This is a genomic window from Amycolatopsis speibonae, from assembly GCF_042647925.1.
Taxonomy (GTDB): domain Bacteria; phylum Actinomycetota; class Actinomycetes; order Mycobacteriales; family Pseudonocardiaceae; genus Amycolatopsis; species Amycolatopsis speibonae.
In genome coordinates this window covers 56,755-114,425 of the sequence record NZ_JBHRWK010000079.1, presented here as the reverse complement: position 1 = coordinate 114,425, position 57,671 = coordinate 56,755, and the positions used below count along the sequence as shown (strand labels likewise).

The following is a 57,671-nucleotide window of genomic DNA, read 5'->3' as shown; positions in this document are numbered from 1 at the left end:
GGTTCCAGTTCAGGAATCACCTCGGCGGCCCGCCCGAGCGAGAGGAGGGCTTCGGCGCGGAGTTCCCCGGCCAGCAGCCGGAGTTCGGTCAGGCGGGAAACCTCACCGCGCGCCCAGCCCTCCTCGGCGAACTCGGCGTAGGCGGGCCCACGCCACAACGCGAGCGCGGTATCCACTTGCGACAGTGCGGCGTCCGCCCGGCGGGAGTCGAGCAGCTCGCGGGTCGCGGTGACGGCCGCCTCGAAGTCCCAGGCGTCGACGGAGTCCGTGCGCAGGGCGTAACCGCGGGCGACCGTGACGAGCAGCCGCGCGGGCTCACGGGGCGCGCGGTCCGGCTCCAGCGCGCGGCGCAGGGCACCGACGAAGGTCTGAACGGCGCCGACAGCGCCTTCGGGCGGCCGCTCCCACAGGTCGTCGACCAGGCGTTCCACCGGGACGACCCGGCCGCGGGCGATCAGCAGCCTGGCCAGCACCGCCCGGTGCCGCGGGCCCTTGAGCCCGACGTCGCCCCGCGCGTCCTCGGCCACGAGCGGACCGAGCACCCCGAACCGCATCGCCACCTCCTTCACCGACGGTGATCATCGTGCCCCGGCCGCTCGTTCGTCGCTGACCGGGTGCTGATTCGCGGCGGAGACGCTGGTGATCCCCAGGAACGACCAGGAAGGCGATCATGCGTATCACCGGATTCGACTACCAGCGTGTGCCCGTGGCGGACGGGGTGGCGCTCGACGTCGCCGTCGCCGGGACCGGCAGCCCGATCGTGCTGCTGCACGGCTTCCCCGAGACCCACCTCATGTGGCGGCACGTGGCGGCGGATCTGGCGGCCGACCACACTGTCCTCTGCCCTGACCTGCGGGGATACGGCGAAAGCGACAAGCCTGCCGACACCGGCGAGACCTACTCGAAGCGCACGATGGCGGCCGACGTCGTCGCCGTCGCGAAGGCGTTCGGCCACGACCGGTTCGCCCTCGCCGGGCACGACCGGGGCGCGCTGGTGGCGCTGCGGGCCGGGCTCGACCACGCGGACAAGGTGAGCCACCTCGCGATCCTCGACGTGCTGCCGACGCTGGACATGTGGGACGTCATGCGGGGCACCAGCGCCGCCGTCGGCTTCCACCTCTACTTGATGGCCCAGCCGCCGGGGTTGCCCGAAGAGCTGATCGCCGCCGCGCCCGACGCGTTCTTCGGTCACTTCCTCGACGCGTGGACCCAGCGGGACGACGCGATCCCCGCCGACGTCCGGGCCGCGTACCTGAAGGCGTCACGGAACGCGGTGACCTCGATCGTCGCGGACTACCGCGCCTCGGCGGGCATCGACGTCGAGCACGACAAGGCCGACCGGGAAGCGGGTCACCGGCTCGCCATGCCGCTCACCGTGCTGCAGCAGGACTGGGGCGCCGCGCTCGGCTACGACGCCGTCGCGCTCTGGCAGGCGTGGGCGGAGGACCTGGACCACCGGACCGTCACGTCGGGCCACTTCATGGCCGAGGAATCGCCGACGGAGGTGGTGAAGGCCTTGCGGGACCTGCTTACGCGCTAGAACTTGGGTTTCGGCATGGATCTGCTCGGTGCGACGGTCGCGATGCGTCCTTGCGTCTCGACCGGCGCCCGGGCGTTCGGGTAACCGGCGTAGTAGCCGGGCACGACCCGTCCGACCACCAGCTCTTCGAAGGGGACGAACTCGACGTCGGCCGACTTGAGCCGTTCCAGGTTCTGCTCAGCCGCGGCGAAGGTGACGGCGGCGAAGATCGCGGCCTTGCCGGCCCACGTGCCCAGATCGAGGACGTCTTTGTAGACGCCGGAGGCCTGCGCGGCGGGTGGCAGGCCGGGCCGGAAAGCCAGCCAGAGTCCGAGCAGCCAGACGTACCCCGAGGCGATCGGTGCCCGGAGTTCCCGCAATCCCGGGAGAAGACTCGACAGCATGGCCCTCCGCCCGCCGACGACCGGTCGCACCAGGCGTCGTCCCCCGGTCGCTCGCCGTTACAGAACGACTCCCTCCCTCCGAACTGAGCCGAACGGCGCAACCCTCGCCCCCACCCGCGCCAATCCGACAGACCTTCATGTTTAGCCCGAGTCCTGCGGGGTATCGGTCCTCAGCACGACCGACGAGGGGCACGACATGCAACCCACTGCCAGACGCGCGCACACCATCGCCCGCGATCTTCTTTCACTCACCAGATCGGGCGAGGCCGACCGGCTCGCCACCGCGCTGGTGTCCATCGCTTCGTCCCGCAGGCAGGGACCGGCGCTCGGCGACGTCGTCGGCCGCCTGGTCGACACCTTCTCCTTGGCTGCCAAGGATCGCCGTCGTTCGCTGCGGATCGTTGAACCGTTCACCCTGCGCCTGCGGGACCACTCGGGTCTCTCCGTCCGGCCCGACAAACTCGACCCGGGGGTGGCCGCGATCGTCCGCGCCATCGCCGCCAGCGTCCGCGACGACCGGGCCACCTGCGCCGACCAGATCGGCGAGGCCTGCGAGAACGCCGATCTCGACCAGCGGATCCGGGTTCTGGCGCATTGCCTGGTCTGGACTTCGGATTTCCTCAGCACCGACACCACCGCCTATCCCCCGGTGCTGTCCTGTCTCAAGGGGTCGCTGCCCTATCGTCCACAGTAGACATTGCGCGGTTCGGATGACTTACCGCCCCATGTGTGGACATCCCTTGCACGGCGGGGCAAGGTGGAAAACCGCGCACGAAGTCCGAGTCCCCGATTGCGGGCGCACCTTGGCGGCCAGTTCCCCCGACCCAGGAGCGCAGACTTGGACGAGGTAGCGCCTTCGACGGTACCCGCGGACTCCCGTGCCGACGCCACGGCGAGAGGGCTGCCCAACCCGGACAGCAGACTCGTCCGGGCGGCCGTCGCGGGTGATCCGGACGCCATCCGGGACTTGGCTCGTTTCCTTTCCCCCCACGTTTTCCGCTACTGCGGCAGCAGACTCGGGAGCGCCGGGACGGGCGCTTGCGACGCCCAGGACTGCGCGCAGGAGGTGCTGCAGGCGGTCTTGATCGCGTTGCCCCGCTACCGGTACCGCCCGGACCGGTTCCTCGCGTTCGTCCTCGGCATCGCGGGACACAAGGTGGCCGACTTCCACCGGCGCCGCTCGCGCGAGCCTGTCGCTTGCGTCGCGGAGGTCGGCGACGGCCTGACCCTCTGGGCCCGCCGCGACCCGGACGAGATCGAACGGCTGGAGCACCGGATGCAGGCCGGGGTGCTGCTGGCTCGCTTGCCGATGCCGCACCGGCAGGTACTCGCCCTCCGGTTCGTGTTCGGCCTCTCGGCCGAGGAGACGGCCGAACGGCTCGGCCTGCCGAGCGCCGGAGCGGTCCGCGCGGCCCAGTTCCGGGCGCTGGCACGGTTGCGCGCCCTGCTCACCGAACGGAACGTCCGTTACGCGACCGATGTCCCGGTCATCGAACAGCCCGCCGCGCCGGAGCTCGTCCCGGTATAGAACCGTCCACTTCGGACTGTCGAGTTCTTGTACGGCGCTTGTACGAGGGTCCTCCATCCTGTCCTCCTATTCGGGGAAACCACTGGAGGACAGAGATGAAGATCCGATCCAGGATCGTCAGAGGTGCCGTGGGCACGGTCGCGCTGGCCGGGGCGATCATGCTCGGCGGGGCGGGCGAGGCACTGGCGGCGTCGGGCACGGTGAACACCGACTCCGGGGTCGCGGTGACCGTGCGGTCGAGCCCGAGCACCGGCGCGAGTTCGGTCGGCACGGTCGCGAGCGGCACCGCCGTCACGATCGACTGCCAGGCGAACGGCTCGACGGTGACCGGCAAGTACGGCACCACCGACATCTGGGACTACGTGCCGTCGAAGGGCGGCTACATCAGCGACGCCTACGTCTACACCGGCTCGGACGGCCGGGTCGCCCCGGACTGCGCCGGCAGCACCCTTTCCTGCTCCACCGCGGGCACCGGCAACCCGAGGACCTGCGCCGAAGCCGTCGCGTGGGCCAAGGCACACGTGCACACCAACAACGACCCGGACTACTACCGCTGGTGTGACCGGATCAACTCGTGGGCCTACGGCTGGACCGCCAGCGGCTCGGAGACGGCCTACGTCCACTGGACCCAGCTCCCCGGTTCGTACAAGCACCCCGGTGACACCCAGGTCCCCGCGGGCGGGCTCGCCTTCTTCAGCAACGGCGGCACCGGGCACACGATGATCTCCATCGGCGGCGGCAAGTTCCTGTCGAACGACATCCACGGCAAGGGCAGCTTCACCGAGACCACGATCTCGGAGATCAAGAGCGCGTGGAACTACACCTATCTCGGCTGGTCGCAGCCGTGGTTCAAGATCAACCACTGATCTCGGGCCACCCCGGGCGCTGCCGGACGACGGGGGTCCTCGTCCGGCAGCGCCCCTCCCGTTTGTCAGCCGCGCTCAGCACTTGAAAGTGCCCTTTCGTCGCATCGTGATAAAAAGCGGCCACACGATCGGGTTAGAGTTGACGGATGGGCACCGAAGCTCTCGCTACTCCCGTACCCCGGGAGCAGCGTGCGCTCATGCAGGCGATGCTCACCCGGCTGCCCGAGTTCAGCGACCGCCTCGCCCAGCTGCTCAGCGCCGAGGACGAGTTCTATCACCAGGTGGACAGCACCGCGCCGGACGAGTTGCGCAAGGTCTGCCGCGCGAATCTCGAGCGGGCGCTGACAGCGCTCGTCGAGGGCCGAGGGCTCCCGCTCGACGCGGCCCGCAAGACCGGGCTGGCGCAGGCCCGGCAGGGGATCCCGCTGCCGTCCGTGCTCCGCGCTTTCCGGATCGGCGGGATCTTCGTCTACGAACGCCTGCTGGAACTGGCAGGCCCCGGGTTCATCAACCCGGCACGCACGGTGGAGATCAACTCCAACGTGTGGAAGACCATCGACCTCTACTCCGACGCGCTGACCACCGCGTACAGCGAAGTCGCCGCCGAACTCTCCCACGAGAAGCTCGCCCTGCTGGACGGCCTGCTGCAGGGCCGGTTCGCCACCCAGGCGGAGCTCGAAAACGCCGCGAAGGAACTCGACCTCCCGGCGGCGGGCACGTTCGTCGCCGTCGTGACCGAAGCCGTCCAGCCGGACGAACGCCCCGGCGTCGAGGCGCTGCTGCGGGCGCGACGCTGGAAGTCGGCCTGGCGGCCGGGCGCCGAGATCGGGCTGGTCGTGATCGACCGCGTCGAGGATCTCCGGCGACTGCGCGACGTCCTGGGCACCGTGGCACTGGCGGTGGGGATGAGCAGGCCGTTCAACGGATTCCTCGAGGCGCCGGACGCGGTGCACCGGGCGAGGATCGCCCGCCGTTCGCTGGCCACCGGCGCCGCCGGGGTCGCCGTCTTCGGCGACTCCCCGGTCACCACGCTGGTCGCGAGCGCGCCGGCGATGTCGCGGGACGTCGTGCGCTCGGTGCTCACCGGGCTCCTGGTGCTCCCCAAGGCCGAGCGGCAGGTCCTGCTCGACACGCTGATCGCGTGGTTCGCCGGGCACGGCTCGGCGAAGGAGGCCGCGGACCGGCTGATCGTCCACCCGAACACCGTCCGGTACCGGCTGCGCCGGGTGCAGGAACTGACCAGGCGCGACCTGTCCGACCCGGTCGACGTCGGCGAGCTCTACGTCGCACTGGAGGCGGTCCGCCTGGCGGACGACGCGCGCTAGGGCGCCATGTCGGCGTCGATGATCCTCGCGAGGTCCAGCAAGGTGTGCCCGAGACCGGGCCGCGCGGTGAGCCGCACCGCGAGCGTGCGGCCACGAGCGGTCGTGGCGACCGGCAGGGTCACCTCGGGGTTCGCGGACCTCGTCCACTGTGGACGGCGTCCGGCCGCGGACAGGACGATGTCGGGGTGCGGAGACCGTCGTCCGGGACGCCACCGTGATCTCCTGGCGTCGAGGTCGCGGATTACGTTGCCGTGCAACGAAAGCAACGCGGCGACGTCCGCGACGGCGTCCCGCAGTTCGACGTCGGTGATGGAATCCGAGTAGGCGCCGATGTCCAGCGCGCGGGGATCGATCGGGTCCTGCGGCACAAAGTTCCTTTCCACGCACCGGAAGTCGTCCGATGGTGGTCCCGCTCACGTTGTTCCCGGGAACAAACATGTTTGGCTGCTTGCGCCGAATGGCGGCGCCCGTACCGCCTTCCGGTCGCACAGCGTGCCTGTGACCGCCGGTCACACCTTTGACGCTGACTGGTCCGCAGGCCAGTATCTGGCGACTGATTACCGATGGGTAATGTGGATTTTCCGTGGTCTCACCAGGAGGACCGTTGCGACGTGCGTTGAGCCTGATCTTCTTGGCCCTAGGGGTGTTCGCCGTCGCCGGCGCGGTGTTGCTGCCGACCTACGTGAAACCCGGACTCGCCAAGGTGCCACTGAACCAGGAATCGACGTCGGTCCTCGAAGGCACCGCGTCCAAGGTCCTCGCGGTGAAGACCGAGGGCGGCAAGACCGTCACCGAGATCCGTGACGACGCCAAACTGAAGGCCACCGCCCACGTGGTGGCGAACTTCGCGCCGCCGGAGATGCAGGAGGGCACGGACGTCGCCGTGTGGCTGATGGCCGTCTCGGTCGTCGACACCAGAGACGACACCGTGGTCAGCGCGAGCAAACGCCAGGTCTGCTTCGACCGCCGCACCGCGGAGGGCTACGTGCCGCCGGGCGGCGACCAGGAGTCGAAGTGCTCCGAAAACAGCAGCTTCGTCACCAAGCTCAAGGAAAAGGCCGAGAAGGAGAACGAAAAGCCCGAGGAGATCCAGGAGTACAAGCCGCAGCCCGGCCTGAACTTCAAGTTCCCCTTCGGCACCGAGCAGAAGGACTACCAGGTCTACGACGACAACACCGGCCGCGCGGTCCAGGCCCGGTTCAAGGGCGTCGACGAGATCAAGGGCGTCGAGGTCTACAAGTTCGTCCAGGAGATCCCCGACACGAAGATCTCGACGAAGAAGGTGCCGGGCTCGCTCATCGGCGCCACCGGCGACTCGGTCGAGGCGGGCCAGTTCTACCGGGGCACCATCACCAGCTGGATCGAGCCGGTGACCGGGATCCAGGTCAAGCAGGAACAGCAGTCGCACCAGGAACTCCGGTCGGCCGCGAATCCCACGCCCACGGTGGTCTTCGACGGCAAGCTGGCCTTCACCGACGCGACCGTCGACACGATGGTCAAACAGGTCGACGAGAACAAGGGCAAGCTGGACTTCATCGGGAGCACCGGGCCGATCGTGCTCGGGATCGGCGGCGCGGCCTTCCTCGCGCTCGGCGTCTTCCTCCTGGTGAAGCGGCGCCCCACCCCCTCGCGGCACTAACGCTTGCGCAGCACCATCACCAGGTTCCACGACGCCATTTCCCGGACGCCGGGGACACGCACGATCCACTGGGCCCAGGAGGGGTGGTAGCGCGGGTAGACCTCCTGGAGGTCGGCGAGCGGCGTGGCCTTCCCCCACCGGATGGCCGCGCCGGCCGAAAAGGCGAAAAGGCTCTCGCCGAATTTGTTCTTCGGCTCCTTCCCGTTCTTTTCGAGATAGCGCCGCCGGGCGTAGTGACCGCCGAGGAAATGCCACGGCGCCGTCTCGTGCCCGCCCCACGGTGAATACCACGGGGTGAACGAGGCGAAAATCGTCCCGCCGGACTTGGTCACCCGGCACATCTCGGCCAGCATCACCTCGGGTTCGGAAACGTGTTCGAGGACGTTCGACGAATAGCAGACGTCCACGGATCCGGTGCGCACCGGCAGTTTCGTCCCGCTGCCGCGGACCATGTTCTCCCCGGCCTCGCCCCGCGCCGTCAGCTCTCCGACGTCGGGATCTATGCCCAGGTAGGCGGCGCCCGCGGCGCGGAAGGCGTCGGAGAAATAGCCGGGCCCGCCGCCGACGTCGACGATGGTCCGGCCGTTCAACGGAGTGTGCTGCGCCAATTGCCGGACGGAGTCCTCGGCCAGCACCGAATAGAAACCGTCCGGATCCGTCTGCTCGGTGAGAAAAGCCCGGAACAACGTCACCGATCGGCGCAAGCCGGCGTGATGAGGGATCGTTTCAGGGGTCACCGACCGATTACCGACCATCGAACCATCGCTTTCCGAGAATGATTCATCTACCGTGTACGCACCGGTAACCTAGCATTGTCGCTAACAGGTTGGGAGAACCACGATGGAACGGCCACGTGTGCTGCTCGTCAACTGGCGCGACACCGGACATCCGGAAGGCGGCGGATCCGAGCGGTACGTCGAGCGGATGGCCGAGGGACTCGCCAAGGCCGGGTACCGGGTCGAGATCCAGTGCGCGGCCTATCCGGGCGCGAACGCCGGGGAATGGCGCGACGGTGTCCGCTATCGCCGTCGCGGCAACAAGTTCGGCGTCTACGTCCACGCGCTCCGGGCGATCCGGAAGGCGCACGCCGATCTCGTGGTCGACGTGCAGAACGGGATGCCGTTCTTCGCCAGGCTGGCGGCGGGCTGCCCGGTACTGGTGCTGGTGCACCACGTTCACCGTGAACAGTGGATCAGCGCGCTCGGCGAGACACTGGGCCGGATCGGCTGGTGGATCGAGTCGCGGCTGGCGCCGTGGCTGTTCCGGCACTGCCGCTACGTCACGGTCTCCGAGATCACCAAGGGCGAGCTCACCGGCCTCGGTATCGAGGGATCACGGATCACCGTGGTACCCAACGGTTTGGACGCACCCCCGCGCGGCAAGGCCGTCCGGGAGAACGAGCCGACGCTGGTCGCGGTCAGCAGGCTGGTGCCGCACAAGCGGATCGAACACGCCATCGACGTCGTCGCGGAACTGGCGCGGCGCTGGCCGACACTGCGGCTCGAAGTGGTCGGCCAGGGTCCTTGGGAAGAGGTCCTGCGCAAGCACGCCCGTGACCGCGGCGTCGAGGACAGGGTGCGGCTGCACGGCTGGGTGGACGAGGCCGGGAAACACGAGATCCTGGAACGGTCCTGGCTGCACCTGTGCCCGTCGGTCAAGGAGGGCTGGGGGATCGTCATCATGGAGGCCGCCGCGCACGGCGTGCCGTCGGTGGCCTACCGGGCGGCCGGTGGCGTGGCGGAATCCATTGTGGAGGGCAAGACCGGGCTGCTGGCCGACGACTTCGCCGATTTCACCGCACAGGTGGACGGTCTGCTCTCCGATCGGGCGCGCCGGAACGAGATGGGCCGGGCCGGCGTCACCTGGTCGAGCTTGTTCGACTGGGAGCACAGCGTGAACCGCTTCGAATCACTCGTGCGCGACGTGGCCGGGGTGGCCATCCCCCATCCCCGGGTCCTGACGCCGCAAGGCTTCGACGATGCCGTCGGCCAGCCCGGCCGTGGCGGCGTCGTCGAAGTCCTTGCGGCGTGCGCGCACGGTGACGGTGCTCGTCTCCCCGACAGTCGCCGCGCCGAACGCCACGCCTGAGCGGCCGCTGGCGGCGGGATAGAACGCGATCGAGGTGACCGCGTCCGCCGCCGAAACGACGCCGAGATTGGAAACCAGGTAGGTCGAACCGAGCCTGCCCGCCAGCAGCCGCGTGCCCCACCGGGCGATCCTGCTGCTGCGGGCGGGGAAATCGGGTTCCGGCGGCTGCGTGGCCAGCAGCGCGCCGACTTCGGCGACGGCGGGATTCCTGCCGAGCCGCAGGCGGAAGAACGCGCTGTCGTGTTCGGGTTCCGGTGCGGCGCCGCCCCGCCAGGAAGCTCCCACCGCGGCCACGACCCTGGCGGTTTTCCTGCCGTGCCGGGCGTTCCACGTCTCGGTCAAGCGGGCGGCCGCTGCCGCGAAAGCCGAGGAACCGAGCCGTGAGCGAGGGAGGATCCTGGCGCTGAACACGTCTCCTGGGCGACTTTCGGCGCGTTCCGGGACGATCCTCGCCGGAGGCGCGAAAAGCGCTTCAGCGAGCCTGTGGAACGCAGACGTGAGAAACGAACGGTCCGCCGTCCGCGCGCCGATCCCTTTGGCGGCGGACGAGATCGGGACGTCGAGCGCGAGCCCGAGAATGGCGAGCAGGCCGAGACCGTCGAGCGCGCCGTGGTGCGCGGCGATCAGCACCACAGGTTCGTCGGTACCGACGGCGACGCGGAGCAACGGCGCGCCGCGTTCGTACGCCGCCTCGGCGAAGCGATCGCGGATCGCCGGAAGTTCCTCGCCGGGAACGGCTTCGACGTCGGGAGCGGCCCCGAGCCAAGGCCGTTCCCCGGCCGCGACCGCCAGCCGCATCCGCGCCTTCTCCGGTGTCAGGACCGAAGACAGCCGCGTTTCCAGCAGGATGCTCCAGGAAACGGTGGGGTCGCCGTAGAGCCCGACGACACGGCTCGCGTGGTCGGAGGCGAGCTGGGACACGGCTCAGCGGTTGCCGTAAATGACGTTCTCGGGGCTGGAGTTCGGGTTGAACTGTTCCTTGATCTTCGCCTGCACCTGGGGTGCGGCGTCCGGATCGGCGGAGTTCGTCAGCGCGTAACTCCCCCCTGCGGCCGTTGCGAGCCCGATGATGACGGCTGCGGCCGCGCCGATGAGGGTGCCCAAGACCTACTCCTTCCGCGACAGGGAATTCCTGCGTCGGCTCAATGTACGCACCGGTAACTTAAGGCACAACAGTGCGGCCGCGATCGACACCAGCGCTACTCCGTTTGCCAGCAGCACGGGGATCGGTGATCGCTTCCCCGTCACGACAGGTGCACCGGGAGTGCGGTAAAGCGTGAGCCAGTCACCGGACCACACCGGTATCGCGCCGGTCAGCAACCGCTGATCGAACCGCCCCGGCGTCCCGTGTTCGACCAGGATCCAGCCGATTCCCGCCGCCGAAAGGTCATCGGGCGACTTGGCGGCGCGGACACGGTCCATTCTGGAATCCTCGCCGCCGATCACCTCACCGCCGACCCGCAACGTGTCGTCGGCGAGGACGGTCTCGGGCAGCGCCCGCGGCGCCGGGTCCAGCTGGGTCCGGTGGTCGTTCCAGGCGAACTTACGGAACGTGGACAGCGGCAGCGCGACGACGTCGCCGGGCCTGTCGTCCTCCGCGAGCACGCGGTGGACGGCGTTCCAGTCCTCCGGGTAACGCACCGCCTCGATCTTCCCCCAGCCGCCCCAGGCGAGATCGGGCATGGTGAGCAAGGGAAAGAGCGCGGCGGCCACGACGAGCGCCCCGCGTGCCGCCCCGGTCCGCAGCCGGGCGACGGCGGCCTCGACCGCCAGCGCGAACCCGAGCGCGACCGGAAGCGCCCACCAGGCCACCCATTTCTGCGCGTCGCGCAGCAGTCCCGCGCCGGGAACGTGCTCCATCGCCCAGGACAGCGCGGGTTCGCCGAACGGCATCGTCGCCAGAGCGGCGAGCACGACACCGAGAACTCCCAGCACCAGCAACGCTCTCGCCGGAGGCGTCCCCCACCTTCGTGCCAGTGGACGAAGCCCGGCCAGCGCGACGGCGACCGTGATCAGGATCAGCACCGGTGCCATCGGCGCACCCCGGCTGCCGGTGACGACGTCACCGTTCCAGATTCCGCCCAGCCCCAGCACACTCAGGATCGCCGGGCCCCAGCTTTCCGCGCGGGCGCTGAACGCGGCCACCCCGGCGGGATCGGACAGCGTGCCGCCGTCGTGCAGGAGCGTCGGCACGAGCCACGGCAGGTTGAGGACGACGGCGATACCGACGGTATGCCCGAGTTTTCGGGGACCGGCCAGGACGATCGCGGTGAGCGCGGCCAGCACTCCGCCCGGCGGGGTGAGCACCGCGGGAGCGCAGGAGAGCACCAGCCGCGCGAGCGATCTCGGCTCGCTCCCGCGCAGGGAAAGCGCGGCGCGCACGATCCACGGGAGGCAGGCGTAGGTGAGCAAGAGCGGCCAATGCCCGATGAACAACCGCTCCGCGAAGTAGGCCGTCCACGCGTAGCCGGTGGCCGCGACGATCCGCGTACCGAGTTGCTCCGTCGGGACCAGCCGCGCTGCGCCGTATGCCGCCGCGAAAAGCGAGAGGAACAAGACGATTTTCTGGACGACATCGCCGGGAACGATCGCCGTCGCGAGCGCGATCACGGCGTCGGCGGGGACCGAACGCGGCAGGGCCGAGCCGAGGCCGAGCGCGTCCGGGACGAGCGACTGACGCTGGGCGAACACCATGTCGTAGCTCAGGACGAAACCCCGTCCCAGCACCGGCAGGAACACCAGCAACGCCAGTCCCGCCGACACCGCGGCCAGGACGAGACGTTCGCGCCGTGCGTCCAAATGCTTCTTCCCTTTCCGCCTCGATCGCGGTTATGGTCGCGGAGATTACTCGCCGGTAATGGGAGCACCGTTGAGCGTAGACGTCGATCAGGCTCGAACCGACAAGCGTGTCGCGGCGATCCTCGTTTCGCTCGCGCTGGCGGCCAACAACGCAGGCGCCTACGCGCTGAGCATCGTCGCCGCCCGGCTGCTCGCGCCCGCCGCGTTCGGTGAGCTGAGTTCGCTGCTGGCGGTGCTGGTGATCGGCGTCGTGCCCGCGATGGGCCTGCAGACCGTGGTCGCGCTCCGCGTCGCGCGGCAGCGTTCATCAAAAGAGCCACAAGACAGCGGGACGCTCTTGGCGCTCGGACTCACGACGAGCGCCATCGTCGCGGCCATCGGCCTGATCCTGGCACCGGTCCTGGTTTTCGTGCTGCATCTCGGCTCCGTGGTGCCCGCACTGCTGCTCGCCGTCACCCTCGGCCCGCTGACGCTGCTCGGCCTCTTCCACGGTCTGCTGCAGGGCAGCGGCCGGTTCGCGCTGCTGGCCGGGCTCATGGCACTGGAAGGCGCGGGCAAGGTCGGCGGCTCGCTGCTCGGACTCGTCATCGGCGGCGACGCCACCGGCGCGCTGGCCGGGACCGCGATCGGCTCGTACCTGGTGATCTTCTGCGGATGGATCCTCTGTGGACGGCCGCGACCGCGGAAAGCGGGCCGACAAGCGGGCGACGTCCTGCACGCGGCGCAGGCGATGCTGGCACTCGTCCTGCTGGTGAACCTCGACCTGGTCCTGGCGCGCCACACCCTCCCCGCGAACGAGGCGGGCGAATACGCCCTCGGCGCGATCGTCACGAAGATCGCCTACTGGCTCCCCCAAGCCGTCGGTGTCCTCGTGCTCCCCCGGTTCGCGAACGGCGACGACCGGCGCCGCATCCTGCCCGCCGCCCTCGCCGTCTGCGCCGCCCTCGACGCCGTCGTCCTCCTCGTCTCCGTTGTCGTCGGCCCGCGTCTGCTCTCCTTCATCGGCGGCTCCGGCTACGCCGCCAGCACCATGCCGGTCTGGCCGTTCGCGCTCGCCGGGTCGATGCTCGCGCTGGTGCAGATCCTGCTGTTCTCCCGCCTCGCCGCCGGCGACCGGCGGGTGACCGTGCTGATGTGGGCGACCGTGGTGACGGAGACGGTGCTGGTGACTGCTTGGCTGCACTCGTCGGCGGCTCAGGTGGTGACCGTCGCTGCTTGCTGCGCTGGGGCGCTGGCACTGTCCGGTGCCGTGCTGGAGTTCCGGTCGCGCCGGTGACTGTGTGGATTTTGTTGCGTCCAACGCTACAAAATCCACACGGTCACGCACGAAAGGTCCGCTCACGACACTGGACCGCCGGGTTCTGTCGGTGATCGACTCCATGCTGTTCCGGTGCGTAGAGGAGACTGGGCGCGCCACCCACTGATCACCACCGGTTCGCCGGTGATCGCGGCGAAGCAACTCGAAGCCATCGGCATGGCACGCAGCACGATCTCGCGACGCTGCGAGCCCGGCGGGACGTGGCGGATGCTGCTGCCCGGTGTCGTGCTGCTCCAGAACGGCGAGCCGACCGACGAACACAAGGTCCAAGCCGCCTTCCTGCATTCCGGCGCAGACTCGATCCTGACCGGTGTACGCGCCCTGGAGCGATACGGGCTGCGCAACCTCCCGGACACCGAGGAGGTCCACGTTCTCGTCCCGGCGAACCGCTCGGTCTCCGACAGCGGCTTCGTCCACATCGAACGATCACGTCGACTCCCGAAACCACGGGTCAGGTCCGGCGTCCCGACGGCTCCGGTCCCCCGGGCGGTGGTCGACGCGGCGCGCAGGGCATCGGACAAGGACATGGTCACGGCGATGATGGCCGAGTCCGTCCAGCGGGGCTTCTGCCTGCCTCGATCACTCGCCGACGAACTCGACGAAACGCGCCAGGGAAGCAACTTGCGAAGCACGCTCCTGCCGATCCTGGGCGGCGCCCGTTCGGTCGCCGAAGCCGACGCCTGGCACCTGTGGCAGCGGTCCGGTCTCCCCGGGTGCCGATGGAACGTCAAGATCTTCGACGCGAACGGCACCTACATCGCGCAGCCGGACGGTTGGTGCGACAAGCTCGCCTTCGCCTGGGAAATCGATTCCCTCGGCTATCACGCGGGCGACGACGGCTTTCGCGCCACCCTCGCCCGCAACGCCCGCTATGCCGCGGCCGGGATCGTCGTCGTCCAGACACTGCCGTCGCGGCTGCGCTCGGAGCCCGCCAAGGTCGTGGCCGAACTCCGAGCGGCGCTGGACAGCGCGCGGCTACGTCCCCGGCCCGACATCCGCCTCGGCTGACCGTCCCGCGAACCAGGGCACACACATCGCCACCATCGCCGCCGCCGCCAGCAGCAGCGAAGCCTGCGTCACCGGCCCGTAAGCCCACTCCTGACCGTGCCCCAGCAGCCGCCCCACCACCGCGACGAGCGTGCCCACGACCATCCCGCCGAAAGCGAGGTATCGCGGCGCGCGTTCAGTGAACTGGCGGGCCAGCAGGACGGCGATCAGGAGCACGATCGGCAGCATCCCGCCCAGCACGGCCAGCAGTCCGATGAGCACCACCGGGACCACCCGCCCGGAGCCCGCCCCCACGGACACGTGACGACGGCGGACCGGCCACAGCACACCGATCAAGACCGCCAGGATCGCCACAGCGCCGATCAGCAGGCCGGACCGGTACTTCCAGTCCGGAGTGAACTCCAGCTGGACGGAACCGCCGGAGCCCGCGGGCAGGATCCAGGCCTGCTGCCAGCCGTCGACGCGTGTCTTCACCAGCGGGGTCCCGTTCAGCGAAGCGGTCCAGCCCGCGTTGGCGTTCTCCGGGACGGCCAAAACGGACTCGTCGCCGCCCCCGACGGTGACCGATCGGGACGTCGCGTCCCAGGAGTCCACGGAGACAGTGCGATGTCCGGCAGGCGAAACAGGCTGCCCGGCAGGCTTGAGCCACAGATCCTGGACCACAAAGGACTCGGACCGGTCGGTCCGCAGTTCGTGCCCGCCCGCCGCCAGGTCGACACCGCCCTGGGAATCGGGGCACGCGGACAGCGTCAGCGGCCGGTGCGCGGTGAAGTCGGCGAGGGTGCCGCGCACGGAGGTGTCGTAGTCGAGACCGTTCAGGTGGACGTTCGGGCCCGATCCGCAGGGCACCGTGAACTCCGCGGCCGGAGCGGGAAGGTCGGCGCCGGTCAGGGACAGGCTCCCGATTCCCAGTGAGTTCCTGGTCCGCTGGTCGTCGTCGAGTCCGGCGAACGCGATCTTCAGCTGCGACGTGTCCAGGGGCGGGAACGTCGCCGCGCCGGACGCGTCGAGTTCGACGGAGCGGCTCGACGTCGGTGTCGTCAGTTCCAGCCGCGCCGGCGCCCGAGCCGTCCCGCCCGGGTCGGCGGCGACGCGGATCCCGGAGATCGTCCGCGGTTTTTCCCAGTCCAGGGTCACCGTCGGCCGCAGATCGGTGACGTCGGGCAGCCAGGCGGTCGCGGGATTCCCGTCCACCGCGGCGAACGCGCTCGCCGCCGGATCACCGCCCAGTTGCGAGGTCGCCGACACCGCCACCCCCGGCAGCGCCACCGGGACACGGCCGCCCCCGGCGGGCAGCACGGTGCCGCCGAACTCGTAAGCGCTCTGCGACGTCGTCGAGAACAGCCGCCGGATCCCGTCCGGTTCCTCACCGTCGCGTCCGGCGGCAGCGTCGCAGCGGACGTGACCGCCGTCCGGCACGCACGCGTACCTCGGCTGCTGGCCCCGCGTGAACGCGAATCCCGGCGCCGCGCCGTTGGACAGATCGGCCGGGACTTCCAGCGCGCGTTGCGGTTCCGCGCCCGGGATCTTCAGGTCCGAGATGCCGACGTTCCCGTCCTGCCTGCCGACCACGAGCGACAGCAACGTGATCCGCACCTTGCGCGTCACCCCCGCCGGCGCCGGGTAGGTGTGCGCCCCCTCGCCCCGGACGACCTGGTGATCGACGGAACCGTTGTCCGTGGTGATCCGGATCCTGGTCGGCGGCCAGCCGACGCGGATGTCGTCGACCATCGCGAGATCGACCGTGTTCACCAGCCTCGGGGTGTCCAGTTCGACTTCGAGCCATTCCCCGATCGGACCGGTGAAACTCGAGGAATGCCAAGCGGTGCGTGGATCCCCGTCCAGCGCGGCGAACGGCTGGTGGCTCGGATCCGAACCGCCGAAAGCGTCCGCGAACGACGCCGCCGTCGACGCGGTCACCGAACGGATCCCCCGGTACGCGGCCATGGTCTGGTGCTGTTCGCCGGGGAACGGCAGGACGTCCAGCGCGGCTCGTTGCTGTCTCGGCGACTCCCCCGCGGTCAGCGTCTGGCTCAGGTTGTCGCGCACCCCGCCGACGTTGCGCTCGGCGCGACGCAGCCCGTCGGTGACCAGCCTCGGCCCGGTCGGCGAACCGCCGTCCCCGGTCAGCACCGTCGGCGTACCGGGGTCGAGTTGCCCGGAATTCATCAGCGGCAGCAGGTTTTCCGGGCCGCCGCTCACCGTCGGGACGTCCTTCGCGGACGTCGCGGTGACCAGCGGAACCGGCCGTTTCACCTCGAAGATCTCCAGCGGCCCGAACTGGGCAGACTTCTCGATCCCCGGCGATCCCGCCAGCCCGGCGCGCAACGTCGTGAAGTCGGGGGCGCCGACCTTGGCGCGGTCGATGTCGCCGCGCAACATGAGGAACCGGTAGCCCGAGCGCGCGAGCAGCGCGGCGAGCCCGGGATCCCCTCTGCCGTCGGCCAGGGCCGCGTCGACGGAGTCCATCAGGCGGGTGTTGCCCTCCGAGCCCAACGGGACCTGGTTGCGCACGGCCCACGGGCTGTCCGCGATGGCCTGCGCCGGTTCGTCCACCGTGCGACCCCAGTCGTACTCGCCGAACCCGGTCGCGGGCAGCAGCAGCGTGCGCGCCGTCGCGTCGGTCTTGGCGACGTAGCCCATCGCGTCGTACCAGTATCCCGGCACCTCGTCCCAGCCCGGCCCCGGCCGCAGCGTCAGCAGCCAGACCGGCGCCGCCATCACCAAGATCAGCAGCGCGCCCAGCGCGGGCCGCAGGTGTCGGCGCAGTGCCGGTGCGGCACTCGTGATGCCGTGCACGAAGGCCAGCATCAACGGCAGCCGCAGCACCGGCTCGAACTTGTGCACGTTGCGCAGCGGCGCGAGCGGGCCGTCGAGCAGATGCCGGACGGGTTCCGCCAGCGGGCTGTCGAGCGTCCCGACGTAGCCGACGGTCAGCAGCGTCAGCCCGGTCAGGACACCGAGCATCAGGAACCGCCGCTCGGGCAGGCCGCGCCGCGCGAGGCCGAACAGCCCGACCGCGGCCACCAGCCCGGTGGCCGCCATCAGCACGGGATTGTCGATCAGTGCCCAGCCCGACGGCCACCACGGCGTGCCCTGCACGACGTAGGCGACCCACTGGTTCGTGCCGCGCAGCACCTCGAACAACGACATCGGCGCCGTGGTGTTCGTCGCGGATTCGATGTAGTCCAGGAACGGCAGGCTGTACTGGCCGAGCAGCACCAGCGGCAGGATCCACCACAGCATCACGCCGGCGACGAAGACGAACCACCAGATGAGGAGTTCGACGTGCGTGCTCCGCCATTTCCTGGTCAGCAGCCACAACCCGGGCAGGACGAGCGCCATCACGACCATCGCGCCGTTGATCCCGCCCATGCACAGCACGGCGAGCGCGGACAGCCCGGCGGCGCGGCGTGGGGAACCGATGCGGTCGGCGAGGATCAGCGGCAGCAGCACCCACGGCAGCAGGACGGCGGGCAGCATTTCCGAGGACAGCGAACCGATCTCGGTGACCATCCGCGGTGCGAGGGCGTACCCGACTGCTCCGACCAGCCTAGTCCGTTCGTTCCCCATCTTGAGCGCGCGGGCCACCAGCAGCGCTCCCCCGAACGCGACCGAGAGCAGGAGCGCGCACCATAACCGCTGCGCGATCCACACCGGGATCCCGACGGCCTGGCACACCGCGAAGAACGGTCCCATCGGGAACAGGTAGCCGTACGCCTGGTTCTGCAGCTCCCCCGCCGTCGCCTGGGGATTCCACAGGTGCAGCGCCCGGCCGAGGAAGGCCAGTGGATCCACGGCCAGGTCGAGTTTGGTGTCGAAGGTCGTCCTGCCCGGACGCTGCACAAAGGACAGCACCGTCAAGGCCAGCACGATCCACGTGCTCGGCTTCTTCACGAGGGCGCCGGGGGTTACCATCCGGTAGATACTAGGCGGAAACGTGGCTACTATGCGCCCATGACAGACGGTTTCGAAGAAGCGTGGTCGCTCGCCGAACCCGTCAAGGGCTGGATGACGCGGGATCAGGGCCTTGCCTTGTGGAACGCGGCATCCCGCCTGGAAAAGGGCGACCTCATCGTCGAAATCGGCAGCCACCAGGGCCGTTCGACGATCGTGCTCGCCAGCGCCGCCCGCACGGTCGGCGCGCGGGTGGTCGCGGTCGACCCGTTCGTCGACGGACGGCTGTTCGGCGGATCCCCGACCCGCCAACGGTTCGAGACGAACCTCAAGAACGCGGGCGTCGAAGACGTCGTGGAACTCGTGGCGGAGTACAGCACGAGACTGCGTCCTCTGTGGGACCGTCCGATCCAGCTGCTCTACATCGACGGCAAGCACGACTACTGGACCTACACCGACGACCTGCGCTGGTCGACGAACTTGCACGACGGTAAGGAAATCCTGGTCCACGACTGCTTTTCCTCGATCGGTGTCACCTTGGGCACGATCGCGAAAGTCCTCTTCGGACGGCGCTACACCTATCTCGACCGCGCGACGTCGATGGCCCGATTCCGGCTCACGCCGCCGTCGGCGAAGGACAGGCTGCGCGTGATCGCCCAGTTGCCGTGGTTCCTGCGCAACGTCGGCATCAAGATCCTGCTGCGGCTGCGGTTGGCGCCCGTGGCGAAGATCTTCGGGCACGACAGCCCGTACGACCCTTACTGAGTGAGCGGCCTGCCGACGTCGACCTTCGCGAGACAGACGGGAGAACCCTTGGCCGACAGCTGGAAACCGATCTTGTCGAACAGGCCCTCGATCGGCAGGTACATCGTGTGCAGGCCGGGCTGGAACCACACCGGCACGCGCACCCCGTCGCGGTCCACGACCCCCTCGCCGCCGTCCGAGGTGAAGTAGTCGATCCGCAGCAGGTGACGGCCGAGAACGGGCGTGTCCAACGGAACCCGGACCAGCTGCTCGCCGACGGTGTACCCGCAGCCCGAGACGGGACCGGGCAAGCCGCGGGAAATCGTTTCCACGCCGGTGATCGTCTTCGCGGTGCCCGAATCGTCCAAAAGGGACATCCGGCTGGTCGGCTGGTCGAACTGGAACCCCGGGATCAGGCCAACCACCCGTGAAGCGCGGGCGTTCTCACCGAACCAGCCGTGCAGGATGTCGTTCGGCACCGTCGTGTCGTACAGGACGAGATCGGGGTCCCGCTCGATCGAAGCGCGCGCGTTGGCGAGGAACTCCCGGGAATGTTCGAACCGCGATCCCGGCGCCAGCCGGGAAAAGCCCACGGCGGAACTCGCGATCAGAGCGAGGCACAGCACCAGCGCCACCGGGCGTTTCGCCGGGGACGGCACGGGATCCGAAAGCCTGTCGAACGGTTTGGGTTCCAGGAAGGCGAAGGCGAGACACAGCACGACGACGAGCGTCAGATCGGCGACGTAGCGAGGATCGCTGCCCAGCTCTGGTCCGACCTCGGTGAGCCGGGTGGCAGCCGAAAGCCCGATGTCCGCCACGAACACCAGACCCAGCAGGACCCACGCCTTCTTCGCCCGGAGACCGCCGACCCGGACCCCGGCGATCAGCACCGCGACGGCCACGAGCAGCAGCAGAATCCGCACCACGACCGGGGAAGCCGCGAACGTCGCGCCGGGCCCCGGCCCCGACCAAGGCCCGCCCGCCAGCCCCGGCACCAAGGTGTCGCCGAGCATCCGCGCGGTCATGTCCGCGACCGTCCCGACGGTGACCGGACCGCCGCCTTGTCCGACCTGGCTCGTGGTCAAGGTAAGGAAGACGGCGGCGTAGCCGGCGAGCACGACGGCGAAAACACCCATGAGCACGACGTGACGGCGCAGGGAAACCCCGAGTAGCACGGTGATCCCGGCGACCAGCACCGGGATGAAGACCGCCTTTTCGTAGAAAGCCAAGCCGAAAACGGTCCAGGCCACGGTGGCGATCGCCCAGCGACCACCGTCGGCGAGATACCGGACGTGCGCGTGCAGGGCGGCGGTGGCCGCCAGGAGCACGGGTGCGATCTGGATGGCGTACGCCCACCACAACGTCGGGACGAGCAGCAACGTCGACGTGGTGAACATCGTGAACGGGACGAGAATCCCCCAACGGCGTCCGAAACAGCGCACCAGGACCGCCCACAGCAACACCGAGGCCGCCACCTGCATCGCCAGGACCGGTGCCATCAGCACGGCGAAGTTCAGCGGAGCCCACGCCGTCAGCAGGTCGGCGAGCAGGAATCCGCCCGGCGCGAGATGGCCGTGGTAGTCCTGGAAGAAGTAGCCGAAGTCGAACGGGCCCGCCTTCGCGGCGTGGTACGTGATGACGAAGTCGTCTTGCGCGAGGCTGCCACGCAGCGCGGCCCAAGCGTGCAGGACGAACGGGATCACGCCGGCGACGATCGCGGCGATCGTGACCGGCGAAGGTCTCTTCCCCCGGACAACCACGTCTTTCCTCAATTCTTGCAGGTCGGCGGCTGGCACATGATCTTGCTCAGCGCCTGGTAGAAGACGTCCGAGATCTTCCGCGGATCGGGGGTGGTGAACGAATCCCCGCCGGTGGCGGTGGAGACCTGTCGCAGCTCGGACGCGTCGATGTCCGGCCCGATGCCGATCCCGATGACGGGCAACGGTTTCCTCGGGTCCTGGAGCTTGCCCAGCTCTTCCAATAGCCGCGGCAACCCGAGTGTGTCGCTGTCCTCGTTGCGGCCGTCGGTGAGGACGACGACCAGGTTGATGCGGCCGGGTTTCCAGTTCTGCCTGGCGTTCTGGTACGCGGCGAGGATCGAATCGTAGAGCCCGGTCGCCCCACCGGGTTTCGGCCGCACCGCCTGCAGCTGCTCCACGCCGCCCGAGGTCGTCTGTTCGGCGATCGTCTTCATCGGCAACAGGACCCGGTAGTCCTTGTCACCGTCCAATTTGGTCGAGAACAGCCACAATCCCAGTTCCGTGGTGGGTTTGAACAGCCCGAGGCCCTGCGTCGCGGCCTGCAGGGTGAGTTCCATCCGGCTCTTCCCCGTACCCGGCACCGCGGCGGCCATCGAACCGGAGACGTCGAGCAGCACCTGGACCCGGGCGCTCAGGTTCGTCCCCGCCCAAGCCTGCAGGGCGGCGTACAGATCCGTCACGGGTGGTGCGCCGGGCGGATGCGGCGCCGGGTCGGTCCGGCTGTCCTGCGCCCTCGGAACGGCGAAGTGACCATTGGGCGCGCGGAATCCCGCGTTGGCGAAGGTCGCGGCGGCGAGCGGATCGAGCAGCAGCCGCAGAAAACGCTCCGCAGCTGTCCTCGACGCCTCCGAAGCCTTGGGCAGCACGACATACGGGTAGTCGAACCCCTGCACCGGGACACCCGGGTACGCCGCCACGAGGTTCCTGGCGAGGACGGACTGTTCGGTCGCGGGGAAGGCGGCCGGGAATCGGCCGGGCGCGGGATTCAGCTTCCGCATGGCGGCGGTGAAGGCGGCGGCCGGATCGGGCGCCTTCCCGGTCAGTTTCCGGAGGCCGAGCAACGTGGAGATGCCCAGCGGATCCCGGGCCGGGTCCGGCATCCCGACCGGGGAATCGTCGAGGATCTCCTGCCAGGCGGGAGTATTCCCCGGCCAGCCGAACCGCCGCGCGGTCTCGTCGGGAAGTCCCAGTACCACCGGGGAATTCGCCACCGATTGACCGGATTCCGGGAGGTTCCACGCACCCGCGTCCCTGGCCTGCGACAACATCGTGCTCGACTCGGGGACCCAGACGTCGGGCCCGCCGGAGGTGGTGGTCCCGAGCAGGTCGGCGGTCTTGGCCGACTCGCTCGCGGTCACGTTGACACTGAAGCATTCTTCCTGCGGCACTGTCGCCGCGAGCCGCGTGAGCACCGGCGCCACGTCGGGCGCGGCGGTGATCTCGACCGACGTCAGCGCGTCACAACCGTTGCCCGCCAACCGGGCCCGGAGATAGTCGACGCCCCACCAGGCGCCGAGCGCGATCACCAGCAACAGGCTCAAGACGACGACGGGCGCGGTGAAACGCCCTCCACGCCTCGGGCCAACCTGCATGTGCCTGCCTCCGAGGTGCGGGGTGAGGACCTGGGATGTTGCCCAATCCGCCCGCGCACGTCAACCCTCGGGTAACTTAGCGCCCCTCGCTACGGCAAACGGCCTAGCCGAAGTACCGTCCGGCCCCGATGTGGGCACCGGCCGACTGCCACCAGCCGGCGTCGCCTGTCGAATCGATCCCGTCCGCGATCACCGTCGCGCCCGCGATGTTCGCGGTCTCGATGAGGTTCCGCAGCGAACGTTCCGCCAGCGGTTCCGTTCGTCGCTCGGCCAGCCGGGGCGCGATCCGGACCATCCGCACGGGCACGTCCACGAGGCAGACGACGTCACCGGCGACCCCGAAGTCCTGCAGTTCGGCGTCCACCCCGATCTCGGCGAGGAGATGCAGGTTGTCGACGGTCTCCCCCAGTTCGGCGAGTACGGCACCGGCGGGGAAGCCCAGCCGCAGCCGCGACGGCCCGAGACCGGTGGTTGTGAGCACGTTCCGCACCGACCCGACGAGATCGGGATCCGCGGCCTGATGTGGGGTCAGGCCCACGACCATCGGGAGCCTGTCGTCCGACTCCTCGCAGGCGGTGCGGATGAGCCATTCGCCGAGGGGCACGATGAGACCGGTCTCGTTGGCGAAGCGGACGCAGGTGTCGTGGCCGATCCGGCCGTGGCGGGGGTGGTTCCACGCGAGCCGCGCCTCGATGCCCGCGGGCCTGCTGTCCGCCAGCCAGGTCAGCGGCCGGAAACTGACCTCGATCTCGCCGGTCTCCCAGGCGCCCGCCATGGAGACGGCCAGGCCGAACTCGTGCCGTTCCCTGGTGTCGAGGGCGGAATCGGATAGCGCCCACTGCCGGTAGCCGTTGGACTGCGCCCGGCGCAGCGTCATGTCGGAGACGCGCAGCAGCTCGTTCGGCGCGATGTCCCTCGGCGGCCGGTGCACGACCCCGACGCACGCCGAAACCGCTACCCCGCTGCCGCCTTCGAGGTAGACCGGTTCGGACAGTTCCTGGTTGATCATGCCGATGACGGTGGCGACGTCCGGGCTGGTGGCGGTGTTCTGGATGAGGATGCCGAATTCGTCGCCGCCGATCCTGGCGACGAGCGCGTCCTCGCCGCCGACGACGGCCCGCAGCTTCGCGGCGACGTTCTTCAGCAGGTCGTCGCTCTGTTTCTGGCCGAGGCCGCCGGCGATCAGGGAGAAGCCGTCGAGGTCGAGGTGGTAGACCGTGACGCCGAAGGCCGGGTCTGCGTGCCGCAGCGCCCGCTCCAGGCTGGTGCCGAAGAACTGCCGGTTCGGCAGGCCGGTCAGCGGGTCGTGCAGGGCTTGGCGGCTCAGTTGCCGCTGGAGCAAGGAGACGTCGGTGTCGCCGTCGACCAGGGTGATCAGCTGCTGGGCTTCGCCCGCCGGATCGCGGATGACGGCGCCGGTGAACCCGGCCCACGTCGGTTCCTCGTCGTCGGTGACGAGTCTTCGCGACAGCTCCAGCCGCTGACTCTCGCCTTCGAGGAGCTTCCGGTAGCCCTCGCGCAGGCCTTCGGCGTCGTCCGGATGGACCAGGTCGTAGAGGTTGAGCCCGATCAGATCGGCGACGGGCCGGTTGAGCATGTCTGCGAACGCCGGGTTCACCCGCTGGACGCGGCCGTCCACCCTGGTGACGGCCACCCCTGTCGCCGATCCGGTGAACAGCTGCTCGAAACGCGCCTGCGTGAGCACCAGTTCACGCCGGGTCTCGCGTTCGAGGGTGACCAGGGTGCGGCTCAGATCCTCTTGCTGCGTCTGGATGCTCTCGCGCAAGGCCTCGCCGTAGCCGGACGCGAGCGCGCCGAGCACCTGCAACACCCGTTCGGGGAGCGACTTCACGCTCCGCAACTCCGGCTCGTGCAAGAGCCCCTTGCCGAGTACCTCCATCGTGCGACGCAGGCTGTCCGGCCCGACGCACCTGAGCGCGACGAGCCGCGCGCCGGCCTCGGTGGCCTGCGCGGGTTCGGCGTCGTCATTCAGCATCGCCGCGAAGACCTCGTCCAGCAGAGCCGAGAAATGCTCTTCGATCTGGGCGTGGGTGTACGGAAGATACGCCGTACCGGTGACCAGGTACGCCCACTTGCGAGCGAGCGTGGCCCGGGTCGGGGCGGCGTTCTTCCGCTTCGGCGACGCGGAGGATGAAGTTCTCTTCGGGGCGTCCGGCGATACGGAGAACTCATCGCCGTTCGGAAGTGGGGCAGTCACGTCCGCCGGTCCTGGGGTCGTTTTCGTATTCCGTGGTGGAGGAACATCCTCCACGATTCTCTGGCCATACTCACGGTTTACCGGTCACCCAATCGGGTGATAACCCTAAGGTACTGCGACACCGATCTTATCCCTCAGCCAATCGCGCGTGGCGTCCCGGTACAGGGACGCGTTGCGGTGTAGTGCCAACGAATGTCCGGCACCGGGCAGAACAAACGTGGAAAGTTCGGCCTCGGGCCGGTAGTACGGCGCTTCCGCCGGACGCAGCGCCGCCCCGCTCGAGCAGTCCCGGAGCGCGAACAAACCGCAGAACAGGATGTCCTTTTCCCCGACAGCCTGGAAAACCGGCACCCGGATCGCTTTCGTCGCGGGCAGCACGATGCCGAACACGGCGACGGTCCCCATTCCCGGGACCGAAACCTGATCCTTGGTCGCCTCGTCGGCGGCAATGACCTGTGGGTCGGAATCTTCCGTCGCGTAGAACAGTCCGGCGCGCGCCCCCGGTTTCGTCGTGAAATAAAGCGGATCACTGCCGAGCGAACCGAGCCTGTCGTCCGCGAACGCGGGCTGCAGGCCGAAAAGCACTCCGAGGGTCAAGGCGGGCACCGACGGCAGATGCGTCATCCCGCTGAGGATCACGCCGTCGACGTCCTGATAGGTCGACGCCTCGGCCGCGACGATGCCCGAACCGACCGAATGCCCGACGATCACGACCTTCCCGAACGGCGTGCCGCCGACCCTTCCCGCACGCAGATGGCCGATCACCTCGTGCATCGAGCGCGCCAGCACCGGCAGCAGGAGCGGGAGGCTGAGCGGTTTGCTGCTCCCGCCCGAACCGAGCTGATCAGCGGCGAACGTCGCGTAACCGTGCTTCGCCATGTCGCGCTGGTACGAGTAGCGATCCGGGTCGTAGGGCAGGTCCCAGTAGGCGCTGTTGTAAGTGCCGCCGTGCACCAGCAGCTGGACGGCCTCGGGCGTCGGGCCGTCGGGCAGGCAGAACCGGCCGTGCACCGTGGCCGGTTCGCCGAGCGGGCCGGTGACCGGCAGATCCAGGTCGGCACAACGGATCTCGACGGCCGCCGCCGGGGCGGCGACCAGGAAACCACCGAGGAGCGCGCAGCAGGCGGCCACCGCGGTGGCCAATTTGAGCGGCATTCTCACAGAACCCTCTCCGGAATCGGGACGCTCGGAAGGAGCACGAACCCTACACCTGGTAACCGAACGCTCACCGACCGCCTGATTCTCTCGGGACCACGGTCATCGGCAGCCGGTTCGGCTGCATCGTCGCTTTGATCTTGGGAAAGACCTTCACCCCTGGTAGCGGTTCCAGCCGCCACCGCGCGCCGATCGTCGCCGCGACCAAGGCGATCTCCGTCGGGGCGAACTGGTGGCCCGGGCACAGCCGGGCGCCGGCGCCGAACGGGATGAAGGCGCCCTTCGGCAGCTCGGCGGCGCGCTCCGGTTCCCAGCGATCCGGGTCGAACCGTTCGGGTTCGGGGAACCAGCGCGGATCGCGATGCAGCGTGTGCTGGCTGACCGCGACCTCGGTGCCGGCGGGAATCCGCACACCGCCGAGTTCGACGTCCTCCCGCGCGCGCCGCATCAGGATCACCGGCGGGGTCCGGCGGACGACCTCGTTGATGATCCGCTGCGTGTAGACCAGGCGCGGCAGGTGTTCGAACCGCGCGGGCCCGCCGTCCAGCACCTCGTCGACCTCGGCGTGGAACCTGCGCTCGACGTCCGGCCGCGCCCCGATCTCGTGGAAGAACCACGCCAGCGCGACGGCGGTGGTCTCGGCGCCGGTGGTGAGGATCGTGATGACCTCGTCCGCCACCTGACGGTCGGTCATCTTCTCGCCGGTCTCGTCGTCCTCGGCCAGCAACAACATCGACAGCAGATCGCCCTGGTCGCCGCCCTTCTCACGCGCTTTGAGGACGGCGTCGCCGATGACCCGCCGCAGCCGCGCGGCCGCGGCGTCGAACTCGCGGTTCGCCGGGATCGGCAGCCGCTCCACGAACTTCGGCGAGAAGGCCCGGACCATGACGTACTTCAGCATGATCGGGATCGACCGCTGGATTTCGGCGAGCGCTTCGTCGCCGAGTTCGGTGGAGAACAGCGTGCGCCCGGAGATGGTCAGCGCGAGATCCTGCATCCGCCGGTCGAACTCGACCACCTCGCCCGGTAGCCACGAATCGGCGAGGTCCACGGCGAGCGTCGTCATCGTCGTCTCGGCGTAGAGCGCGATGCGGCTTCGCTGGAAGGCGGGCAGCATCATCCGCCGTTGCCGCTGGTTGAAGGCGCCGTTGGAGGTCGCGAGCCCGTCGCCGAACAGCGGCCGCATCTTGTCGAACACGATGCCTTTGTCGAACTTCCCCGCCTCGACGGCGAGCAGCCGCCAAGCCAGTTCCGGGGTGGTGACGAGATACACCGGCATCGGGCCGAAGTCGAGCCGGACGACGTCGCCGTGCGATCGCAGTGACGACAGCAGTTTCACCGGGTCGCGGAGCATCGGCACGGTGTGCCCCAGCACCGGCCACCGGCCCGGTGCGACGGCGACCTCCGGAATTGGTGCCATCGTGCTCGTCTCCCGGTGCCTAGGCCGCTGAACCCGGTCACCTTAGGACCGCCGGGCCGCGGACGGGGTTCCGTGGCCGCACATCCACACGATCGGACGATGGCAGCCCGGTCCCGAGCGCCCGCTAGACTCCTGTGCCCCAAGGGATCCCCAACCGAACGGCGGCGACGACGGTGACTTCGAACCTGAGCTGGGTACCCCCCGAGGTCGACACGACCGTGCCGAATCCCGCCCGGGTCTACGACTACTGGCTCAACGGCGACCACAACTTCCAGGCCGACCGCGACCTTGGCGAACAGATCCTGAAGATCATGCCGGGGATCCGCGACGCGGCCCGGCTCAACCGTGCCTTCCTGCGGCGCGCCGCGCTGCACATGGTGGAGGCGGGGGTGCGGCAGTTCCTCGACATCGGCTCCGGGATCCCGACGGTCGGCAACCTCCACGAGATCGTCCAGCAGATCGACCCGGCGTGCCGGGTCGTCTACGTCGACCGCGAATCGGTCGCCGTTGCGCACGCCAAACTGCTGCTGCGCGGCAACGACCGGTGCGCGGCGATCCAGGCCGACCTCCGCGACACCAATGACATCCTCGACGCGCCCGAAACCAGGGAACTGCTGGACCTCGACCAGCCGATCGGGCTGTTCATGTTGCTGCTGCTGCATTTCGTGCCCGACTCCTGGGATCCGCACGCGATCCTGGCCCGCTACCGGGAACGCATCGCCCCCGGCAGTTTCCTCGCCCTCTCTCACGTCGCCGCCGACGCGGACTCGAGCGGCCTCGACGAAGCCATCGAGGCGTACAAAAGCACCCAGAACGATCCCATCCCCAGGACCCACGACCAGGTGCTTTCGTTCTTCGAGGGCTTCGACGTCGTCGAGCCCGGCGTCGTCGGCTGCGCGATGTGGAACCCGCAAGGGGCGGGCGACATGTCCAACGATCCGGAGATCAACTCGCTGCCGTACGCCGGGATGGGCCGGAAACCCTGAGCCCCCACCCTCGATGTCATGAAAGGGTCGTTCAGGACACATTTCGTCCTGAACGACCCTTTCATGACACTCCCGCTACTGCTGAGCAGGTCTCACCGTCAGCTTCGCAGTAGGGCCTTTGCGTCGTGACCTGAACTGGCCTCGGGGAGCCGCCCGCGACTTCGACTGTCCACAAGGGACAGCATCTCTCGTTGAAGCGCCCGGTTTGACTGCTTTGCGCGACTCGGCAACGGGGTCGTGAGCGAGAAGTCGCGTTAGAACGACACTTGCCACTCACGACCACGCCGCCCGACACCTCGTAGCCACCCCTGACGTCGCGAAAGCCACTTCCGCGACATCAGACGTCCCGAAAGTGGCTTTCGCGACACCCGAAGACAACCCGCAGCCGAACGACCCGACCTGACGCCTCCACAGTCCAGACCCGCACGCCGCGAAGAAGGTGTCCTGAACGACCCTTTCATGACACCCCCGGGATCAGGGCAGCACGTCGGTGACGGTGTCCTTGATGACCTGCCACCTGCCGTGCTCGCGCACCAGCGTCAGGCTGATCGTGTAGTGCCGGTCGATGTTCTGCGACGGCACCTTGTAGTAGGCGTCGAGGATCGCGTAGCCCATCGAGCAGTTCTCGACGACGGTGTGGGTCACCGTCCACGGCATGCTGTACTCGTACGGAAGCTTGAACTGCACGTCGACCACCGGCTCCACGTTGGCCTCGTAGCCGATGAACAGCTGCCCCTTGCGGCCGATGGTGACCATGTTCCGGTGGATGATCGCCCGGTAGCGGGCCTCGTCGCGTTTGTTGTAGCTGTCCATGTCCTCCCAGACGGCGCGGTCGAACGCGCGCTGACAGGACTGCCGTTCGTTCTCGGCCCGCTGGTCGCTCGCCGCCGCCGCGGGAACGCCGATTCCCGCCGCCGCCACGACCAGCCCGGCCAACGCCGCGTAATACCGCTTGCGCATAGGGTTCTCCTCATCACGTCCCGTACTCCGTCCACCGGAAGATTCCCCGGACGGCGCATCACAGCTGCATCACTTCCGCACCGGCACGGGCGCCGGGCCGGTTAACCTCACGGGAGGGGGTGCGATGGAGTTCCGGATCTTGGGGCCGGTGCAGTGCCGGAACGGCGCACGCCCACTGAAGCTGGCGGGCTCACGGCAGGAGCGCATCCTGGCCGCGCTGCTGCTCGGCGCCGATCGTGTCGTCTCGGTCTCACGGCTGGTGGACGTCGTCTGGGACGAGGACCCGCCCGCCACGGCCATTCGCCAGATCCGCAACCTCACCACGGCGCTGAAGCGCGCCCTTCTCGCCGAGGGCGCCACCGAGGACGTCTTGACCGCCGAAGGGCCCGGTTTCGTGCTGCGCCCGGGCATTTTCGACCTTCGTTCGTTCGAGGAGCACGTCTCGCGCGGCGAGTTCCGCGAGGCGCTCGGCTGCTGGCGCGGTCCCGCACTGTCCGGTGTGGACAGTATGGCTTTGCGCGGCGAGGCCGACGAACTCGACGAGCGCCGTCTGTCCATTATGGAACGTTGCCTCGACGAAGAAATCGCCGCCGGGGAGGATCCTGTCGCCGAGCTGACGGCTCTGGTCGCCGAGCACCCGTTCCGCGAGGCGTTCACCGGACTGCTCATGCGCGCGCTGCACCAGCAGGGCAGACAGGCCGACGCGCTGAACGTCTACCGGCAGGCGCGGACGCGGCTGGTGGACGAACTCGGGATCGACCCCGGCCCGAAGTCGCGCGAGCTGTACGAGCGCATCCTCCGCGACGAGCCGGAGTACGGCAAGGTCCGCTGCTTCCTCCCTTACGACGTCCCGGATTTCACCGGCCGGGAGGACGAGATCCGCCGCCTCCTCGACGCCGTCCGGCTCGGGCGCCCGGTGGCTGTCGACGGGATGGCCGGTGTCGGCAAAACCTCGCTCGCCGTCCACGCCGCGCATCGGCTCGCCGCCGATTTCCCCGACGGGCAACTGTTCCTGGACCTGCACGGCCATTCCCCGGCCCGCGAGCCGCTCACCCCCGAAGCCGCGCTCGAAGCCCTGCTCGGGCAGCTGGACATCCCGGCGAGCAGGCTCCCCGGCGGCGTGGACCGGCGGGCCGAGCTCTGGCGGACGAGAACCGCGGGCCGCTCACTGCTCGTGGTGCTCGACAACGCCGCGAGCGCCGGACAGGTGCGACCGCTCCTGCCCGGTTCGGCCACGGTCGCCCTCGTGGTCACCGGCAGGCGGCGCCTGGCCGCCGTCGACGGTGCCGCGTCGATCAGTCTCGAAGTCCTGCCGGACGAACAGGCGGGTGCCCTGTTCGCGGCGGCGTCGGGCAGGCCGGACTCCGGAGTGGCCGCGTTGTGCGGGAATCTGCCGCTGGCGATCCGGATCGCGGCCGCCCGGCTGCAGAATCGTCCACAGTGGACTGTGCAGACGCTCGCCGAGCGGCTGGGTTCCGAACACGACCGGCTGGCCGAGCTCAAGGTCGCCGGGCGCGACCTGGCCGCGGCGTTCGCCCTGTCCTATCGGGAGCTCGATGCGGCGCAGCAGCGCATGTTCCGCCTGCTGGGACGGAATCCCGGTGCCGATATCGGGGTGCCCGCGGCGGCCGCGCTGGCCGGGACCGGCGAGCACGAGGCTGAAAGCCTGTTGGAGGACCTGCTCGACGCCCACCTGCTCCGGCAGCCCGCGCTGGGCCGGTACTCGTTCCACGACCTGATCGCCGAACACGCCCGCAACGCCGCACGCGACGAAGAATCGGTTCCGGCGGTGGGCAGGCTCCTCGATCACTACCGCGACGGCGGCGACTCCGGCTGGTACGCGGCCGAACGGGCCAACCTGGTCGCGGTCACCCGCCACGCCCTCGGCACCGGTCGCGACGACCACGCCTGGCGGATCGCCGCGGACACCGCGGACCACCTCCGGGAAAGCGGGCACCTCGACGAACTGCTCGCCGTGGCGCGGACCGGGATCACCGCGGCCCGCCGGATCGGCGACCCGCACGCGATCCAGCTGAGCCTGGCGAGCCTCACCCTGGCCTGCTGGGAGAACGGGCGGCTCACCGAGGGAATGGACTGCGCCCTGGAGCGGCTGGCCGTCGTCCGCGCCTCCGGCGACCGCGCGGCCGAGGCGATCGCGCTGTCCAGGGCAGGCGCCCTGCACGGCATGCTCGGTCACTACCCCGAGGCGATCCGGTTCTATCGTGACGGCCTCGCCGTCGCGGACGAGACCGCCGATGCCACGCTCTGGACCAATCTCAGCAACGCGCAGGAGGTCCTCGGCAGGCTGGACGACGCGCTGGTCTCCGCGCGGAAGGCGGTGGCGCTGCGCGAGGATCAGCACGGCATGGTCCTGAGTTCGGCCCAGCTCGGACTGGTCCTCGCCCGGCTCGGCCGGTTCGAGGAGGCCTTCGAGGTCACCAGCCGTTCGATCGCCGTTTCGCAGGACCTCGGCTACTTGTTCGGCGAGGCGTGGAGCCGGATCGACCACGCCGACGCCCTGCTGCTCGCCCACCGGCCCGGCGAGGCGCGTGAGCAGGCAGAACGCGCTTGCGAGATCCTCACCCGGCTGAACCATCCACTGCTGCTGGCCATGGCGGCCAACAGCCTGGGCACCGCTTGCCTCGCGCTCGGCGAGACCTCGGCGGGGCTCCGGCAACATCGGCTCGCGCTCGAAACGGCGAGGCGGATCGGCTACCGGTTGCAGGAAGCCCGCGCGCTGGCCGGGATCGGGCAATCCCGTGCCGCACGGGACCTCTACGCCGCGATGGGCCTGCCCGCCGGACCGCTGAAGGTCGTCACCTGAGGAACTCGGTGAGCAGAACGCGCAAGGCGTCCGGCTGACGAAGGACGCCGTGGTCCTGCCCCTCGACAGTGGCGTGCCGGGCGCCGGGGATCGTGTCTGCGACAGCGCGGGCGCCGGCCCGCATCCAGGCGTCGCTCTCCCCGCCGTCCAAGACCAACGTGGGGACGGAGATCTTGGCCAGCCTGTCGGCGGGCAGCACGTTGCCGGGCCCGCACAGGGCGAGGTCGTAGGGCAGCGTGTGGGCGAGTCCGGCGAACCACGCCCAGAACGCGTCGTCCCGCATGCCCTTGACGACCTCGGCCGGCATGTTCGTCCCCTCGACCAGGAAGAGTTCCGCCGCGCCGTCACGGTCGCCGTCGGCGATCAGCGCCCGGACGCGGTCGAAGAGGTCGGCCGCGGGCCTGGCACGGCTGTCATCGACGACGTACGGCGGCTCGTACACGGCGAGGCTGGTCATGGCGACGCCCCTGGCGGCCGCCTCCAGCCCCAGCACGGCACCCGACGAGTGACCGAAGACCGCCGCCGAACCGCCCACGTGGTCGATCAGCGCGGCGAGATCCTCGACCTCGCGTTCCACCGAATAGACCGCGCCCGCGCCGCTGTCGCCCCGCCCGCGCCGGTCGTAGGCGAGCACGGTGAACTCCGGGGCCAGCGTCGCGGCGAGCCCGGCGACGGTCGTCCGGTCGTTGAACGCGCCGCCGACCAGGACCACCGGCGCGCCCTCGCCTGTCCGGTCGAAGGCGAGCAGGGTGCCGTCAGCCGAGTTCACGGTCTCGAACGAGGTGGTCATCAGGTCCTCCACGGGGTCGCTTCGACTTTAGCTTCGTCACTGGGTCGGAGCCGATGACCACCGCTCGACATCAGTTACGGAGATTCCCGAAGAACTCCCGGAGTTCGGTCACCACGTCGTCCGGGACGGCCATCGCGACCATGTGGCTCGGGCTCTCGTGATCCGCCCAGCGCACGAGGTCGTTCTTGCGCGAAGCGATCTTGCGCAGGGCGGACGGCCCGCCGTGCGAGACCCCTGTCGGCACCACCGTCTGGTCGATCGGCATCGCGGCCGCGCCTTCGTAGTACGGCCACAGCGAAGTGGCGCCGGTCCCGGTCAGCCAATACAGCGTCGCGTTGGTGAGCAGCAGATCGCGGTCGATCGGCTCGGCGGGCGCCACGCCTTCGGGCCAGCCGTCGAACTCCTTGAACCGTTCGACCAGGTAGGCCAGCTGCGCGACCGGCGAATCGAGGAAGCCGAAGCTCAGCGTCTGCGGCCGGTTCGTCAGGTACGGCGCGTAGCCGCTGCCACCCGCGAAGCGTTCCATCAACCCCGACAGGTCGGCCTGGTCCTGTTCGGTGAGCCCCTCGAAGTCGGCCGGATCGCCCATCGGCACGCCGAGCCCGGACGTGATGTGCGAGCCGATGACGTGCTCGGACGCGTGCACCGCCAGACAGGGCGTCACCAGCGCGCCGGCGTCGTTCCCGTGCGCGCCATAGCGTTCGTAGCCGAGACGGCTCATCAGCTCCGCCCACGTCCGCGCCACCCGCGCGATGTCCCACGCCCGCTCGTCGGCCGGCTCGGGGAACGGCGAGAAGCCGAAGCCCGGCAAGGACGGCGCGACGACATGGAAGGCGCGCGACGGGTCGAGGCCGTGGGCTCGCGGTTCGGTGAGCGGCCCCAGGACCTTCAGGAACTCGGCGATCGAGTTCGGCCAGCTGTGCGTCATGATCAGCGGGATCGCGTCCGGTTCCGGCGACCGGACGTGCAGGAAGTGCACGCGCTGTCCGTCGATCTCGGTGAGGTACTGCGGGAACTCGTTGAGCTGCTTCTCCCACTGGCGCCAGTCATAACCGTCTCGCCAGTACTCGGCCAGGTCCTTGAGATAGGCGACCGGGACGCCCCGGCTCCATTCGGCACCGGGCAGCGCCGACGGCCAGCGGATCCGCGCCAGCCTGTCGGTCAGGTCGTCCAAATCGGACTGCGGGATGTCGATGCGGAACTGCTCGATGTCGGTCATGGGCTGACCGTACGAGCCATTTAGGCCATTTCCTGGCCTAAATGGCTCGCATTCAGCCGACTAAATGCGGACGATCTGCGTCGCGCCGAAGGTGTCCTTCACCGGTACCTCGACGGTCTTCCGTCGCACGGTCACGCGCAGGACCTCTTGCCGCTGCGTCGGATCCGAGACGGCCAGCTGCCAACCGTTCCGGGTCCGCCCCAGCGCCACCGACGCCGGTCCGGACACCGACACCTCGTCGACCGAGCCGGCGGCGAAGAAGTTCGCCAGCAGCGTCGCGTCCCAGAGCCGGACCGCCTGCACGGTCACGGTGTTGGACCGCACGCGCCAGGCCCAGGCCGAGGCGATCGTCTCCAGCACCGACGCGGTGGGCAGGACGGCGTAGGCGTAGCTCGCGCCCGAAGGCTTGGACCCGTGCTCGATCACCAGCTTCTGGTAGCGCCGCGTGTACGGCACCGTGGTGCCCTTGGTGTTGGCGCCCTTGTCGACGTCTCGCCAGGTAGCCGTCCGGTCCTCGCGCAGCGCGGTCACCTCCGCGTCGTCGAGCAGGACGTACCCGCCGACCTTCTCCAGGTGCAGCCATCGCTTGCGCCGCAAGGATTCCGAGCCGCCGACGAGGTGGCCGCCGGCGAGCAGGACACCCGAGCCGTTCTCGCCGAGGTTGCGGTTCTCGATCGTGGTCCGGATCCGCTCACCGGAGGTATCGGTGATCCCGGCACCGAGGCACACCACGCCCGACGGCGTGAAGAACCACGACTTCTTCGCGGTCAACGTGCCGTCCTGCGAGACGAAGTCGAGGGCGTGCGCGCCGTGCCGCGCGTCCCAGCGAACTCCGCCGCAGTGATCCTTGCCGGTCAGCGGCACCTGCTCCAGCTTCGGGGTCGGACCGGTCTTGGTGGTGGTGCCCGGAAGCAGCTGTGGGTCGACGGTCGGCCAGTAGGCGTCGGTGAAGTGTCCCTTGGCCTCGGGCAGGAACAGGTACAGCGAACCGTCGCCGGTGTACCAGCCGTGCAGGTTCATGGAGTTGACCGACTCGTACCGCGAGATCCGTGTCGAGGCGACGCCGAGCGAGGCCGACCAGCCTTCGGTGACGTGCACCATCCGGTCCTGCTGGCCGAACACGCGGTGCGTCGCGACCGTCGGCGCCGGGCGGGTCCCGGTCGCCAGCAGCTCCTGCGCGAACTCGATGCCCGGGATGCCGACGAGGTCCGGGCCCGGCGCGAACCGTTCGGGGTCGGGGATCTTGAGGTACGGCGCGAAGGTGTCTTCGGTGATCCACTTCGCGGCGAGCCCGCCGAGCTCGTCCTTGTGCTTCCCGCTCGCCGAGCGCGCCAGCAGTACGACCGCGCCGGTGAGCTGATGCCCGATGTCGTGCGCGGATTCTCCCTGCCGGGAAAGGAACCGGCCGCGGACGGACTCCATCAGCGCGCCCGCGTACACGAACGGCGCGAACGTGTCGGAGACCAGCGCGTACGCCGCGTCGCGCACGTCGGGGGCCAGTTCGAACTCAGTGCCCTTGGTGACGTGGATGGCGGACGCGACGGCGGTGAGCAGGACGATCCCGTAGTGCCCGGGATACGGCACCGAATCGTGCTGGAGGAAGGAGCCGTCGGTGTGGAAGCCGTCACCGGCCGCGCGGTGGAGCTTGGCGATGACGCTCGCCGCTCCCCCGCCTTCGACGTCGGTGAACGCCCCGACACCGCGTTTGATCCGGTCCGCGTCGCCGAGCATCGCGCCGGAGACGATGGAGATCGTGGACTTGTCCGCGCGGTTGGCGCCGGTCTCGACGACGCTGGGGTTGTTCGTGCGGAGGTTCGGGTTGCCGGAGAACTTCAGCACCGGCTTCAGGTACTTGGCGAGCTCGTCCTGGGTCAGCTCGTCGGCGACGGTCGCGAGGATGTGCAGCAGGTAGAGCGGGATACCGATCTCGTAGGTGTACCAGTTCCCGATCTCGGCGGTCTTCTCGCTGTACTGATCGCTGGTGTACAGCAGTTCCAGCGCCGCCTTGATCCGGCCGAGCACGCCCTCGTCGCCCGCCAGCGCACCGCCCGGGGTGCCCCGATTGACCGCGATCGCGCGGAGCCGGGCGTACATCGACGTCGTGAAGTCGCTGCCCGGGCCGAGCGGGAGGTCCTTCCACAGTGGACCACCGTCGAGGATCATGCTGTCGTGATAGGACTTCGCGACCCTGTCCAGGTTCGCCAGCGCGACGGCGCGTTCCGCCGACGGCCGGTTGATCCCGGTCTGCAGTTCGCGGTAGCCGGTGACGATCGCGGACATGCCCGCCGGAACCGCGGACACGGGCTGGGCTGATGAAGTGCTCGAGAGAGCGGTCGTGAGCGCCACCGACGCGGCCGCCGCCACACCTCCCCGTAGTGCCGTTCTCCTGTCGACGTAACCGAATCCGGGCATGACAGTGCCTCCCAAGGGGGTCGAAAGACGGGAACTGGGGCGGCGGCGTGAGGTGGAGCCTCGTGAGTGGTAGGGACGGTTCTGACCGTCCCTACCACTCACGAGCTTTCTGGTGTTTCCGTTAGCGTTTCCCGTCGGTCCTGCGGGGCAGGTCCCACGGGTTGTTCTCCTGCAACGGTTCCGGCAGCAACGCGTCGGGGAAGCCCTGCCAGGCGATCGGACGCAGGAACCGCTCGATCGCCGCGGTGCCGACCGAGGTACTGGTCGGCGCGGTGGTCGCCGGGTAGGGACCGCCGTGTTCCTGTGCCCAGGTGACGGTGACGCCGGTCGGCCAGTCGTTCCACAGCAGGCGGCCGGCGACGCGGGTCAGCGACGGGAGGACCGGGCGGATCCAGTCCACATCGGACTCTTCGCCCTGGATGGTCGCGGTGAGCCCGGGTTCCATCACGCCGAGCAGGCTGATCAGCTCGTCCTGGTCGGTGTAGGTGACGATCAGCGACGCCGGTCCGAAGCACTCCTCGCGGACGGTGTCGGCGTCGGACAGGAAGCCCTTGGCGGTGGTGGCGAGCAGGGTCGCGCCGTGCGAGATCCCTTCCGCGCCACCGGACGCCGACAGCACCTCGACGCCGTCGACCTCGCTCAGCTTCGCCAGCCCGTCGGCGAACCCGGCCGCGATGCGCTCGTTGAGCATCGGCTGCGCCGGGATCGCCGCGACAGCCTCGCGCAGCGTGTCTTCCAGGCCGTGGCCCTCGGGCAGGAACAGCAGCCCCGGCTTGGTGCAGAACTGTCCGGCACCGAGGGTGAACGAGCCCGCGTACGCCTTGGCGATCGCCTCGCCGCGCGCTTCGATCGCCGACGGGGTGACGACGACGGGGTTGACGCTGCCGAGTTCGCCGTAGAACGGGATCGGCGACGGCCGCGAGGTCGCGATGTCGAACAGCGCGCGCCCGCCCGGCACCGAGCCGGTGAACGACGCCGCCTGGATCCGCGGGTCCTTCAGCGCCGTGACGCCGTTCTGCTGGCCGTAGATGACCGCGAAGATCCCGTCCGGCGCACCGGCCTCGACCAGCGCCTCACGCAGGACCTCGCCGGTGCGGGCGGACAGCTCCGGGTGACCCGAGTGCGCCTTCAGCACGACCGGGCAACCGGCGGCCAGCGCCGACGCGGTGTCGCCGCCCGCGACGCTGAACGCGAAGGGGAAGTTGCTGGCGGCGAACACCAGCACCGGGCCGATCGGGGTGAGCAGACGGCGGATGTCCGGCCGCGGCCCCATCGGCCACGCGGCGTCCGCGTGGTCGACGGTGGCGCCGAGGAAGGAGCCGTCGGCCAGCACCTCGCCGAAGAGGCGCAGCTGGAACGTCGTGCGCTTCAGCTCTCCCTGCAGCCGCGGGGCGGCCGGGAGGTGCGTCTCCTGGTTGGCCAGCGTGATCAGTTCGTCGGCGGCCGCGTCGAGGGCGTCCGCGGCCGCGTTCAGCCAGCCGGCGCGCTGGGCTGGGGTCGCGGCCGCCGCCGTGCCTGCCGCATCGGCGGCGGCCGCGAGGATCTGTTCGAGCGTGGCGGGATCTGTTGCCTGGCTCATGGTTTTCTTTTCTCCTAAACGATGTCTTGCGCGGCGCTGACGGCGGCGATGAGATCCGCCCAGCGCCCCGGGCCGGCGAGGCCGAGGTGGTACAGGTGCAGTTCGGTGGCGCCTGCCTTGCCGAGTTCGGTGGTGTAGGCCTCGATGTCGGGCACCGGGGTCGCCGCCACCGCGGTGATGTAGCTGCCGACGGCGACCTTCGCCGGCAGTTTCGCCCGTGCCGTCGCGACGGCACCCACGCTGGGGTGGCCGGGTGCCCAGTTCTGCAGCACCACCGCGTCGACGTCGTCCGGGGCCGACGGCGTCAGCCCCGGCAGCGCGCCGGTGACCCACGGGTCCATCGCGCCGTGCAGCACGATCCGGGGGCCGGACGGGATCTTCGCGAGCACTTCGCGCCGGAGCGCGTCCGTCGCCTTCTGGCGCGTGTCGAGCAGGACCTGCCGCAGGGTGGGCAGGATCTTGTCCTCTCCCGCGCGGAGGTCACCGCTGTCGATCAGCCGCCGGACCTCGGCACGGAGCTTGCCCAGCGCCTTCGCCGGGTCCTTGCCCGCCTCGGCCCAGGAGTCGAGACACGCGTCGCAGCAGCAGACCGACAGCAGCCGCGCCACCGCGGGCGACCAGACGCCGTCGGTCTTCTCGTGCTGGTGCTGGTGCACGGCGCCGAGCGGGCCGCAGGCCTCGAGGATGACCGTGGCGAAGTCGAGCCCGGCGAGGCTTTCCGCCGTCACGTTCGCGGCGTACTCGCGCACCGCCGGCTGGCCGGGGCACAGCGCCCACGGGTACCGCTCGCCGAAGCAGTTCCGCACGGTGAGTTCCGGGAACTCGACACCCAGCTGCGAATTGTGGGTCAGCACGAGCCACGCCGCGGCCGGGACACCCGCCTCGTTCAGCGTCCGGACGGCGTCGCCCGCGCTGTCGCGGCTTTCGACCCAGTCCGGCTCGGCGGGCTTCAGCTCACCCCAGGCCTCGTCGCGCACCGGCCGGTACAGCGCCGCGTGGCGCGCGACGACCGAGGTGCGCTCGGGCGACCAGGGCGTCGCCGCGCGGGCGCTGTGGTACGACACGGCGACGGCGACCTCGTCGACGCCGAGTTCCCGCACGCGCTCGACGAACCCGGGGTCGTCGACGACGTCCCAGGGGTAGGCGTATCCGGTGACCTTCACCGCGTCACCACCGTGCTGTGTTCGGTTCGAACTTTCCGACGAACTTCCGCATATAGGTCACGTCATCCCGTTTGGTCTGTCCACTTCGGACATAGTCTTCATGGGCCCGTGCCAGCGCGTCGGGGTCGAGCTCGATCCCCAGCCCCGGCTTGTCGGGCACCGCGACCGCACCGTCGACGAACTCCAGCGCACCCGGGGCGATGACGTCGGCCGTCTTCCACGGCCAGTGGGTGTCGCAGGCGTAGGTCAGGTGCGGCGTCGCCGCGGCCACGTGCACCATAGCGGCCAGGCTGATCCCGAGATGACTGTTCGAATGCATGGAAAGCCCCACGTCGAAGCACTCCGCCGTGATGGACAGGGCCTGGGTGTCCCGCAGACCACCCCAGTAATGATGGTCCGAAAGTATTACCCCGACCGCTCGCTGCCGGAAGGCGGGCTCGATGTCCGCGAAGCGCACGACGCACATGTTCGTGGCCAGCGGCATGTTCGCCTTCTCGGCGACCCGCGCCATGCCTTCGATACCCGGCGTCGGGTCCTCGAGGTACTCCAGGACACCGTCGAGCTCCTCGGCGACCCGGATGCCGGTTTCCACGGTCCAAGCCGCGTTCGGGTCGATCCTGAGCGGGTGCTCGGGGAACGCCTCGGCGAGCGCGCGGATCCCGGCCATCTCCTGGTCGGGGTCGAAGGCACCGCCCTTGAGCTTGATGGAACGGAAGCCGTACTCGTCGACCATGCGGCGTGCCTCGCCGACGAGTGCCTCCGGCGTGGTCACCTCGCCCCACGAGTCCTCCTCGGCGCCGATGTGGGCGCCGAACTTGTAGAACAGGTACGCGGAGAAGTCGACGGCGTCGCGCGCCTTGCCGCCGAGCAGGTCCACCACCGGCCTGCCGAGGTAGTGGCCCTGCGCGTCGAGCGCGGCGACCTCGAACAGCGAGTACACGCTGGCGACGGTCTTGCTGACGGAGAATCCGCCGGTGAGCCCGTGCGCGTCGGCGAAGACGACTTCGCCCAGCGTGGTGGCGACCTTCCGGCGGAGGCCCGGCAGGTCGAACACGTCCTGTCCCTTGAGTTCCGGCAGCACCTTCCGGACCTGTTCGAGGAACGCGAGGTCACCGTAGGACTCGCCGAGGCCGACCACACCGTCCTCGCAGATCAGCTGGACGACACCACGCAGCGCGAAGGGCTCGTGCACGCCCATCGCGTTGAGCAGCGGCGGGTCGGCGAAGGCTACCGGGGTCAGGACTACGTCGAGAACCTTCATCTTCAGGCACCGGCCTCGACGGACTTGAGGACGGCGAACCCGTCGTCGACGATCTTCTCCAGGCGGGCGAGCTGGTCGGCGGTCGGCTCGACCAGCGGGGGCCGGATCGAACCGACCTTGTCCCCGCGCAGCCGCGCGGCGGCCTTGACCAGCGACACGGCGAAGCCCTGTCCCTCGTCCCGCAGCGCCACCAGCGGCAGGTAGAACCCGGCGAGCAGCGCCTCCATGACGGCGTCGTCCTTCTCCGCGAGCGCGCGGTGGAAGCGGGCCGCGATCTCGGGGGCGAAGCAGTGCACGGCCGAGGAGTACCGCGCCACGCCGACCGCGGCGTAGGCACGGGCGGAGACCTCCGCCGTGGGAAGACCGTTGAAGAACAGGAAATCACGGGCACGGTCGGTGTCGACCGAGCGGATCGTGGTGATGATCCGGCTCATGAGCTCGACGTCGCCGAAGCCGTCCTTGAGACCGACCACCGACGGGATGTCGAGCAGTTCCGCGGCCGCGTTCGGAGTGAACACGCCGGTGGAGCGGTGGTACACGATCACCGGGATCGAGGAGTCCCCGACGGCGTACCGGACGTGGTCGACCAGCCCGGACGGCGGGCCGGTCACCAGGTACGGCGGCAGGAGGAGGACGCCGTCCGCGCCGCCCGCCTCCGCCGCCGCGATCCCGGCACGGGCCGCCGCGGCACCGCCGCCTGCCCCGACCCACACGGGCACCCGCCCGGAAACGACCTCACGAGCCTTACGCAGGATCGCTGCGTGCTCGTCCGGGGACAGCGAGCTGAATTCGCCTGTACCGCAGGCGACGAACAGCGCGCCGGCTCCGGCGGCCACGTGGCTCTCGACGGTTTCCGCGAACACGTCGAGATCGAGTTCCAGCCCCTCGGTGAAGGGGGTCAGGGGGAACGCCAGTAGGCCGTCGAGTTCGATCTTGGGCTGTGCCATGGATTTCTCTTTCGTTCTTTGTCGGTTTGTCCCGGGTTCGGGCCCGGTCAGGCAGGCACGGTGGTGCCGTCCTTGGTCTTGCTGGGTGTGACGTCGTCGTCACGGTCGATCGTGTCGATGATCGCGTCGGTGGTGGCCTTGCGCTCGGGCAGGAGATAGCCGAGCCCGATGAACAGCGCCAGCGAGACCAGGATCGGGGTGGAGACGGTGACCGCGAGCGTGGCTTTGTAGCCGTAGTAGGCGATCGCGTAGGCGAGCAGGCCGCCCGCCCAGGAGATCAGCGCCGCGCGGGAACCGGACCGGCGGAACCACGGGAGCATGCCCAGCAGCAGCGGTACCGAGATCGGGCCCATCAGCGCCGCGACCCAGAGCACCACGATACCCAGCACACCACCGAGTTTCTCGGCCTGCGTGGCCACCGCCATGGTGAGCACGACGAAGATCACCGTCGAGATCCGGGCGGCGAGCAGCCCTTGCGCGTCGGTGAAGTTCCTGGCCTTCTTCCACAGCACCGGCATCATGTCGCGGGTGATGACCGCGGAGATCGCGTTGGCGTCGGACGAGACCATCGCCATGGTGTGCGAGAAGATCCCGGCCAGCACCAGCCCGACCAGCCCCGGCGGGAGGAACGTCGTGGTCATGATCGCGTAGGCGTTGTTGGGGTTGGAGATGTTCGGGATCAGCAGCGGGGCGGCGAACATCGGGAACATCATGACCAGCGGCCACACCAGGTACAGGATCGACGAGAGCCGCGCGCCACGGCGGGCTTCGTAGGTGTTCGGCGCGGCCATGTAGCGCTGCGCCAGGTTCCACATACCGCCGTTGTACTCCAGCGTCTTCACCAGCACGTAGACGAGCAACACCACGGTGGTGAACTTCGACGTGGTCGGGTTGAGGTGGGCGGGCGGGAGGTCCCCCCACACGGTCCACAGGCCGGAGACGCCGCCGAGCTTGTCCAGCACGACCCACAGCATCACGATCGCCGCGATGGCCTGGATGACGAACTGGCCGAAGTCGGTGAGCGCGTCGGCCCAGAGACCGCCGACGGTGCAGTAGATCAGCGTGATCGAGCCGGTGATGATGATGCCCCAGGTGTAGGGCACGCCCGCGAAGACGTTGAGGATCGTCGCGACCGCGAACCACTTGGCCGCGATGTCGAAGATCTTCAGGAGGCTGCCGCTCCAGGCCAGCGCCTGCTGGGTGGGGACGTTGAAGCGCTTGGCCAGGTACTCGAGCGGCGAGGCGACACCGAGCTTCGAGCGCAGGCGGTTCCACCGCGAGGCGAACAGCCAGCTGCCGATGCCGACGCCGATACCGATGCTGGCCATGCCCCAGAAGTAGACGGTGATGCCGTCCGTGTAGGCGACGCCCGCGTACGCGACGAAGAGAACCGCGCTGTAGCCGGACATGTGGTGGGAGATCCCGGCCAGCCACCAGGGCATCTTCCCGCCGGCGGTGAAGAAGTCGCTGACCGTGTTGACCCGGCTGTGCGACCACAGCCCGATCACCACCATCAGCACGAAATACGCGGACACCATGATCCAGTCCAGCAAATGCACCGCTGACTCCTTTCCGCGTTCACGAAGGTCCAGCCCGACCTGTTCACATCCATGAACGGAGTCTGTTATAGTGATTATGTTCATCCATAAGAACGCTGTTCGGGACGCTAATATGGCCAGAGTCACAAGTCAACGGCCGGTTGGAGGAGTGCGGATGCCACAGCAGGAAGCCCCCGCTGTCACGGTGGAGAACGGCGTGTCCGCCGCGCCCGAACCCGCCGGGGTCAAATCGGCCCGGCGGGCGATCGATCTCATCGAGACCTTCGCCGCGAACGACGTGTGGCTTTCCCTGTCGGATCTCCACGCGCGGACCGGTTTCCCCAGGTCCAGCCTGCACGGCCTGCTCCGCACCCTGCTCGAAGCGGGCTGGCTGGAAGTGGACACCAACACCGCCCGCTACCGCCTCGGCGTCCGCGCGCTGATCTGCGGCACGGCATACCTGGACCGCGACCCTGTCGTCCCGTACGCGACCGAGGCGCTGGAGCGGATCCGGGAGAAGACCGGTTTCACCGCGCACTTCGCGCGCCGCGAGGGCACCGACGTCGTCTACCTGGAGACGCGCGAGTCACGGCACTCGACTCATCTCGTATCCCGCGTCGGCCGCACCCTGCCCACCCACGCGACGGCGCTGGGGAAGGCTTTACTGGCCGAACTGACGCACGACGAGATCGACGGCCTCCTGAGCGGAGAACTGTCGGCGCTGACCCCGAACACCATCACCACGCCCGAGACGCTGCACGCCGAATGCGCGAAGACCCGCGAGCGCGGCTACGCGGCGGAAATCGAGGAAGGCAGCCTCGGCGTCCGGTGCGTCGCGGCCGTGATCCCGTACCGCATCCCCGGCACGGACGCGATCAGCTGCTCCATGCCGATCACCGAAGTCACCGACGCCGACGCCCAGCGCGTCGGCGAGCTCCTCGCCGAAATCACCGCGGAACTCGGCCAGCAACTGCGCCGCGCCGGCATCCGCTGATCTTCCCGTACTTTCTTTTACCGACAAGGGGTTCACATGGCAGACCAGCGCGTCCTGATCACCGGCTCGGCGGGCATCGTCGGCACCTTGATGCGGTCGAGGCTGCGCCGTTCCGGCCGGGTACTGCGGCTGCTCGACCTCGCCGCGCAGCCCGAAGCCGCAGGAGGCGAGGACGTCGAGCTGATCACCGCTTCGGTGACCGACCCCGAGGCGATGGCGAAGGCCTGCTCCGGCGTCGACGCGGTGATCCACCTCGGCGGCCACAGCCGCGAGAGCTCGTGGGAAGCCACCCTGGACGTCAACATCAACGGCACCCACACGGTCCTCGAAGCCGCGCGGGCGGCCGGTGTGCCGCGCGTGATCCTGGCTTCCAGCAACCATTCCGTCGGCTTCCGCCGCAACGACGAGGCAGGCGAAAACGGCCTCCCCGCCGACTCCACGCCCCGGCCCGACACCTACTACGGCGTCAGCAAAGCGGCCATCGAAGCGATGGGCAGCCTGTACCACTCGCGGTTCGGCATGGACGTGATCGTCATCCGGATCGGCTCGTGCTTCGAAAGCCCGCTCGTCCTCGGCCCGCGCGGCCTGACGACCTGGCTCTCCCCCGACGACGGCGCCCGCCTGTTCGAGGCCTGCCTGAGCTACCCCTCCCCCGGCTACCGGCTGATCTGGGGCGTCTCCGACAACACGCGCCGCATCTACTCGCTGGCCGAAGCCGAGGAGCTGGGCTACAAGTCGCTCGACAACGCGGAGACCTACGCTGACCAGCTGGCGGACCAGCCCGCTCCGACCGGGGTGGCGGCCGAGTACGTCGGCGGGCCGTTCTGCACCGCTCCGCTGGGGGCGCACAACCCGCTCTGAGCCTGTCGCGATTCGGGCCCTTGGGGGTAAGGCGCGACCGGTTCGGCCGCTGAGCCCACTGTCCACAAGGGACAACCCTTCCCGTCGAAGTGCCCGGCTTGGGCGGTGGGTCGGGGTGGTCGTGAGTGGTAAGTGTCGTTCTAACGCTCTTTACCACTCACGACCACCCCGACCCACCGCTTCCCTGCGCCCTCACCTCTGAAGTACGTGAAGGCCGAGTTTCCTCGACTGAGCCGAGGGAAGGGGGCCTTCACGCGCAGCCGCTGTGACTGCTGGTGCGCCTGCGGCGAACGTGACGATCCGCAAGTCCGTGAAGGCCTCCTTCACTACCTTCAGGGTAGGCAAGGAGGCCTTCACGGACCCGGCCACTCACGACCAGTCGCAGCCGACGAGTTCCCGTAGCGCGGCCAGCTCGGCCGGTGGCGGGCCGGGGTGCACGACGCCCAGCCGCCGGGTGGCTCTGGTCATGGCGACGTAGAGATCGTTGTGGCCATGCGGTGCGGCGCCGAGGATCCCGGCCGGGTCGGCGATCAGGACCGAGTCGAACTCCAAGCCCTTGGCCTGCCCGGCGGTGAGCAGGACGACCTTGCCGGTCAGGTCCGGCGGATTGGCGAGGGACAACGCGGCGGCCAGGGGCTCGATGAGGGGGCTCGACGCGATGATCCCGAGTTGGCCGTCGGCGTGTGCCGTGGCTAGGTCGGCGACGGTCGTCACCAGGTCGGCCCGCGAGGTGCCGATCCGCCACGGTGGTTCACCGGTCGAGCGGACCGACCGGGGCGGCGGCGTTCCGGGATGGTGCGCGGCGAGCAGATCCGCGGTGACGGCCATGATCTCCGACGGCGTGCGGTAGTTGACCGTGAGCCGGGCGAGCCGCCACCGATCCCGCACATGTGGCCGCAGCACACGGTCCCACGACGCGGTGCCCGCCGGGTTCCCGGTCTGGGCGAGGTCCCCGACGAGGGTCATCGATCTGGTGGGGCAGCGTCGCATCAGCATCCGCCAGTCCATTTCGGACAGTTCCTGCGCCTCGTCGACGACCACATGCCCGAACGTCGCGCGCCCGGCGCTCCGGCCGATCAGACTCGCGGCCTCGTCCAGCAACGGGACATCCGCGGCGCTCCAGCCGTCGGCCCGCTCGCCGAGGAGGTCCGACACGACGCGCTCCGGTGTCAGCGGCGGCCACAGCGCGTCGAGTACGGTCCGGATGCCGGTGTCGGCGAGCATCGAGTCCCGCAAACCGGCCCGGTCGGTCTCGTCCAGCAGGGTCCTCGGCCCGTCGTCGCGTTCGTCCTGCTCGATCACGACACCGGCGGCGGCGAGCGCGCGCAGATCGGCCTCGCCGAGCCGGCCGTCCGGGCTGCCGCCGTCGATCGCCTCGCCCGTCCCGGTGAGCACGACCGCTTCCATCTCCTCGATCAGCCGCCGTGTGAGCACCTCCACGATCTCCCGCTGGAAGACCAGCCTGGCCTGGTTGTGCGGAAGTCCGGCCCGCCCGGCTTTCCGCAGGGCACGGCCGCAATCGCCCGGGTCGAGCCGCAGCACCTGCTGTTCGAACCCGACGTAGACCGGCTGGTCCGGCGTCCGGACCTTCGACCGCACGGCCGCCGCCAGCCGTTCGGCCATGACCGCTTCGCCCTTGAGCTCGGCGATTCCGGGCGGGTCCACCCGGCTGATCTCGACGTCCGGTCTCAGGTCGCCGATGGTCGCGGTCACCACGCTGTTCTCGCCGAGGCCCGGCAGGACCTGGCCGATGTAGTCGAGGAAGATCCGGCTGGGACCCACCACCAGCACCCCGCGGGTGCGCAGGTGCGGACGGGTGTAGAGCAGATACGCGACCCGGTGCAACGCGACGGCCGTCTTCCCCGTGCCGGGGCCGCCCTGCACCACCAGCACCCCGCCGGGCTCGTGCCGGATGATCCGATCCTGTTCGGCCTGAAGCGTGGTGACGATGTCGTGCATCCGCCCGGTCCGCTCCACGGTCACGGCCGCCAGCAACGCCGCCTCGCCGACCAGGCCGTCGTCGAGGGCGCCGTCTCGGTCCAGCAGCTCGTCATCCAGCGCGACGACGGTCCGGCCGCGCGTGGTGATGCGCCGCCGTCGCCGTACGCCTTCGGGCGCGGCCGCCGTCGCGGTGTAGAACGCCCGCGCCACCGGCACCCGCCAGTCCAGCAGCAACGGTTCACCGTCCCCGCTCCGGAACACGCCGAGCCTGCCGATGTAGACGCGCCTGCCGTCGTCCATGTCCAGCCGCCCGAAACACAACCCTTCTTCCACCGCGTCCAGCCGGGCCACCTCGGCTTGCCAGACACCCGCCGACTCCCGATCCCCGGCCGCGGCCAGCCGCCCGGCCGCCTCCCCGCGCAGCGCGTCCAGCCGGGCGTACAGGGCCGCCACGTATTCCTGTTCCCTGCCGATCTCACGATCGATGCCGCTGTCCGGCACGCGTCCCCCTCGGGTCGACGATCAGTGCCATCGAGGGTGCACGGCGTTTTCCGGAAGAAACAGTCTTGTTCTTTTCGGCCGCCTCAGCCGACCGGGTCAGGCTCGACGATCGCGGCCAGGACGCGGGTGAGCTGAGCCGTCAGCCGGTCAGGATCGGCCTCACTCAGCGCGGGCGTGCCGATGATCCGGCGCATCAGCCAGGTGCCCGCCAACAAGGCCAATCCCAGCTCGGCGCGTTCCCGGGCGTGTGCGCCTTCCAGCGCGTCGGTGAACCGCGCGCCGACGTGCTTGCCGATGCCCGCGCGCATGATCTCCGCCGCCCTCGGATTGGCCGCCGACTTGAGCATCAGCTCGAACGGGCCGAGATGGTCGGTTTCCGGGGCGGTGCGGGCGACGAGGGCGCGGGCGGTCACGGCGGCGATGTCAGCAGGGTCCTGCGGAACCATCGTGGGCCGCGCGAAGGAGACGTCGACGACCTCGGTGAACAAGGCTTCCTTGGAACCGAAGTACCGGTTGACCAGGATCGCCGTCACGCCCGCCTCGGCCGCGATCTCGCGGAGGCCGACGCCGTCGTATCCGTGGCGGGTGAACGCCGTGATCGCCGAGTCGAGGATGGCCTGCCGGGTCGCGGCCGCGTTGCGGGTACGGGGTGTGGTGCGGCTCATGCCGGCAAGTCTACAGGTGGATACATAACTGAACGTAGTATACAGCTGTAGACGTAGCCTTGACTCCGGAGGATTTCTCATGGATCTGCAGCTCAGCGGCCGTCGCGCGTTGATCACGGGCTCGACGTCCGGGCTCGGGGAAGCCACCGCCCGGCTGCTCGCCGCCGAGGGCGCCGAGGTCGTCATCCACGGTCGCGACAGCCGGCGCGCGCAGGCTGTCGCCGACTCGATCATCGAAAACGGCGGAAAGGCGGCAGTCGCGGCCGGCGACCTCGGCACCGACGCCGGGGCGGACCGGACCGCCGAGCAGGCGCTCGCCGGCGGCGCCGTCGACATCCTGGTCAACAACGCCGGCGCCTACGAGCACCTGAACTGGGCCGAGGCCACCGCCGATATCTGGCTGAACGCCTACAACGTCAACGTCGTCTCCGGCGTGCGAATGATCCAGCGACTCGTCCCCGCCATGCGCGAGCGCGACTACGGACGGGTCATCACCATCGGTGGCGGCCTGGCCACGCAGCCGTTCGACAGTCACCCGCACTACAACGCGTCACTGGCCGCCCGGCACAATCTGGCGGTCTCGCTGGCCCGCGACCTGGCGGGCACACACGTGACCTCCAACGTCGTCGCTCCCGGCGCGATCCTCGTCCCCGCGGTCCAGGACTTCCTGACCGAACTGGCGCCGGAACGTGGCTGGGGCCGGGCCTGGGCGGAGATCGAGCACAACTCGGTCCGCGAGATCGTGCCCAACGACCGGATCCGCTACGGCAGGCCTGAAGAGATCGCCGGCGCGGTCGCCTACCTGTGCGGCCCGCACGCCGAGTACATCAGCGGCGCGACGATCCGCGTCGACGGCGGCACCGTCCGCGGCGCCTTCTGACGCCGCGGCTCAGCCGACGGCGATCGACTGGAACTTCACCGGGATCCGCGGCGGACCCGTCCCGTCACCGGGGCCTTGCGAGTCGTCCACCCCGCCACGCGCGACCTTGTCCAGCGTCTGCGGGCCCGCGTCCGAGATGCTCCCGAACACCGTGTATTCCGGCGGCGGTTCCGCTTCGCCGAACACCATGAAGAACTGGCTGCCGCCCGAGTTCGGCTCCTGGGTCTTCGCCATGGCGAGGACCCCGCGGCCGTACTTGAGCCGTGCCGGTCGCCGGGGTCGGGCCCGCCGCGGGCGGGGTGGCCTTCTTCGGCAGCGGAAGCCGGTCCGTCGGGATCCGCGCTTGGCTTTGCGCCGTCGTTTCCTGGGCGCTCGACGTCGGGGCCTGTGACGAAGACGCGACCGCGCTCTTGCCCTTCGAGTCCGACAGGAAGAACCCCGGCGCGCCGTACCAACCCGGCTGCGGCGGAGACTGGGACATCCGTGCTCCTGTCATCCGGAGGAAGTACAGGGACCGCTCTCGCCTATCACCACGCACGAAGTCACGGCATCCCCCACGGCGTGGCGTCCCCGTTCGCCGGAACGGGCCGGATCTCGAGGTCGGGCCTGTCGCCCTTGCGATGCACGACGGCCTCTTCGCCGCGCCGCAGATCGATCTCGACGTCGCCGTTCGGCAGCCGACGCCAGCGTTTCGGCCTCCCCCACCGATCTCGGACGGTCAACTCTCCCTCCAGGTCCGTCCGCAGCACGCAGGGCGCCCCCGCCTCGCTGGTGACCTTGACCCAGCACGTCTTGCCGCCCTGTCGTGAGGCGCTGAGCAGGAAAGCGCCCTGCGTCCGGAAGTCGCGCAACGCGGCGTCCGCCCACTTGGCCGGGGCGGCCGGGAACAGCCGGATGACCCCGCCCCAGCTCTGCACGAGCATGTCGTGCAGCGACTGCGCCGCCGAGAGTGGCGTCTCGATGACCGGGCCGGACTCCTTGTACATCGTGTTCGGCTGGATGTAGCGCCGCTGCAGCTCACCGAGGTAGAACTCGGCCTTCTCCCCACGCAGCATCTGCGCCGACATCGACGCGGCACCGGTGAACGTGTAGCCCTGCAACGCGCCCTCGAAGCCCACCCAGTGGTCGAGCGAGGTCTCGATGATCCGCCGATGCTCCGGCCGCTCCCAGGTGATCTCGTACAGCGGGTAGATCTGCAGCAGATGTGAGTAGTGCCGGTGCGACTTCGCGAACGGAACCCCCGCACCGATCATGTAGCCGTCGGCGTCGGCCGGATACGGGACCAGCGTGGCCAGCACTTCCCGCCACCGCCGCGTGAGCGGGTCGTCGATGCGCAGTTCCGCCGCCGATTCCAGGAGCGTCTTGCACCCCCAGCGGATCAGCGCGAGGTCGTAGTTGCAGTCGGGCGCGTTGACGCCGTACTCCGGGGAGAACGTCGCAGGCAGGTGCAGCTTCCCGTCCGGGCCGGGTGTCAGGAAGTGGAGGTAGTAGTTGATCGCCTTGCGCAGCAACGGGAACAGAGTGTCCCGCAGGAGCCGCCGGTCCATCGTGTGCCGATAGGACAGCCAGACGTTGTGCAGCGCCCAGGTGAGGTTGCCGACCTCCGGTGTCGGCGTCTCCTTGCCGGGGATGCCGACCGGGAAGCCGGAGTTCGTCCCGATCGCGCCGTTGAGCAGGTTCATGTCGGTCGTGCGCGGGATGCCCGCGGAATCGTGCTGGTACGGCTCGGCGACCTGGCTCGTCAGGTTGGCGCGGTACTTGCCGAGAGCGCGGCTGACGGCGTCGAGTTCGAGGTGGTTGGACCCGTGGATGAGCCAGTACTCCAGCTGGACGTTGAGGTTCCACCACGTCGCCGGCCACGGGGTCGGCTCCAGCCACGGCCCGCAGGTCGCCATCACCGGCGCTTCCCGGCGCGCGGCGGACGCGACCTTGTACAGCTGGATCCAGTAGAAGCTCTGGAGCCGGGTGTCCGGAATGGACAGGAAACCGTGCCGGTAGTAGTCGTGCCACCAGCGACGGTGCTCGATCGTGACGACGTCGAACGGCTCGGCCCGGCGGACCGTTTTCAGTGCCTCTGGTGCGGCCGTCTTCCTCGGATGCGACCAGGCCACGGACGTGTACAGCGTACGCTTCGATCCCCTGGCGACCTCACGCCACGCCGTGACGTACTCGCCGCCCGCCAGCAGGCTCTGCACGGAAAGGCTGCTGTCACCGCTGTGTTCCCGGGTCGCCGGCGGATTGGCGACGTAGCCGGCGGGCGGCGGCTTCCCGAACTTCGGATCCGTTCTCGGGCTCACCGCCTCGGCCGGATGGAAGATCCACTGGAAGCCGCGCTCGCCCTCGGTCGGCTCGATCTCGACGGCCAGCAACGACTGTCCGGTGTGGACGATCGCCCGTAGTGAGAGACTGCCCGCGGTCGTGGTGATCGTGCCCTTGAGTTCGGCGTTCCAGAGATCCATCCGCCAGTCGATCCCGGTGATGGCACCGGCCGGTTCGAGGGTGAAGTGACCGATCGGCAATCTCGCGAGCCCGAACAGGGAACCGAATTCGGGCCGGTGATCCTGCACTTCGCTGTGCTGGACGCCGAACCGGACGGCGTTCCTGCCCGGTTCGGCGTAGATGCCCGAGCCGAGGAAACCGTTGCCGAGAAAGGGGCCCTCGTACCAGGTCTTCGGCATCTTCCGCCACACCAGATCCGCGGAAGCGAGGAATCCTGGCCAGTCGAGGCCGCTGGTGACTTCCGCCGCCGACGCGGACGGCGCGAACCCTGCCGCCGCTACGCCCGCCAGTGCCCCGCCGAGCACCGTCCTGCGCGTGATGTCCATCCTCAGACCTCCTGGTCGAGTCCCCATGCCGGAGTTTCGCGGTCACCGGGCACGTCTCGCGGCTCCAGGGCCGGACGCGCGCCACGCCGCGTGACGACGGCCGCCCCGCCGCGGCCGAGCGGGATCGAGATCCTGCCCGGACCTTCGGCGCGCCAAGGCAGCCGCCGTCCTCGCGCGTCGCGGACGTCGATGTCGCCGGGGATCCCGTGCTGGAGTGTGAGCGGCTCTCCCGCTTCGCTGTGGACACGGATCCATTCGGTCGCGCCGTTCCGGCGGGAGGCGTCCACGAGGAAGGCGCCCTCCGCGCGGAGGCTTTCGAAGGACACGTCCCGCCACGCCGACGAAACCGACGGGAAGACCTTCAGTACGCCGTGATCCCCCTGCATCAGCATGTCCACAACGGACTGCGCGGCGGTGATCGGGCTCTCGATCGCGAGGTTCGCGCCCTCGCGGTACATCGTGTTCGGCGTGAGCTGGGTGTCGGCCACGACGGTCCCGTCGAGGAAGATCTTCAGGTAGCGCAACGCTTCCTCGGGCGCGTCCATCACGGAGCTCATCGACGACGCGGCCGCGAAGCTGTAGCCGTGCCATTTGTCCTGGATGCCGGACCAGTGCGCGAACGTACGGCGCATGATGTCCCGATCGCCGGGACGATCCCAGAGCTTCTCGCGCAGCGGGTAGAGCCAGAGCAGATGCGAGAAGTGCCGGTGCGATTCGGCCAGCGGGACGCCGTCGCCGATCAACACTCCCCGATCGGGATCCTCGTGGTACGGCACCAGTTTCTCGCCGATCTCACGCCACGCGGGCACCCGCGGATCGTCGATGCGCAGCTTGGCCGCGGATTCGACGAGCGTGCGCGCGGCCCAGCGGATCAGCGACAGGTCGTAGGTGCAGTCCGCCGCGTCGGCGTACTCGGGTGACCTTGTCATCGGCAGGTGCAGCGCACCGTCCGGCCCGGCGGCGAGGAAGTGCCGGTAGTAGTTGAGCGCCCTGGCGAGCGTCGGATACAGGACGTCGCGCAGGACGCGGATGTCCATGCTGTGCCGGTACGCGAGCCAGACGTTGTGCAGGCCCCAGATCAGGTTCCCGGTCTGGTCGTTCTTCGTGGCCGGGCCGGGGATCCCGACCGCGCGGGTGCCGCCGGGCCGCAGCCGCCAGTCCCCCGGATGCGAGAGGGCGTACGTGTCGCCGTCCCGGTAAGCGGGAGGCACCGAGAGTTCGAGGTTGGCGTGGTCGCGGCGGAACGTCGCGGTGACGGCGTCGAGTTCGGGATGGTTGCTGCTGTTGACGATCGGGTAGGTGACCTGGACGTTGAGGTTCCACCACACCGCCGTCCAGCTGTTGCCGACCTCCGGGAACCACGGCCCCCATTCGGCGACGACGGGCCCGTTCGCACGGGTGGCGCAAGCCGCCTTGTACAGCTGGATCCAGTAGAACCGCTGGATCCGCTTGTCCGGAATGGACACGAAACTGCGCCGGTAGAAGGCGTTCCACCAGCGCCGATGATCGGCGACGAGCCTGTCCGGGTTCGACACCGACGCCCGGTGGACCCTGCTGATCGCTTCGGCGGTGTGGGTCGGTTCGGGGAATCCGTACGCCACCGTCGCCGCCAAGAGCCGTCGCGTGCCGATGGTCCGCTCACGCCACGCGGTCGTGTAGCCGCCGCCCGTGTGCATCGGCTGCTCGCAGTACCGGACAGCGCCCGCACTGGCGAGCTTCGGATCGGGATTGGCCGTGTATTCGGGCGGTTTGCGGATCGTCCGGGTCGTCGCCGAGGTGAGCGGCGTGAATCCCCAGTCCGCGGCCGCTTCTCCGGTGAGCGAGACGAGGAGGAGGTCCTGGTCGTTGTGGACCAGCGCGGAGAACCGCACCGAGCCCCGGGTGGTGGTGATCGTTCCGCCGAGTTCGGCGTTGTACAGGTCGAGGTGCCAGTCCACCGCCGTGATCGCCCCCGCGAAGGTGAGGGTGAGATAGCCGATCGGGAGCCGCGAGTACCCGATGCCCGCTTCCCACTGTCCGCGCTGGTCCTGGACCCGGGAGTGGCTGAGCATCACCTTGAGGACGTTCGGCCGCGTGCCCGCGTAGAACTGGACGCCGAGGAAGCCGTTCGCGAGGAACGGCCCCTCCTGCCAGCCCTTCGGCAGGCGCTTCCAGACCATGCGCGCGTCGTCGGCCACTCTCCGGTGGACGTCACCGGAGGCGTGCGCCGGAGCGACCCCCTGCGCCCACAGACCGCCGAGCGCGGCGGTCCCCGCGGCAGCCTTCAGCATCGATCGCCTGGACAGCCCGCCCATGGGTCGCCTCCAGATTCATACTACGTTTACCGTAGATCAAGCCCTGGCGACCGGCATGTTTCCAGAAATAGTCGAGGTTTGGCCAGAGTGCTCACCCGGAAAGCGGCAGATACATCCGACCTATCGATCAGCGGGCAAGGTAGTCACGGGTAGCGTCAAGCGACGCGTGACCGAGCATCTCGGAGACGGCGGCGAGGTCGGCCCCGGCGCGGAGAAGGTTGACGGCGAAGGTCATGCGCAGCGTCCGCGCGGAGAGTGACGGCAGGCCGATCAGGATCCCGAAAGCGACCACCACACGATTGACCGAGCCCGGCGACACCCGCCGGCCGAAGGCGTCGAGGAAGTACGCCGGCTCCTCGCCCGCACCCGTCCGCTCGGCCCGGACCCGGAGGTACGCGTCGAGCGAGGGACGGAGTTCGGGCGGGAGCGGAATCGTCCGCCGCCGCCTGCCGCGCACGGTGACCGAACCTGTCGACACATCCCGCAGGTCCAGCGCGGAAAGTTCGGTGACACGAACACCGGTGTGGCTCAGGAAGTGCAGGGCCGCCGCGTCCTTGGTCGACAAAAGGTACGCCGCAGCCGACAGCGTCTCGTCGAGTTCGTCGTCGGTCAAGGGCGACACCGTCGCCGCTTCGAGCGACCGGCGCACATCGATCCGGTCCAGCTTTCCCCGCACGAGCGTGCCCAGCGGCGTATCGGGCCACTTCCGCCACCGCTGAGGCCGGACCTTCAGCAGGCTTTCCTCGGCTGTCGCCGCGAGCTCGACGTCCACCGGCCCGCGCGCCGCCGTCAGCATCAGCTGATCGCGGTGGCGGTTCTCCCGATTCACCCGCCGTTTGTGGCGCGGAACGTTCTTGCGGGAAGACTTGTCGTTCTCCCCGAAATCGCCGCGGCGGTCCTTGGCGTAACTCAGCCGCTTCTTCTCCTGCGGACTTTTCCGTCCCATGTCTCTCCCCCGACGCCGGAGGAGAGACGATAACGAGACGACTGAACCCCCGACCACCGATTTACCGGGGACCCTTCACGCGTCGTTGACCAGACACGTCCGCAATGTCCGGACCGTCGCGGCGGGGACACCACGCTGCCGCGCCCAGCCCGCGAAGCCGCCGAAGTCGTCCTCGACGCTGTCCAGCAAGGCGCTGATCGTGCCCTCGGTGCACCGGAACAGCTCCTCGGGCAGCGCGAGCGAGCGGAAGCGCTCGATCACCCGGGGAAGACTGAACGCGCTGCGCAGATAGTCCTGGACGATCAGCTCTCGCGGAGCGCCCGCGAGGCCGAGCGCGAGGGCGGTCACGATCCCGGTCCGGTCCTTGCCCGACGCGCAGTGCACCACCGCGGGCCGGGCCAGCAGGACCGCCAGGATCTCCAGGGCGATCGGAAGGTTGTCGTCGTGCCGGAGATGGTCGACGTAGATCTCCTCCAGCGCGCTCGACCGTCCGCTTTGGACGGTCTGCAGCGGAACGTTCACGTAGCGGATGCCGGGCAACTCCGCCCGGCCTTCGCTGACCGTCTCCGCGCTGGAGCGGAGATCGAGGATGCCTTCGATCCCGAACCGGCCGAGCAGGAGTTCCTTGTCGGTGCCGGTCAGTGCCTGCAACGTGTCGCTGCGGAAGAGCCTGCCCTGCCGGATCGGCCCGCCGCCGGTGTCGCGGAAGTTGAACGCGCCGGTGAGCGCGGAAGCCACCGCGGTCACCGGGGTTCCCCCGCCGCCTCGGCGAACGTGATGACCCCGGCCGAACCGTCGACGGTGATCACCTGACCGGTGCGGATCCGCGCCGTCGCGCCGGGAACGCCGACCACCGCAGGGATCCCGTGCTCCCTCGCCACGGTCGTGCCGTGGGAGATCATCCCGCCCGTTTCGGTCACCAGCGCGGCGGCCGTCAGGAACAGCGGTGTCCACCCGGGATCCGTCGTCGCGGCGACCAGGATCTCGCCGGGTTCGATCCGCGCCGTGTTCGGGTCGTGGACGACTCGCGCCGGGCCGGTCGCCACTCCGGCCGCCGCCGCGAGCCCGGAGAGGTCGCCTCCGTCCGAAGCGGATTCGAGGGCGGGCGCGGTGCCGTCGGAAAGCAGGACCGACGGGACCCGGGGCCTGCGAGATTCCCGCTCCCAGGTCTCCCGCCGTCGAGCCACTGCCACCCGGAAGTCCCTGCTGTCCAAGGCTTCCCGGACCTCGGCGAGATCGAGGAACATCACGTCCTCGGCCCGGTCCAGCCGTTCGGCCCGGACGATCTCCTCGCCGATGATGAGCAGTTGCGCCCGGAGCGAGGCGAAACCGCGCATCAGGCAGAACTTGGGGAACTCGCGCAAGCCACGCAACCGCCGCGACCTTCGGAGCAGGAATCGCGCCAAGATCGCCCGGTGCAGCTTGGTCACGGGAAGCCGCCGGGTGAGCTCGACGATCCGCGCCTCGGCCGCCGCGGCCGCCTGCTCGAAGCGGGTTTGCGGGTCCTGCTCCTCCCCCTCCGCACGAAGCAGATTGACCAGCATCGCGAAAACCGGCTCGGGGTCGTCGGTCCAGCGAGGAACGCCGAAGTCGATCTCCGAGGTGGCACGGCAGCCGTAGTCCGCCAGGAACGCGGCGACCCCGCTCTGGATCACTTCCGGCAGGGTCCCGGCGAGCTGTTTGGCCGCCAGTTCGTCCGGCGCGGTGTCCAGCAGCAGCCGGAACGCCTCGTCGTCGCGCCGGATCGCGGACGCCGCCCGCCACAACGCCAGATCCATCTCGGTGGTCGGATTGTGCGGGATACCCCGGAAAACGGTGGCCACCTCGGCGTCGTCCACGTAGCCCCGCAGCAGTTGCCCGGCCAGCTGCCCGCCTGTCCCGCCGGCGGTGTTGGCGTCACGAGGGAGGTTCGCCTCGATCCGGCACGCCGAACGCCGGACTGATTCCACAAAGGACAGCCGCTCTTCCGCCGTCGCCTCGGCAGGCCCCGAGAAGGCGGCGATCCGCTGCTCGGCTTCTCGGACGACCCGAGCTCGGGCCTGGTCCGGCCACAACCACGCGGGAATCATCCGCTCCCAGCGGCGGCGCCGCTTCTTCGGCGGGGCATCCTGCTCCGAGCCGGACGGCACCGAAGGGAACCGGGGATCGCGGCCGAGTTGCTCGACGAGCTTTCCCGACGGCGCGGCGAGACTCTCCACGAACGCGGCCATCTTCGGCCGCTTCGCCGGGCTCCGCACGCCGTCGGTGATGTCCCAGTACAGCCATCCGTCCACATCGATGATCTCGTCGGAGAACCCGAGCGCGCTCATGTACACGGCCATCCCGCGCTGGCGTTCCCGGATCATCGACGCGCCCATCGGTGTGAAGGGCCGGCTGATCCCCTGGTAGACGTTGACCGACCAGTACGCGCGCGGCTCGCCCTCGCTCTCCGGGACCGGGAACAGGGTGGTGATGTGCCGCGACTGGGTCAGCCACAGCTCACCCTCCCCGTTGAACGCCCACTCGACGTCCTGCGGCGCACCGAAATGCTTCTCCAGGCGCCTGCCGACGGCCACGAGTTCACCCAGCTGGGCCGGCGCCAGGCAGCCGTCGTCCGGTCCTTCGAGGGATTCGCCGTCGACGGTCAGCCGGTGGTGATCCGGGGTCACCGCACCGGAAACCACCGCTTCACCCAAGCCGGGAGCGGCGTCGACGATGATTTCGGACCGGTTGCCCGACACCGGATTCGCCGTATACAGCACACCGGCGCATTCGGCGTCGACCAGCCGCTGCACGATCACCGCGATGGCGGGCGCGCGGTCGAGG

43 protein-coding genes and 1 pseudogene (2 of these 44 only partly in view) are annotated in these 57,671 nt (G+C 69.4%); 15 read left to right on the top strand and 29 right to left on the bottom strand.

Translation table 11 applies throughout. The features are described from left to right. Positions 1-554, bottom strand: partial view of a BTAD domain-containing putative transcriptional regulator gene (locus tag ACFOSH_RS37250; RefSeq protein ID WP_378245233.1) — the beginning only. The gene continues 2,530 nt to the left of window position 1, outside the view; 554 of the gene's 3,084 nt are visible here — the first part of the coding sequence; its start codon is at positions 552-554; the stop codon falls past the left edge of the window. A gap of 116 nt (positions 555-670) precedes the next feature. Between ACFOSH_RS37250 and ACFOSH_RS37245 the strand changes: the two genes are divergently transcribed. Further along, the gene (locus ACFOSH_RS37245) at positions 671-1,540 is read left to right on the top strand and encodes an alpha/beta fold hydrolase (protein ID WP_378245231.1); all 870 of its coding nucleotides are present in this window, start codon (positions 671-673) and stop codon (positions 1,538-1,540) included. Here ACFOSH_RS37245 and ACFOSH_RS37240 read toward each other — a convergent pair. Further along, entirely contained in the window at positions 1,537-1,923 is a 387-nt protein-coding gene (locus ACFOSH_RS37240) for a hypothetical protein (RefSeq protein WP_378245229.1), read from the bottom strand. The two genes, ACFOSH_RS37245 and ACFOSH_RS37240, sit on opposite strands and share 4 nt — an antisense overlap. Before the next feature lie 196 nt (positions 1,924-2,119). Between ACFOSH_RS37240 and ACFOSH_RS37235 the strand changes: the two genes are divergently transcribed. The 4 genes from ACFOSH_RS37235 to ACFOSH_RS37220 all read left to right on the top strand — a co-directional run bounded on the left by ACFOSH_RS37235 (position 2,120) and on the right by ACFOSH_RS37220 (position 5,642). After that, complete coding sequence (locus ACFOSH_RS37235; RefSeq protein ID WP_378245227.1) at positions 2,120-2,617, top strand: hypothetical protein; 498 nt, start codon at positions 2,120-2,122, stop codon at positions 2,615-2,617. A gap of 144 nt (positions 2,618-2,761) precedes the next feature. Further along, positions 2,762-3,451, top strand: coding sequence for a sigma-70 family RNA polymerase sigma factor (locus tag ACFOSH_RS37230; protein ID WP_378245226.1), 690 nt, complete (start codon positions 2,762-2,764; stop codon positions 3,449-3,451). Positions 3,452-3,546: 95 nt separating this feature from the next. After that, a complete protein-coding gene (locus ACFOSH_RS37225) occupies positions 3,547-4,317 on the top strand; it encodes a hypothetical protein (RefSeq protein WP_378245224.1) in 771 nt (256 codons plus the stop codon). A gap of 146 nt (positions 4,318-4,463) precedes the next feature. Continuing rightward, positions 4,464-5,642, top strand: coding sequence for a PucR family transcriptional regulator (locus ACFOSH_RS37220; protein ID WP_378245222.1), 1,179 nt, complete (start codon positions 4,464-4,466; stop codon positions 5,640-5,642). On the opposite strand, the gene ACFOSH_RS37215 is transcribed toward ACFOSH_RS37220, so the two are convergent. Beyond that, on the bottom strand, positions 5,639-6,010 hold the full coding sequence (locus ACFOSH_RS37215) for a hypothetical protein (protein ID WP_378245220.1): 372 nt from the start codon (positions 6,008-6,010) through the stop codon (positions 5,639-5,641). The genes ACFOSH_RS37220 and ACFOSH_RS37215 overlap by 4 nt on opposite strands. Positions 6,011-6,246: 236 nt before the next feature. Between ACFOSH_RS37215 and ACFOSH_RS37210 the strand changes: the two genes are divergently transcribed. Further along, on the top strand, positions 6,247-7,281 hold the full coding sequence (locus ACFOSH_RS37210; protein ID WP_378245218.1) for a DUF3068 domain-containing protein: 1,035 nt from the start codon (positions 6,247-6,249) through the stop codon (positions 7,279-7,281). On the opposite strand, the gene ACFOSH_RS37205 is transcribed toward ACFOSH_RS37210, so the two are convergent. Next, positions 7,278-7,973, bottom strand: coding sequence for a class I SAM-dependent methyltransferase (locus ACFOSH_RS37205; RefSeq protein ID WP_378245345.1), 696 nt, complete (start codon positions 7,971-7,973; stop codon positions 7,278-7,280). The genes ACFOSH_RS37210 and ACFOSH_RS37205 overlap by 4 nt on opposite strands. Before the next feature lie 163 nt (positions 7,974-8,136). On the opposite strand from ACFOSH_RS37205, the gene ACFOSH_RS37200 reads away from it, so the two are divergent. Further along, a complete protein-coding gene (locus ACFOSH_RS37200) occupies positions 8,137-9,369 on the top strand; it encodes a glycosyltransferase family 4 protein (protein WP_378245343.1) in 1,233 nt (410 codons plus the stop codon). 924 nt (positions 9,370-10,293) lie between these two features. On the opposite strand, the gene ACFOSH_RS37195 is transcribed toward ACFOSH_RS37200, so the two are convergent. Further along, positions 10,294-10,473, bottom strand: coding sequence for a hypothetical protein (locus ACFOSH_RS37195; protein WP_378245216.1), 180 nt, complete (start codon positions 10,471-10,473; stop codon positions 10,294-10,296). Positions 10,474-10,476: 3 nt separating this feature from the next. After that, positions 10,477-12,168 carry a hypothetical protein gene (locus ACFOSH_RS37190; protein ID WP_378245214.1) on the bottom strand — a complete coding sequence of 564 codons (1,692 nt, stop codon included), beginning with the start codon at positions 12,166-12,168 and terminating at the stop codon, positions 10,477-10,479. A 70-nt stretch (positions 12,169-12,238) separates the two neighbouring features. On the opposite strand from ACFOSH_RS37190, the gene ACFOSH_RS37185 reads away from it, so the two are divergent. Continuing rightward, complete coding sequence (locus ACFOSH_RS37185) at positions 12,239-13,444, top strand: lipopolysaccharide biosynthesis protein (protein ID WP_378245212.1); 1,206 nt, start codon at positions 12,239-12,241, stop codon at positions 13,442-13,444. A gap of 114 nt (positions 13,445-13,558) precedes the next feature. Beyond that, on the top strand, positions 13,559-14,494 hold the full coding sequence (locus tag ACFOSH_RS37180; RefSeq protein ID WP_378245210.1) for a hypothetical protein: 936 nt from the start codon (positions 13,559-13,561) through the stop codon (positions 14,492-14,494). On the opposite strand, the gene ACFOSH_RS37175 is transcribed toward ACFOSH_RS37180, so the two are convergent. Continuing rightward, positions 14,462-18,412, bottom strand: a complete 3,951-nt coding sequence (locus ACFOSH_RS37175) for an alpha-(1->3)-arabinofuranosyltransferase (RefSeq protein WP_378245208.1) — start codon at positions 18,410-18,412, stop codon at positions 14,462-14,464. The two genes, ACFOSH_RS37180 and ACFOSH_RS37175, sit on opposite strands and share 33 nt — an antisense overlap. Positions 18,413-18,451: 39 nt before the next feature. On the opposite strand from ACFOSH_RS37175, the gene ACFOSH_RS37170 reads away from it, so the two are divergent. After that, complete coding sequence (locus ACFOSH_RS37170; protein WP_378245206.1) at positions 18,452-19,156, top strand: class I SAM-dependent methyltransferase; 705 nt, start codon at positions 18,452-18,454, stop codon at positions 19,154-19,156. Here the strand turns inward: ACFOSH_RS37170 and ACFOSH_RS37165 are convergent. From ACFOSH_RS37165 to ACFOSH_RS37145, 5 genes are all read right to left on the bottom strand, one after another. Continuing rightward, on the bottom strand, positions 19,150-20,895 hold the full coding sequence (locus tag ACFOSH_RS37165) for a hypothetical protein (protein WP_378245204.1): 1,746 nt from the start codon (positions 20,893-20,895) through the stop codon (positions 19,150-19,152). The genes ACFOSH_RS37170 and ACFOSH_RS37165 overlap by 7 nt on opposite strands. Positions 20,896-20,903: 8 nt before the next feature. Further along, positions 20,904-22,487, bottom strand: coding sequence for a substrate-binding and VWA domain-containing protein (locus ACFOSH_RS37160; protein WP_378245202.1), 1,584 nt, complete (start codon positions 22,485-22,487; stop codon positions 20,904-20,906). A 103-nt stretch (positions 22,488-22,590) separates the two neighbouring features. Continuing rightward, positions 22,591-24,705 (bottom strand): EAL domain-containing protein, encoded by a 2,115-nt coding sequence (locus tag ACFOSH_RS37155; RefSeq protein ID WP_378245200.1) that lies wholly within the window; start codon positions 24,703-24,705, stop codon positions 22,591-22,593. A 105-nt stretch (positions 24,706-24,810) separates the two neighbouring features. Continuing rightward, entirely contained in the window at positions 24,811-25,860 is a 1,050-nt protein-coding gene (locus tag ACFOSH_RS37150; RefSeq protein ID WP_378245198.1) for an alpha/beta hydrolase, read from the bottom strand. 70 nt (positions 25,861-25,930) lie between these two features. Beyond that, positions 25,931-27,280: a cytochrome P450 gene (locus tag ACFOSH_RS37145; RefSeq protein WP_378245196.1), complete on the bottom strand. Its 1,350-nt coding sequence runs from the start codon at positions 27,278-27,280 to the stop codon at positions 25,931-25,933. Positions 27,281-27,453: 173 nt separating this feature from the next. Between ACFOSH_RS37145 and ACFOSH_RS37140 the strand changes: the two genes are divergently transcribed. Continuing rightward, positions 27,454-28,266: an SAM-dependent methyltransferase gene (locus ACFOSH_RS37140; protein WP_378245194.1), complete on the top strand. Its 813-nt coding sequence runs from the start codon at positions 27,454-27,456 to the stop codon at positions 28,264-28,266. A 474-nt stretch (positions 28,267-28,740) separates the two neighbouring features. Here the strand turns inward: ACFOSH_RS37140 and ACFOSH_RS37135 are convergent, their stop codons facing one another. Next, entirely contained in the window at positions 28,741-29,226 is a 486-nt protein-coding gene (locus ACFOSH_RS37135; protein ID WP_378245192.1) for a hypothetical protein, read from the bottom strand. A gap of 124 nt (positions 29,227-29,350) precedes the next feature. On the opposite strand from ACFOSH_RS37135, the gene ACFOSH_RS37130 reads away from it, so the two are divergent. After that, complete coding sequence (locus ACFOSH_RS37130; RefSeq protein ID WP_378245190.1) at positions 29,351-32,050, top strand: AfsR/SARP family transcriptional regulator; 2,700 nt, start codon at positions 29,351-29,353, stop codon at positions 32,048-32,050. Here the strand turns inward: ACFOSH_RS37130 and ACFOSH_RS37125 are convergent. The 8 genes from ACFOSH_RS37125 to ACFOSH_RS37090 all read right to left on the bottom strand — a co-directional run bounded on the left by ACFOSH_RS37125 (position 32,043) and on the right by ACFOSH_RS37090 (position 42,980). Beyond that, on the bottom strand, positions 32,043-32,840 hold the full coding sequence (locus tag ACFOSH_RS37125; protein ID WP_378245188.1) for an alpha/beta fold hydrolase: 798 nt from the start codon (positions 32,838-32,840) through the stop codon (positions 32,043-32,045). The two genes, ACFOSH_RS37130 and ACFOSH_RS37125, sit on opposite strands and share 8 nt — an antisense overlap. Before the next feature lie 70 nt (positions 32,841-32,910). Beyond that, positions 32,911-34,059 carry an epoxide hydrolase family protein gene (locus tag ACFOSH_RS37120; protein WP_378245186.1) on the bottom strand — a complete coding sequence of 383 codons (1,149 nt, stop codon included), beginning with the start codon at positions 34,057-34,059 and terminating at the stop codon, positions 32,911-32,913. A 60-nt stretch (positions 34,060-34,119) separates the two neighbouring features. After that, on the bottom strand, positions 34,120-36,471 hold the full coding sequence (locus ACFOSH_RS37115; protein WP_378245184.1) for a polysaccharide lyase 8 family protein: 2,352 nt from the start codon (positions 36,469-36,471) through the stop codon (positions 34,120-34,122). A gap of 121 nt (positions 36,472-36,592) precedes the next feature. Continuing rightward, positions 36,593-38,050, bottom strand: coding sequence for an aldehyde dehydrogenase (NADP(+)) (locus ACFOSH_RS37110; RefSeq protein ID WP_378245182.1), 1,458 nt, complete (start codon positions 38,048-38,050; stop codon positions 36,593-36,595). 14 nt (positions 38,051-38,064) lie between these two features. Continuing rightward, entirely contained in the window at positions 38,065-39,213 is a 1,149-nt protein-coding gene (locus tag ACFOSH_RS37105; RefSeq protein ID WP_378245180.1) for a hypothetical protein, read from the bottom strand. Positions 39,214-39,217: 4 nt separating this feature from the next. Then, positions 39,218-40,474 carry a glucarate dehydratase family protein gene (locus ACFOSH_RS37100; protein WP_378245178.1) on the bottom strand — a complete coding sequence of 419 codons (1,257 nt, stop codon included), beginning with the start codon at positions 40,472-40,474 and terminating at the stop codon, positions 39,218-39,220. A 2-nt stretch (positions 40,475-40,476) separates the two neighbouring features. Continuing rightward, positions 40,477-41,421 (bottom strand): 5-dehydro-4-deoxyglucarate dehydratase, encoded by a 945-nt coding sequence (locus ACFOSH_RS37095; RefSeq protein WP_378245176.1) that lies wholly within the window; start codon positions 41,419-41,421, stop codon positions 40,477-40,479. Between the two features lie 47 nt (positions 41,422-41,468). Then, complete coding sequence (locus tag ACFOSH_RS37090; RefSeq protein ID WP_378245174.1) at positions 41,469-42,980, bottom strand: sodium:solute symporter family protein; 1,512 nt, start codon at positions 42,978-42,980, stop codon at positions 41,469-41,471. A 154-nt stretch (positions 42,981-43,134) separates the two neighbouring features. Between ACFOSH_RS37090 and ACFOSH_RS37085 the strand changes: the two genes are divergently transcribed. Next, complete coding sequence (locus ACFOSH_RS37085; RefSeq protein ID WP_378245172.1) at positions 43,135-43,953, top strand: IclR family transcriptional regulator; 819 nt, start codon at positions 43,135-43,137, stop codon at positions 43,951-43,953. Between the two features lie 36 nt (positions 43,954-43,989). Continuing rightward, positions 43,990-44,814: an NAD-dependent epimerase/dehydratase family protein gene (locus ACFOSH_RS37080; RefSeq protein ID WP_378245170.1), complete on the top strand. Its 825-nt coding sequence runs from the start codon at positions 43,990-43,992 to the stop codon at positions 44,812-44,814. 369 nt (positions 44,815-45,183) lie between these two features. Here the strand turns inward: ACFOSH_RS37080 and ACFOSH_RS37075 are convergent, their stop codons facing one another. Next, positions 45,184-47,256 carry a HelD family protein gene (locus ACFOSH_RS37075; RefSeq protein ID WP_378245168.1) on the bottom strand — a complete coding sequence of 691 codons (2,073 nt, stop codon included), beginning with the start codon at positions 47,254-47,256 and terminating at the stop codon, positions 45,184-45,186. 83 nt (positions 47,257-47,339) lie between these two features. Continuing rightward, on the bottom strand, positions 47,340-47,921 hold the full coding sequence (locus ACFOSH_RS37070; RefSeq protein ID WP_378245166.1) for a TetR family transcriptional regulator: 582 nt from the start codon (positions 47,919-47,921) through the stop codon (positions 47,340-47,342). Positions 47,922-48,000: 79 nt separating this feature from the next. On the opposite strand from ACFOSH_RS37070, the gene ACFOSH_RS37065 reads away from it, so the two are divergent. After that, the gene (locus ACFOSH_RS37065; RefSeq protein ID WP_378245164.1) at positions 48,001-48,801 is read left to right on the top strand and encodes an SDR family NAD(P)-dependent oxidoreductase; all 801 of its coding nucleotides are present in this window, start codon (positions 48,001-48,003) and stop codon (positions 48,799-48,801) included. A 9-nt stretch (positions 48,802-48,810) separates the two neighbouring features. On the opposite strand, the pseudogene ACFOSH_RS37060 reads toward ACFOSH_RS37065, so the two are convergent. The 6 genes and pseudogenes from ACFOSH_RS37060 to ACFOSH_RS37035 form a co-directional block, all read right to left on the bottom strand. Continuing rightward, positions 48,811-49,062, bottom strand: a pseudogene (locus ACFOSH_RS37060) (peptidylprolyl isomerase); the annotation flags it as partial. Between the two features lie 281 nt (positions 49,063-49,343). Continuing rightward, positions 49,344-51,626, bottom strand: coding sequence for a glycosyl hydrolase family 95 catalytic domain-containing protein (locus ACFOSH_RS37055; protein WP_378245162.1), 2,283 nt, complete (start codon positions 51,624-51,626; stop codon positions 49,344-49,346). Between the two features lie 2 nt (positions 51,627-51,628). Further along, entirely contained in the window at positions 51,629-53,920 is a 2,292-nt protein-coding gene (locus tag ACFOSH_RS37050) for a glycosyl hydrolase family 95 catalytic domain-containing protein (protein WP_378245160.1), read from the bottom strand. A gap of 127 nt (positions 53,921-54,047) precedes the next feature. Continuing rightward, complete coding sequence (locus ACFOSH_RS37045; protein ID WP_378245158.1) at positions 54,048-54,866, bottom strand: tyrosine-type recombinase/integrase; 819 nt, start codon at positions 54,864-54,866, stop codon at positions 54,048-54,050. 75 nt (positions 54,867-54,941) lie between these two features. Next, complete coding sequence (locus ACFOSH_RS37040; protein WP_378245156.1) at positions 54,942-55,613, bottom strand: tyrosine-protein phosphatase; 672 nt, start codon at positions 55,611-55,613, stop codon at positions 54,942-54,944. Then, positions 55,610-57,671: the 3' portion of a PEP/pyruvate-binding domain-containing protein gene (locus ACFOSH_RS37035; protein ID WP_378245154.1), read on the bottom strand. The gene runs 509 nt beyond the window's last position; only the last 2,062 of its 2,571 coding nucleotides appear in the window; its start codon lies beyond the right edge, outside the window; it ends in the stop codon at positions 55,610-55,612. Before ACFOSH_RS37035 ends, ACFOSH_RS37040 begins: the two co-directional genes overlap by 4 nt.

Excerpts from the sequence above, each read along its gene's own strand:
- ACFOSH_RS37245 (WP_378245231.1), top strand. The coding sequence starts at position 671 with ATGCGTATCACCGGATTCGACTACCAGCGTGTGCCCGTGGCGGACGGG.
- ACFOSH_RS37240 (WP_378245229.1), bottom strand. The coding sequence starts at position 1,923 with ATGCTGTCGAGTCTTCTCCCGGGATTGCGGGAACTCCGGGCACCGATC.
- ACFOSH_RS37235 (WP_378245227.1), top strand. The coding sequence starts at position 2,120 with ATGCAACCCACTGCCAGACGCGCGCACACCATCGCCCGCGATCTTCTT.
- ACFOSH_RS37225 (WP_378245224.1), top strand. The coding sequence starts at position 3,547 with ATGAAGATCCGATCCAGGATCGTCAGAGGTGCCGTGGGCACGGTCGCG.
- ACFOSH_RS37220 (WP_378245222.1), top strand. The coding sequence starts at position 4,464 with ATGGGCACCGAAGCTCTCGCTACTCCCGTACCCCGGGAGCAGCGTGCG.
- ACFOSH_RS37175 (WP_378245208.1), bottom strand. The coding sequence starts at position 18,412 with ATGGTAACCCCCGGCGCCCTCGTGAAGAAGCCGAGCACGTGGATCGTG.
- ACFOSH_RS37170 (WP_378245206.1), top strand. The coding sequence starts at position 18,452 with ATGACAGACGGTTTCGAAGAAGCGTGGTCGCTCGCCGAACCCGTCAAG.
- ACFOSH_RS37160 (WP_378245202.1), bottom strand. The coding sequence starts at position 22,487 with ATGCAGGTTGGCCCGAGGCGTGGAGGGCGTTTCACCGCGCCCGTCGTC.
- ACFOSH_RS37150 (WP_378245198.1), bottom strand. The coding sequence starts at position 25,860 with ATGCCGCTCAAATTGGCCACCGCGGTGGCCGCCTGCTGCGCGCTCCTC.
- ACFOSH_RS37145 (WP_378245196.1), bottom strand. The coding sequence starts at position 27,280 with ATGGCACCAATTCCGGAGGTCGCCGTCGCACCGGGCCGGTGGCCGGTG.
- ACFOSH_RS37135 (WP_378245192.1), bottom strand. The coding sequence starts at position 29,226 with ATGCGCAAGCGGTATTACGCGGCGTTGGCCGGGCTGGTCGTGGCGGCG.
- ACFOSH_RS37130 (WP_378245190.1), top strand. The coding sequence starts at position 29,351 with ATGGAGTTCCGGATCTTGGGGCCGGTGCAGTGCCGGAACGGCGCACGC.
- ACFOSH_RS37125 (WP_378245188.1), bottom strand. The coding sequence starts at position 32,840 with ATGACCACCTCGTTCGAGACCGTGAACTCGGCTGACGGCACCCTGCTC.
- ACFOSH_RS37120 (WP_378245186.1), bottom strand. The coding sequence starts at position 34,059 with ATGACCGACATCGAGCAGTTCCGCATCGACATCCCGCAGTCCGATTTG.
- ACFOSH_RS37115 (WP_378245184.1), bottom strand. The coding sequence starts at position 36,471 with ATGCCCGGATTCGGTTACGTCGACAGGAGAACGGCACTACGGGGAGGT.
- ACFOSH_RS37110 (WP_378245182.1), bottom strand. The coding sequence starts at position 38,050 with ATGAGCCAGGCAACAGATCCCGCCACGCTCGAACAGATCCTCGCGGCC.
- ACFOSH_RS37100 (WP_378245178.1), bottom strand. The coding sequence starts at position 40,474 with ATGAAGGTTCTCGACGTAGTCCTGACCCCGGTAGCCTTCGCCGACCCG.
- ACFOSH_RS37095 (WP_378245176.1), bottom strand. The coding sequence starts at position 41,421 with ATGGCACAGCCCAAGATCGAACTCGACGGCCTACTGGCGTTCCCCCTG.
- ACFOSH_RS37085 (WP_378245172.1), top strand. The coding sequence starts at position 43,135 with ATGCCACAGCAGGAAGCCCCCGCTGTCACGGTGGAGAACGGCGTGTCC.
- ACFOSH_RS37080 (WP_378245170.1), top strand. The coding sequence starts at position 43,990 with ATGGCAGACCAGCGCGTCCTGATCACCGGCTCGGCGGGCATCGTCGGC.
- ACFOSH_RS37070 (WP_378245166.1), bottom strand. The coding sequence starts at position 47,921 with ATGAGCCGCACCACACCCCGTACCCGCAACGCGGCCGCGACCCGGCAG.
- ACFOSH_RS37065 (WP_378245164.1), top strand. The coding sequence starts at position 48,001 with ATGGATCTGCAGCTCAGCGGCCGTCGCGCGTTGATCACGGGCTCGACG.
- ACFOSH_RS37055 (WP_378245162.1), bottom strand. The coding sequence starts at position 51,626 with ATGGACATCACGCGCAGGACGGTGCTCGGCGGGGCACTGGCGGGCGTA.
- ACFOSH_RS37050 (WP_378245160.1), bottom strand. The coding sequence starts at position 53,920 with ATGGGCGGGCTGTCCAGGCGATCGATGCTGAAGGCTGCCGCGGGGACC.
- ACFOSH_RS37045 (WP_378245158.1), bottom strand. The coding sequence starts at position 54,866 with ATGGGACGGAAAAGTCCGCAGGAGAAGAAGCGGCTGAGTTACGCCAAG.